General features: G+C 54.6%; 51 protein-coding genes (1 of these 51 running past the window's edge). 28 read left to right on the top strand and 23 right to left on the bottom strand.

Annotated features, from left to right (window positions below; all coding sequences use genetic code 11):
* Positions 1-416: 416 nt before the first annotated feature.
* Positions 417-1,298, bottom strand: coding sequence for an alpha/beta hydrolase (locus G491_RS0123555; RefSeq protein WP_028316294.1), 882 nt, complete (start codon positions 1,296-1,298; stop codon positions 417-419).
* A gap of 207 nt (positions 1,299-1,505) precedes the next feature.
* On the opposite strand from G491_RS0123555, the gene G491_RS34545 reads away from it, so the two are divergent.
* Together G491_RS34545 and G491_RS0123565 are read left to right on the top strand one after the other, a co-directional pair.
* Complete coding sequence (locus G491_RS34545; protein ID WP_028316295.1) at positions 1,506-2,141, top strand: TetR/AcrR family transcriptional regulator; 636 nt, start codon at positions 1,506-1,508, stop codon at positions 2,139-2,141.
* Positions 2,142-2,213: 72 nt separating this feature from the next.
* A complete protein-coding gene (locus G491_RS0123565) occupies positions 2,214-3,431 on the top strand; it encodes an MFS transporter (RefSeq protein ID WP_028316296.1) in 1,218 nt (405 codons plus the stop codon).
* Between the two features lie 19 nt (positions 3,432-3,450).
* Here G491_RS0123565 and G491_RS34550 read toward each other — a convergent pair whose 3' ends face one another.
* From G491_RS34550 to G491_RS0123585, 3 genes are all read right to left on the bottom strand, one after another.
* Complete coding sequence (locus G491_RS34550) at positions 3,451-6,666, bottom strand: PAS domain S-box protein (RefSeq protein WP_051327488.1); 3,216 nt, start codon at positions 6,664-6,666, stop codon at positions 3,451-3,453.
* A 174-nt stretch (positions 6,667-6,840) separates the two neighbouring features.
* Positions 6,841-8,613, bottom strand: coding sequence for an acyltransferase family protein (locus G491_RS0123580; RefSeq protein WP_084511666.1), 1,773 nt, complete (start codon positions 8,611-8,613; stop codon positions 6,841-6,843).
* Positions 8,614-8,656: 43 nt separating this feature from the next.
* The gene (locus G491_RS0123585; protein ID WP_028316298.1) at positions 8,657-10,579 is read right to left on the bottom strand and encodes an SWIM zinc finger family protein; all 1,923 of its coding nucleotides are present in this window, start codon (positions 10,577-10,579) and stop codon (positions 8,657-8,659) included.
* Positions 10,580-10,769: 190 nt separating this feature from the next.
* Here G491_RS0123585 and G491_RS0123590 point away from each other — a divergent pair, with 190 nt between their 5' ends.
* Both G491_RS0123590 and G491_RS32250 read left to right on the top strand, forming a co-directional pair.
* On the top strand, positions 10,770-11,417 hold the full coding sequence (locus G491_RS0123590; RefSeq protein WP_028316299.1) for a TetR/AcrR family transcriptional regulator: 648 nt from the start codon (positions 10,770-10,772) through the stop codon (positions 11,415-11,417).
* A 2-nt stretch (positions 11,418-11,419) separates the two neighbouring features.
* Entirely contained in the window at positions 11,420-11,905 is a 486-nt protein-coding gene (locus G491_RS32250) for a flavodoxin family protein (protein ID WP_051327489.1), read from the top strand.
* A gap of 53 nt (positions 11,906-11,958) precedes the next feature.
* Here the strand turns inward: G491_RS32250 and G491_RS0123600 are convergent, their stop codons facing one another.
* The gene (locus G491_RS0123600) at positions 11,959-12,279 is read right to left on the bottom strand and encodes a helix-turn-helix domain-containing protein (protein WP_028316300.1); all 321 of its coding nucleotides are present in this window, start codon (positions 12,277-12,279) and stop codon (positions 11,959-11,961) included.
* An 88-nt stretch (positions 12,280-12,367) separates the two neighbouring features.
* Between G491_RS0123600 and G491_RS0123605 the strand changes: the two genes are divergently transcribed.
* The 9 genes from G491_RS0123605 to G491_RS32265 all read left to right on the top strand — a co-directional run bounded on the left by G491_RS0123605 (position 12,368) and on the right by G491_RS32265 (position 21,013).
* Positions 12,368-13,126 carry a carboxymuconolactone decarboxylase family protein gene (locus G491_RS0123605; RefSeq protein ID WP_015949140.1) on the top strand — a complete coding sequence of 253 codons (759 nt, stop codon included), beginning with the start codon at positions 12,368-12,370 and terminating at the stop codon, positions 13,124-13,126.
* A 184-nt stretch (positions 13,127-13,310) separates the two neighbouring features.
* On the top strand, positions 13,311-14,888 hold the full coding sequence (gene murJ / locus G491_RS0123610) for a murein biosynthesis integral membrane protein MurJ (RefSeq protein WP_028316301.1): 1,578 nt from the start codon (positions 13,311-13,313) through the stop codon (positions 14,886-14,888).
* Complete coding sequence (locus tag G491_RS32255; protein WP_051327490.1) at positions 14,881-15,207, top strand: FtsB family cell division protein; 327 nt, start codon at positions 14,881-14,883, stop codon at positions 15,205-15,207. Before murJ ends, G491_RS32255 begins: the two co-directional genes overlap by 8 nt.
* Positions 15,204-16,202: a class I SAM-dependent methyltransferase gene (locus G491_RS0123620; protein ID WP_028316302.1), complete on the top strand. Its 999-nt coding sequence runs from the start codon at positions 15,204-15,206 to the stop codon at positions 16,200-16,202. Before G491_RS32255 ends, G491_RS0123620 begins: the two co-directional genes overlap by 4 nt.
* The gene (locus tag G491_RS0123625; RefSeq protein WP_051327491.1) at positions 16,195-17,331 is read left to right on the top strand and encodes a glycosyltransferase; all 1,137 of its coding nucleotides are present in this window, start codon (positions 16,195-16,197) and stop codon (positions 17,329-17,331) included. Before G491_RS0123620 ends, G491_RS0123625 begins: the two co-directional genes overlap by 8 nt.
* Before the next feature lie 10 nt (positions 17,332-17,341).
* Entirely contained in the window at positions 17,342-18,463 is a 1,122-nt protein-coding gene (locus G491_RS0123630) for a glycosyltransferase family 4 protein (RefSeq protein WP_035219977.1), read from the top strand.
* A 111-nt stretch (positions 18,464-18,574) separates the two neighbouring features.
* Positions 18,575-19,078: a hypothetical protein gene (locus G491_RS34555; RefSeq protein ID WP_015949134.1), complete on the top strand. Its 504-nt coding sequence runs from the start codon at positions 18,575-18,577 to the stop codon at positions 19,076-19,078.
* Between the two features lie 10 nt (positions 19,079-19,088).
* The gene (gene coaBC, locus G491_RS0123640; protein WP_028316305.1) at positions 19,089-20,306 is read left to right on the top strand and encodes a bifunctional phosphopantothenoylcysteine decarboxylase/phosphopantothenate--cysteine ligase CoaBC; all 1,218 of its coding nucleotides are present in this window, start codon (positions 19,089-19,091) and stop codon (positions 20,304-20,306) included.
* The gene (locus G491_RS32265) at positions 20,306-21,013 is read left to right on the top strand and encodes a uracil-DNA glycosylase (RefSeq protein ID WP_169829512.1); all 708 of its coding nucleotides are present in this window, start codon (positions 20,306-20,308) and stop codon (positions 21,011-21,013) included. Before coaBC ends, G491_RS32265 begins: the two co-directional genes overlap by 1 nt.
* Before the next feature lie 6 nt (positions 21,014-21,019).
* Here the strand turns inward: G491_RS32265 and G491_RS0123650 are convergent, their stop codons facing one another.
* From G491_RS0123650 to serS, 11 genes are all read right to left on the bottom strand, one after another.
* Entirely contained in the window at positions 21,020-21,550 is a 531-nt protein-coding gene (locus G491_RS0123650) for a DUF4124 domain-containing protein (protein ID WP_028316306.1), read from the bottom strand.
* Between the two features lie 100 nt (positions 21,551-21,650).
* Positions 21,651-22,058, bottom strand: a complete 408-nt coding sequence (locus G491_RS0123655) for a hypothetical protein (protein WP_028316307.1) — start codon at positions 22,056-22,058, stop codon at positions 21,651-21,653.
* Positions 22,059-22,131: 73 nt separating this feature from the next.
* Positions 22,132-27,990, bottom strand: a complete 5,859-nt coding sequence (locus G491_RS0123660; protein WP_084511668.1) for a PilC/PilY family type IV pilus protein — start codon at positions 27,988-27,990, stop codon at positions 22,132-22,134.
* Between the two features lie 54 nt (positions 27,991-28,044).
* Positions 28,045-28,611, bottom strand: a complete 567-nt coding sequence (locus G491_RS0123665; RefSeq protein WP_084511669.1) for a PilX N-terminal domain-containing pilus assembly protein — start codon at positions 28,609-28,611, stop codon at positions 28,045-28,047.
* Positions 28,608-29,030: a type IV pilus modification PilV family protein gene (locus tag G491_RS0123670; protein WP_028316310.1), complete on the bottom strand. Its 423-nt coding sequence runs from the start codon at positions 29,028-29,030 to the stop codon at positions 28,608-28,610. Before G491_RS0123670 ends, G491_RS0123665 begins: the two co-directional genes overlap by 4 nt.
* A 32-nt stretch (positions 29,031-29,062) precedes the next feature.
* Positions 29,063-29,794, bottom strand: coding sequence for a PilW family protein (locus tag G491_RS0123675; RefSeq protein WP_028316311.1), 732 nt, complete (start codon positions 29,792-29,794; stop codon positions 29,063-29,065).
* Between the two features lie 2 nt (positions 29,795-29,796).
* Positions 29,797-30,279, bottom strand: coding sequence for a GspH/FimT family pseudopilin (locus G491_RS0123680; RefSeq protein ID WP_028316312.1), 483 nt, complete (start codon positions 30,277-30,279; stop codon positions 29,797-29,799).
* A gap of 248 nt (positions 30,280-30,527) precedes the next feature.
* Positions 30,528-31,325, bottom strand: a complete 798-nt coding sequence (locus G491_RS34560; RefSeq protein ID WP_169829513.1) for a tetratricopeptide repeat protein — start codon at positions 31,323-31,325, stop codon at positions 30,528-30,530.
* A 25-nt stretch (positions 31,326-31,350) separates the two neighbouring features.
* The gene (locus G491_RS0123690; protein WP_028316313.1) at positions 31,351-33,315 is read right to left on the bottom strand and encodes a LysM peptidoglycan-binding domain-containing protein; all 1,965 of its coding nucleotides are present in this window, start codon (positions 33,313-33,315) and stop codon (positions 31,351-31,353) included.
* Between the two features lie 16 nt (positions 33,316-33,331).
* Positions 33,332-34,837 (bottom strand): threonine synthase, encoded by a 1,506-nt coding sequence (gene thrC, locus G491_RS0123695; RefSeq protein ID WP_028316314.1) that lies wholly within the window; start codon positions 34,835-34,837, stop codon positions 33,332-33,334.
* The gene (serS, locus tag G491_RS0123700; protein WP_028316315.1) at positions 34,834-36,108 is read right to left on the bottom strand and encodes a serine--tRNA ligase; all 1,275 of its coding nucleotides are present in this window, start codon (positions 36,106-36,108) and stop codon (positions 34,834-34,836) included. Before serS ends, thrC begins: the two co-directional genes overlap by 4 nt.
* A 216-nt stretch (positions 36,109-36,324) precedes the next feature.
* Between serS and G491_RS0123705 the strand changes: the two genes are divergently transcribed.
* Positions 36,325-36,912, top strand: coding sequence for a 5-formyltetrahydrofolate cyclo-ligase (locus G491_RS0123705; RefSeq protein ID WP_015949120.1), 588 nt, complete (start codon positions 36,325-36,327; stop codon positions 36,910-36,912).
* Complete coding sequence (locus G491_RS0123710) at positions 36,909-37,349, top strand: hypothetical protein (RefSeq protein ID WP_028316316.1); 441 nt, start codon at positions 36,909-36,911, stop codon at positions 37,347-37,349. Before G491_RS0123705 ends, G491_RS0123710 begins: the two co-directional genes overlap by 4 nt.
* Positions 37,350-37,360: 11 nt before the next feature.
* Here G491_RS0123710 and G491_RS0123715 read toward each other — a convergent pair whose 3' ends face one another.
* The 4 genes from G491_RS0123715 to G491_RS0123730 form a co-directional block, all read right to left on the bottom strand.
* The gene (locus G491_RS0123715) at positions 37,361-37,843 is read right to left on the bottom strand and encodes a GNAT family N-acetyltransferase (protein WP_028316317.1); all 483 of its coding nucleotides are present in this window, start codon (positions 37,841-37,843) and stop codon (positions 37,361-37,363) included.
* Positions 37,844-38,066: 223 nt separating this feature from the next.
* On the bottom strand, positions 38,067-38,765 hold the full coding sequence (gene ispD, locus G491_RS0123720; RefSeq protein WP_028316318.1) for a 2-C-methyl-D-erythritol 4-phosphate cytidylyltransferase: 699 nt from the start codon (positions 38,763-38,765) through the stop codon (positions 38,067-38,069).
* Positions 38,762-39,382 (bottom strand): alpha/beta hydrolase, encoded by a 621-nt coding sequence (locus tag G491_RS0123725; protein ID WP_051327493.1) that lies wholly within the window; start codon positions 39,380-39,382, stop codon positions 38,762-38,764. Before G491_RS0123725 ends, ispD begins: the two co-directional genes overlap by 4 nt.
* Positions 39,382-40,236 carry an NAD(+)/NADH kinase gene (locus G491_RS0123730; protein ID WP_028316320.1) on the bottom strand — a complete coding sequence of 285 codons (855 nt, stop codon included), beginning with the start codon at positions 40,234-40,236 and terminating at the stop codon, positions 39,382-39,384. The genes G491_RS0123725 and G491_RS0123730 overlap by 1 nt, the downstream gene beginning before the upstream one ends.
* Before the next feature lie 253 nt (positions 40,237-40,489).
* Here G491_RS0123730 and G491_RS0123735 point away from each other — a divergent pair, with 253 nt between their 5' ends.
* From G491_RS0123735 to G491_RS0123800, 13 genes are all read left to right on the top strand, one after another.
* Positions 40,490-41,695, top strand: coding sequence for a branched-chain amino acid ABC transporter substrate-binding protein (locus tag G491_RS0123735; protein WP_157468526.1), 1,206 nt, complete (start codon positions 40,490-40,492; stop codon positions 41,693-41,695).
* A gap of 96 nt (positions 41,696-41,791) precedes the next feature.
* Positions 41,792-42,700: a branched-chain amino acid ABC transporter permease gene (locus G491_RS0123740; protein ID WP_015949112.1), complete on the top strand. Its 909-nt coding sequence runs from the start codon at positions 41,792-41,794 to the stop codon at positions 42,698-42,700.
* 2 nt (positions 42,701-42,702) lie between these two features.
* Complete coding sequence (locus tag G491_RS0123745; RefSeq protein ID WP_028316322.1) at positions 42,703-43,893, top strand: ABC transporter permease subunit; 1,191 nt, start codon at positions 42,703-42,705, stop codon at positions 43,891-43,893.
* A 21-nt stretch (positions 43,894-43,914) separates the two neighbouring features.
* Positions 43,915-44,778, top strand: coding sequence for an ABC transporter ATP-binding protein (locus G491_RS0123750; protein WP_028316323.1), 864 nt, complete (start codon positions 43,915-43,917; stop codon positions 44,776-44,778).
* A complete protein-coding gene (locus G491_RS0123755; RefSeq protein WP_028316324.1) occupies positions 44,771-45,490 on the top strand; it encodes an ABC transporter ATP-binding protein in 720 nt (239 codons plus the stop codon). The genes G491_RS0123750 and G491_RS0123755 overlap by 8 nt, the downstream gene beginning before the upstream one ends.
* Before the next feature lie 318 nt (positions 45,491-45,808).
* The gene (locus G491_RS0123765) at positions 45,809-47,728 is read left to right on the top strand and encodes a bifunctional acetyl-CoA hydrolase/transferase family protein/GNAT family N-acetyltransferase (protein ID WP_015949107.1); all 1,920 of its coding nucleotides are present in this window, start codon (positions 45,809-45,811) and stop codon (positions 47,726-47,728) included.
* Between the two features lie 158 nt (positions 47,729-47,886).
* Positions 47,887-49,971 carry an acetate--CoA ligase family protein gene (locus G491_RS0123770; protein ID WP_035219980.1) on the top strand — a complete coding sequence of 695 codons (2,085 nt, stop codon included), beginning with the start codon at positions 47,887-47,889 and terminating at the stop codon, positions 49,969-49,971.
* 213 nt (positions 49,972-50,184) lie between these two features.
* The gene (locus G491_RS0123775) at positions 50,185-50,373 is read left to right on the top strand and encodes a ferredoxin (protein WP_015949105.1); all 189 of its coding nucleotides are present in this window, start codon (positions 50,185-50,187) and stop codon (positions 50,371-50,373) included.
* Positions 50,374-50,449: 76 nt separating this feature from the next.
* Positions 50,450-51,727 (top strand): nickel pincer cofactor-dependent isomerase, group 22, encoded by a 1,278-nt coding sequence (locus tag G491_RS0123780; RefSeq protein WP_028316326.1) that lies wholly within the window; start codon positions 50,450-50,452, stop codon positions 51,725-51,727.
* Positions 51,717-52,256, top strand: a complete 540-nt coding sequence (locus G491_RS36580) for a methylated-DNA--[protein]-cysteine S-methyltransferase (RefSeq protein ID WP_051327494.1) — start codon at positions 51,717-51,719, stop codon at positions 52,254-52,256. Before G491_RS0123780 ends, G491_RS36580 begins: the two co-directional genes overlap by 11 nt.
* A 110-nt stretch (positions 52,257-52,366) precedes the next feature.
* A complete protein-coding gene (locus tag G491_RS0123790) occupies positions 52,367-52,639 on the top strand; it encodes a hypothetical protein (RefSeq protein ID WP_248635497.1) in 273 nt (90 codons plus the stop codon).
* 40 nt (positions 52,640-52,679) lie between these two features.
* Positions 52,680-54,362 (top strand): ribonuclease J, encoded by a 1,683-nt coding sequence (locus G491_RS0123795; RefSeq protein ID WP_051327495.1) that lies wholly within the window; start codon positions 52,680-52,682, stop codon positions 54,360-54,362.
* A gap of 18 nt (positions 54,363-54,380) precedes the next feature.
* Positions 54,381-55,235, top strand: coding sequence for a DMT family transporter (locus G491_RS0123800; protein WP_028316329.1), 855 nt, complete (start codon positions 54,381-54,383; stop codon positions 55,233-55,235).
* Between the two features lie 133 nt (positions 55,236-55,368).
* Here the strand turns inward: G491_RS0123800 and G491_RS0123805 are convergent, their stop codons facing one another.
* The 3 genes from G491_RS0123805 to G491_RS0123815 form a co-directional block, all read right to left on the bottom strand.
* Positions 55,369-55,833, bottom strand: coding sequence for a response regulator (locus G491_RS0123805; protein WP_028316330.1), 465 nt, complete (start codon positions 55,831-55,833; stop codon positions 55,369-55,371).
* Between the two features lie 8 nt (positions 55,834-55,841).
* The gene (locus G491_RS0123810; RefSeq protein ID WP_028316331.1) at positions 55,842-57,287 is read right to left on the bottom strand and encodes a trimethylamine--corrinoid methyltransferase; all 1,446 of its coding nucleotides are present in this window, start codon (positions 57,285-57,287) and stop codon (positions 55,842-55,844) included.
* Positions 57,288-57,435: 148 nt separating this feature from the next.
* Positions 57,436-57,671, bottom strand: the end of a protein-coding gene (locus G491_RS0123815; protein ID WP_028316332.1) for an N-acyl homoserine lactonase family protein. It continues 478 nt past the right edge of the window; only the last 236 of its 714 coding nucleotides appear in the window; the start codon falls outside the window, past its right edge; the stop codon is at positions 57,436-57,438.

A 57,671-nucleotide genomic window follows, 5' to 3' on the forward strand; every position in this document is an offset into this window, starting at 1 on the left:
ACATCAACCGTTGACACAAAGCGCGGAGACCGCGCAACTACATAGCGAGGGGACCGCGCAACTACACTGCGAGGAAACCTCGCGACTACAGGGCGAGGAAACCTCGCGGCTACAGGGCAGGGAAACCGCGCAACTACATAGCGAGGAAACCTCACGACTACAGGGCGAGGAAACCGCGCAACTACACTGCGAGGAAACCTCGCGGCTACAGGGCGGGGAAACCCCGCGGCTACATGGGCGGGGAAACCCCGCAACTACCGGGGTGCGTTTAACGGCGTATGACGGGGTGCGGCAAGCCCCCTCGGCCGTCATTCCCGTGCAGGGATTTTGGCGTGATGATTGCGGGCGGTTAAGCAATCATCATGATTCAACGGCGGAAACGGGGTCCAGTTTTTTTAGTAAATGACGACTCCTCGTCAATACACATTATTTTTTAGGAACGTGACCTGATCCTGGATAACCTGCTCGAACAGGGGGGCAAGATACACGTCAAAATGCCCGCACTTGTAGGTAAGCAACTTGCTTTTGGGCGCCTTGGCCGCCGCTTTGAATGCGGGCTTGACGGGCGTGACGGCATCATGCTCCGCCGCCTGAATCAGCCAGGGCATTGCCATTTTGTGCGCCAGCTTGCCCGGAGAGTAAAGCGGCGCATGTAGAATAATGCGCGCAGCCACGTCTTCGTTGGGCTCGAAATCGTCGGGAAAGAGCTTTTCAACGGCGTCCCTGGCGCCTGGGGCGGTCATGGCGGCCAAGTCCCCCGGCTCCCCTGTAATGGGAATGTAGTAGGGATTCTTCCCGCGGACCGCCCTCAGCATATCCCGGCCTGCGGCCAAGGAAAGTTTCAGGGCTTGAACGACTCCGTTGGTGCGGGCCGTAGCCAACCCATCCAGGTTGGGAACCTGGGAGATGACCGCCGCAATTTTACCGTCCTTGATAGCAACGGGAATCACATGGCCTCCGGCGAAGGACGATCCCCAAAGGATGATTTTGCCGGGCTCCACCCCTTCCTGGTTTCTGGCGAAGGCAATGGCGGCATGCCAGTCCTGATGCTGTTTTTTGATGTCCAGGATTTGCCGGGGCTCTCCCTCGCTTTCGCCGAAATGGCGGTAGTCGAAAGCCAGGGCGTTATACCCGGCTTTGGCAAAGGCTTCGGCATAAACGTCAAGCCGCGCTTCCTTTACCCCGCCAAAGCCGTGGCCGAGAACCACGCAGGAGAATTTCCCTTTCGTCCCGGCTTTATAATACCATCCCGCGCATTCCAGCCCCTGAGACTTGAATCGAATATTTTCCCTCTTCATAGGCCTCTCCCCGTTCTCCTTTTTTCGTTGCACATGCTCCCCTTTAGAAAACATGATAAATGTATCATGTTTTTTATGGAGCAAATCAGATGGCGCGTCAACCAAAACATGATATATTTATCATATTTTTAATATTTCAATACCCTTTTATTAAAAGATTGAAATCGTGATATATATAAGGTCAAACGTCTGAAAGGATAACGGATCATGGATAAGCCAGGAAAGGCGCGTAAGCCTGTACAAAAGCGGGGCATGGAAACCCGGGCCAAGCTGATGGAAGCGGCCAAGGCGCTGTTTGTGGAAAAAGGCTATTATAAAACCAACGGCAATGAAATCGCCGCGCAGGCCGGGCTTGCTACAGGAACTTTTTATCGTTATTTTAATAACAAAAAGGATATTTTGGTCCAGTTGGTGCATCAATTTTATCAGCAGGGGCTTGAGCACGCTTTGCCCATAATGGGTAGTGTTTTTTCCGGGTCGGACGACGGGCGAAAAATTATTCACGACCTGCTTCAGGCCCACTACGTTTTCCACATTGAGCAAAAGGAGATGCATAAGGCGGCCTTTCCTTTGATGTTTCTGGAAGAAGACATCATGGAGCTAAGCCGTCAGGAAGATCAAAAAGTCATCGATGTCATCGCCGCTATTTTCACTGCGAACAAGCATCTTTTATGCGTGGAGGACGTACAGGCGGCGGCGGAGCTCACATACCGGACATGCGAGGCGATCACCCATTGCCTGTTGCTTCAGAGCGAGCATTCCGGCAAGGAATCGCTTATGGGGGAGTTGGAGGAAATGCTTTTCAAGTATTTGTTTACGGAATCATCCACTCCGCCCTCCTAATTATTTGCTTTTATGGGGCTTGGAAAAGCTGTTCAATGGCATCTTAAAAAACGCTTAACACAGGGGAAGGGCATGGGCGTAAAGCAAATTCATTATAGTTGGGTCATTTGCCTTACGGGGATTGTCGTCCTCTTTTCCTGTCTGGGATTGGGAAGGTTTTCCCTGGGCGTGCTGCTGCCGTCCATGAGCTCCTCGCTGCAATTGAATTATTCCCAGATGGGGCTCATCGGCACAGGAAATTTCATCGGATACATTCTATCGGTCCTGGCGGCCGGGCGCACGGTTGACTTGCTGGGCGCACGCAAGACCATCACCATGGGCCTGGTCCTTGTGGGCTCGTCCATGATGGCGATCAGCTGGGCTTCCACCTTTATAGCCGCCTTCGCCCTTTATTTCGTCACCGGGATCGGCTCGGGCCTGGCCAATGTGCCGCTCATGGGGCTGGTATCCCACTGGTTCACCTCGGAGACCAGAGGGCGGGCCGCCGGCATAATGATTTCAGGCAACGGCATGGCCATTATTTTTTCCGGGCTTTTCATCCCCTGGATAGTCATGACCTGCGGAAGCGAAGGCTGGAGGACAGGCTGGCTGACAATCGGCGCCATTTCGCTGGTTGTCTCCCTGATAGCCGGGTTGCTGTTGCGAAACCGTCCCAGCGAGGTGGGGCTCGCCCCCCTGGGAAAGCCGCCGCCCGAACAATCCTGCCAGGCTGAAGTGAACGATTGCAATCCGTCGGACGCCCGGCGCACCATGATTCATCTTGGCGTGATTTACCTGCTTTTCGGCGTCACCTACGTGGTCTACGTAACCTTTATCGTCACAGCCATGGTGAATGAGCGGAACTTTGGGGAGGGCGCGGCAGGCAGGTTTTGGGCGATTGTGGGCGCCTTGTCCCTATTCTCGGGCCCTTTGTTCGGTTGGCTGTCCGACAAATTCAGCCGAAAAACCGCAATCATCGGGGCTTTTGCCTCTTATACGGTCGCCTATGCATTCGCCGCAATATACCTTTCGGATTACTTTCTGTATGCGTCCATCGTGATTTTCGGCTTGGTTGTCTGGAGCATCCCCACCATCATGTCGGCTGCCGTGGGAGACTACATGGGGCCGGAACAGGCGGTGAAAGCCTTTGGTTTCATCACCCTGTTTTTCGGAGCAGGACAGATTGCCGGCCCTGCCCTGGCGGGTTGGCTGGCGGACGTCTCGGGCAATTTCAACATGGGCTTTTGGCTGTGCTCCCTGCTGACGGCCTGCGCCGGGGCGATAGCATATTTCCTAAAAAAACCGGAATAGAAGGCCAAAATCCTCCCTTTTATTCCGGAGGAGCTCCCCCTTTGAATTCGTCTAAAACCCTTCGGACGGTCTTCGCCAGATCAGCCCGGTCAATGGGCTTCATCAAAAGCCCCGCAACTCCCAGATCCTTTGCTTTGGCCTCGTCCATTTTTTCGCTGAACCCGGTGCAGATAATGATGGGCATGCTTTTTCGCAGGGACCGGACTTTCCCGGCCAACTGGGCGCCGGTCAGGGACGGCATGGTCATGTCAGTTACGACCAAGTCATAGGCATGTGGGTCCGCCTCAAACGCCTCCAAGGCTTTTACACTGGAAGTATAGGAGGCCACTGTGTAGCCAAGCCGTGTCAGCATCATTTTTTCCAGGTTGGCGATAGCCTCCTCGTCATCCACCAGAAAAATGCGTTCATGCCCTGTGGGCAGGTCCGCCATGGTTTTTACAGGCTCGGCCAAGCCGGCTTTTTCCATCAAAGGCAGATACACATCAAAGGTCGAACCTTTACCTACTGCGCTGTGCACTTTTACGGTTCCGGAATGTTCTTTGACGATGCCGTATACAACCGCAAGGCCTAGCCCGGTGCCTTTCCCCTGCTCCTTTGTGGTGAAATACGGGTCGAAAATCTTGTCCACCAGTTTTTCCGGCATGCCGCATCCGGTGTCATTTACGGATAGAACCAGGTATCTTCCAGGGCGAAGATCATATTTCCCGGCTTCTGCCTCTTCCAGATTGCGCTCTTCCAGGCGCACGGTAATCGTCCCGCCCTTGTCTTCCACGGCATGGTATGCGTTCGTGATAATATTCATGCCGACCTGGTGCATCTGGCTTGGGTCCGCCAACACCATTCCGCAGTCCGATTGAATGGCCTGATTGATTTCTATATAGGCGGGAATGGTAGAGCGGGAGAGTTTCAACACCTCCTTGAGGATGCTTTGAATGCGAGTGGGCACTTTCTTTTGTTCGGATTGCCTGCTGAACGCCAGGATTTGCTTGACCAGGTCGCTGCCCCGCTTTCCCGCTTTGAAAATCTCTTCGGCGCTTTCCCTTTCCTGGCTGTTTTTGGGAAGGTCATCCATAAGCATTTCAGAAAGCCCCATGATAGGAAACAGAATATTATTAAAGTCGTGGGCAATGCCGCCGGCCAGATTTCCGATGGACTCCATTTTTTGGGATTGCCGCAGCTTTTCCTCCAGATCTTTTATTTGCGTGATGTCGGTTGCAATCTGCAAGCGAACCATTCGTCCGTCCGTCCACTGGATAGCGCGATCATGATTGATGTACCATTTTTCCGTAATAGGATTTTTACCCTGCCAGGAGTACAATCCGGTTGGCTGACCGTGATCGTCAAGCAATCGGCTGTTGCTGCAGAACGAACAAGGCCCGGAGCCCCCCCGGAATGCTTGCCAACAAAGTTCGCCGGTAAGGTCCCGGCCGAAACTTTCCACCATGTATTTGTTCATAAAGAGTATTTCATAGGTCTTCATGTCCGCAACGGATATAGTGGCGTCTATGCTGTCCAGGATGGTTAAAAGAAGCTCGTGGGCGACCTGCACCGACCTTTCAATTTTTTTTCGCTCTGATATGTCCAGGGCCGTGAAGGTAAGGCCTACGCCATGATCGGATGGATCAATGGGGGTTGCACTTAGCAACACATCCACTATTCCGCCGTCTTTCCGCCTGAAACGGGTTTCGACGCTTCCTGTCCCTCGTTTCTGTATCTGCTCGAACTTGACCCGCCCTACCCGATCACATTCCTCCTGGGAGGGATAGATCAAGGCGGGGCCTTGACCGATCAACTCCTCCCTGGAATACCCCACCATCCTGCAAAGCGTGTCGTTTACTTTGGAAAACACTCTATTGGTCACAACCCCGATTCCCGAAGGGGCTGCCCTGAATATGCTTTGCATGTAGGCGGCGCTGTCGGAAAGCGCTTTTTCAGCGCGTATCCGCTCCGTCAAATCCACGCCCAGACAAGTTATATCAATGCTTTTGCCGTCTGCATCCTTTGTTAAAACATTGGACCATGCCACATTCAGGGTGTTTCCCCGCCTGTCGAGGATTTCGTTTTCGTAGGTGGAATAGCCGAATGCATCTTTTTGGTTCATGGCGGAGAAAAAAACCTTTCTTATCACTTCTCTCACATTTTCCGGGATGAACAAGTCAAACCAATCTTTGCCAATGACCTCATGTTCATTCCAGCCCGTCAGCTTTAGAAGATGATCATTGACAAAAACTATTTTCGCCTCGGGATTAAGGGTGACGCCAATCTGCGGGGTGTTGGTCAGAATATTTCTCCACTTTTGCTCTGACTCGACGAGGGCGGCCTCTGTCTTTTTGCGTTCGGAAATGTCCCGCAGAAAGCAGACAACCCGCCCCCCTTGTTCCGGACGAAACTGGACGCTGACCTCGATGTCCATAATTCCGCCGTCCTTTTTTCGATGCCTGGACTCAAAGCGGTCCGACCCCATAGAGGCCAGCTTTTCAATGTGCCGGATCACCGTGGAGGAGTCTTCCTCGGCCTCCAGGTCGCTTATCTTCATGGCGGTCAACTCGTTTTTTGTGTAGCCGCTCATTTGGCAATAGGCGTCGTTGACTTCCAGCAAACGTCCTTTAATATCCGTCACCCAAAAGCCGTCCATGGTTGTTTCAAGTATGGATCGATACAGTTCTCCGGACTCCTTCAAAGAATCCTGAGACCTGGCGAAGGTAAGAGCCACGGCGGCCAGATCCCCCAGCATTTCAGCAATGCCGATATCTTGACTGGTAAAACCTCCGGGTTTGTTGGCCAGGCCTATGATGCCAACTGTAACGCCCTCAATATTGAGCGGAACGAACATTACGTTTTCCAGCCGCAAATGCCCTTCCGGCATAAAATCCATCCAGGAGCTTTCGGGAAAAGCATTTTCACAGGCGGCTTTGTTCGTCCTGTACGCCGTCTCCCTCAACCCCCTGATTGGCATGGGAAGAGTTGGGTCAACAGTGCATGGAGCGCCTCCGTCATCCAAAAACAAAACTTCGTTTTCTTTTCCGTTTGCTGATAGCAGCGCCACATAACCTGATTGGGCTCCGGTCAGCTGTTTGCATTGATCAAATATCTTTCTGGCGGCTTCTTCAAAGGTTTTGCAACTGGGAATGCAGCGGAAAATATCCAAAAGGGTTGTGTTGATATCCGGCGCGCCGGCCGACTTTTTCAGTTCGGCAAACCTTTTTTCCAATTCCTCGTAGGTGGGCTTGGGCATGATAAATTTCATCCGGAAAAAATGGGAAAAAACATTATATTCAAAGCAGGCTTTTCATCTTCAAATGAATGGTTTTCGCTTTTATAGCTATAAATAAGGATACATGAAAGCCGATGGGAGGGCAAAGTTTTACGTTGTTGAGGGGTTAAAGAAAAACATCTTTTAGAGTAAGGGCTACTTCTTTATCGGTTCGTTGACGCCGGGCATCCGGTTTTGAAAGCGGCTCAGCCAGATTTGATCAATCCGGTGGGGGACCTGCCGGGGTTGAATCCTCAGCGTGTGCACGCCGTCTGACCTCAAAATGATGAGTTTGGGATCGTCCCCGTTGCTGGCCCAGCCCCAGGCGCCCGCCGAATGAATATCCAGCCAGTTGCCGAGCATTGAGCCCCAGCCAGTCCCAATCCATTTGTCCGACTGCAGCCAGATGGAATCGCTGGAGATGTCGTCCTCGTTGCATTTGCCGCGCAGCCAAATGTAATACCTTCCGGCCGGGGCTTCAAACTGCATTTCCACGTAAACCTCCGGGGCGGGCAGAGGCTTGCCGCTGGCGCCGGAGGTCAATTCAACGGCCCATCCAGTGGAGGCGGAGGGGTCCGCTACCAATCGCACCCCGGTTGGCGATTTTTCCGTAATGTTACGGGCGTCCAGGATAACGTCCCGATCCGCGTCGTAGGCAAAGGGCATGGGCGCCCGGTTGATTGCGGCCGACGCCGGCCAGTTGACGACGGAGAAGGCTATCATGCCTGCGTAAACTATATGTAAGGCTGCCAGGACGATTGTTTTTCCTGCCTTGGAGAAGAGCGGCTTGGAGGTTTTCATGCCGAACAGGAAACGGAGCACGTCGAATTTTCTGATCAGATAAAAATAGAGTCCGGCGGTCAGGGCGAACGCGTCAATAAATACTATCAACCACTTGGCGTAATCTTCGATTTCCAGGGGCATGACAAAATACCCGAAGCCGAGGATGATCGTTTGATGGAGGATGTAAAAAGGCAGCACCCCTTCGTTTAAATGGCGGAGTATGGGGCGGTCAAAAGATAGATGCTGCAGGCCCAGCCCCAGAATGGCCAGGATCCAGAACCAAGCCCCCCAAAACCGCAGTAGCAGGGCGGCCCAAGGCCTGATTGCATAAGGAATCGCACCGCCCAAAGCCCCAAAAACCAAATACAGATACAAGGCGGTAAAGGCGCCGGCCAAAACCAGGGAGATATTCCGGTTTCGCTTGATGCACTCCATGAGATTTTCGCCGGAGGCAATAACGAACCCTCCGATTAAAAACCACAGATAATATAGGAATCCCCAGCCGCCGCTTCCCACGCTTAATATGGAGGCGGGGAAAATCAGTTTGATAAGCAGCAGAGGAAGGGGAAAGATGAGATACATGGCCTTGGGGGAGGACAGCAGGCTTGTGAGCCGATTCAGGCCGTTGCCCCAGCCTCCCTGCAAGCGGACGAACAAGCGGTAGCAAAGCAGGCTGTACAGGAACAAAAACAGCAGATACCAAAGATGCATGCCATGAAAGGCAAAGTTACCCGGGCAGTTCGGTTCAAAATACAAGCCCGAGAAATAGATTTTGTAAAATGAGAAAAAGGACCCGGAAAAAACATGCTTGGAAGTCCGTTCCAGGTAAATCTGCAGGGCGCTGTGGGTGCATGCCCCAACAATAACCGGGACCATGAGGCGGGAAAATTTGTCCAAATAGAACTTTTTGAATCCCCCGGAATTGTTCAGGGCGTAAAACAGGCTGGCGCCGGAAATGACGAAGAACAAGGGCATCAGCCAGGTTGTCATGAAGCCGTTCCAGATTTCCACCCATAGGTAATTGTTCACATTCTTGATATGCCAATCCCACAGGTCAAAAAACCGGGTGCTATGAAAAAAAAACACGGCCAGGATGGCCATGACACGGATCCAGTCCAACTCGTGACGTCTTGCGGGAGCGTTCATTTTTCAAGCCTTTTGTCAGTAAATTAATCCTGTGGAAACCGCTTTAGGACTTCATGATGGGTTTTTTCTCCAAAGAGTTCAAAACCTCAATCATGCGGGGCCTGCGGCGGTTGACGTCCCGCAGGGTTTTGGCGTAAGCCTTCCATTCTGCGGTTTCGCCTGCGGACTCATAAGCCTTTTTGACCTTGCGCAGATACTCGCCAGCCGATTTATAGGCGCTTACTTTTACCTGGCTGATTTGATGCTCCGCCGCTGCTTTCCATTGGTTTATGGAAAAATCCGGGTGGGTTTTCCAAACCGCATTGGCCAATTCCATACCCAACCCCCACGGCCGGGCCGAACCGGTCAATTTCAGGTACCTGGCGATGGCGTCGTCATGCCGTTTTTCATGCACGGCTATTTTTATAAGCACAGCATGAAGCGGGTAACTCTCCTTCCACCTTTTGGGGGAAAGGCGTGAAACCCAGGGCGCCGGAAGCGGCCAGGCAACCATGGCTTTCACTTTCGTATCAGGCAAGTCCGGCCTTCTTCCGGATTCCAGAAAAGACATAAGGCCCAGGCGGGTTTCCGGCCATTGTTCTTTTGCAACGGCCTTTTCTACGTTCAGGAAGTTTCCCAGGCGGGGGGAATCAAAAAAGGCCAGAGCCGCCAGGGCGGCGACCTGTTTCTTATCCCCCAGGCGGGCGGCGATGGTTTGCATCATTTCAACCATCGCCCAGGCCGTCCTGGGGGCGTCCTCAATGGAGCCCTCAAACCCCTTGATCGCCCACTGTTTAGCCTGCTCCAGGTCTCCGGCTTCCAACAAGGCCCGCACCAATCGTTCATAATCCCCGGTGCGCGGGGCTTCCGCCATCAGCAGTTCAATCACGCCTTCCCGGCCGCTTTCCTCCATGGCTCGGATCAACCAGGACAGAAGTTCGCTTCTTTCATGGTTTTGAAAGTAAGAACCGTTCTTGGCGGGGGCAGGCATGGACGACAGCCTGTCCCTTAACAAGTCCGCGGCGTGCGCCCAGTCCTGGGGTGAAAAGCCTCCCTTGCATAGGCTCTCCTCCTCGTCCGGAAGCACATCGTATTGGTCTTCCATAAAGCGTTCTATCAACCACAGGAGACGGTCTTGGGATTTCATGCTGGAGAGAAACAAGGCTTCGAAAACCAAATCCATGCACTCGCCGATTTCCATTCCGATTTCTCCGTCCTGGTCCAAGGACTCGATCAGGTTGTCACTGTTCTCCCACAACACTAAGCCGGGGGAAAGCACCTGGCCGGCCTGCCCGTTTTTGATCATGGCCTTCATACTTGCTTGAACCTCGGTAAAATCAGGTTCCGAGTAATTGCCGCTCCAGTAGGCATCGTAATCATCAAAGGCTATAATATCATCGATCTGCCTGCGCAACACGCTCGCGGCGGCTTTCGGCCCCCTGGTCTGCAAAAGAATCCGGTCAGAGATGGTTATATGAAAATCCTCGGAATTCGCAGCCATATCCAGCAACATATCCACAATTTCCTGCTTCTTCATCTTTTTCAGGGAGGCGCCAAGATCAGAGAGCGAAATCCAATCATCATCATCATCGTCATCATCCCAGTCACCACCTTCCGGGTCTTCACCATAGTACCGGTAATAAAGGCGCAGGCGTTCATCATCCTTGGCAGCTTTGGGGATTTTAGCTTTTTCCTCGATCAAATCCATGCAAACCAAAACCAGGGCCACGGCATGCTTGCACGGCCCCCGTTCGTAAGGACAGGTGCATCCGCAATCCAACCCGCCCTTGGAATCGAGTTCTATCCATGTTGCGTATTTGCGGGTCCCCTGAACCCAGGCGATGAATTCATCTTCCGGGGTTACGGCCACGTCGCTCACATGCTTCTTATACGACCGCCCCCGGGACACAATTTTCTCGCCAGCCCACTCTTCCAATTCGCCCCATGTGAGCGAACGCAGTACTTTTTCCCACTTGCCGATCTTCATGCTTGCCACCCCTTGCCGAAGTTACGACGGCATTCATTTTTTTGCCGAAAGCATAACTGTTTATCCAAGGCCTTTCAAGGCCTTCCGCTAAAGAAACATGGAGCGGCTGTATACAGGCCTTGACACGGTCAATACACATGTATTAATCGCTTATTTAATACAATTGCATTAAATGCGGAAGGAAATGGCAATGCCAAAACAACATGAGGGTTCCACAAAGGCCAGGCTGTTCAGGGCGGGAGTCAAAATTTTCGCCCAGAAAGGCTATGGGGACGCCACAGTTCGGGAAATCTGCAAAGAGGCTAAAACCGCCAATATCAACGGCGTCAACTACTATTTCGGGTCCAAGGAGTTATTGTATCGGGAAATATTGGAATTCATATTCTCTGAGTATGGCAAGCATAGTTTGGAGGAAAGGAAGCAGAAAACGCCGGAAAAGCAGCTTAGGGCGATGATCGGCGTCTATTGCAGGATGCTATACGAAGACAACGCATTCACTTCAGACGCAACCGCGATATTCGTCCATGAAATGGCCAGGCCCTCATCCTTTGTGGAGGATATGGTGGATCAATACAACCGGCCCGAGGTGGAGCGCCACATGCAGATGTTTCGCCGGTTGTTGGGAGACGGAGCCGACGACGATGCGGTCCGGGACTGCCTGGTTTCGGTCTCGGGCCAGTTGCTTTATTACAGTTTTGCCTGGCCGTTATTCTCCAGGCTTTTCCCGGACTACGATGCCGACCAGCGCCATGAGGCGTGGGCGGAGCATGTGTTTGCCTTTTCCATGGGCGGAATTGCCGCAATAAGGAAAAGATTGAAAGCAAAAAAGGAGGTCTGAAAATGGAGATCAAATCAGTATCTTGCGTATTCTTTTCACCGACGGGATCGACCCAAAAAGTCGTCCACAATATAGCGCAAGGGATGCAGGCGGAAGTATTGGACGTGATGGACTGCACCAACCGGTCGAAACGGCGCGAAGGGATGGGAACTATCCAAAGCGACCTGCTTATAATAGGCGTCCCCGTCTATTACGGCCGGGTTCCCGAAGAGGCGGCGCCTTTTCTGAAATCATTGTCCGGCCGGGGCGTTCCGGTGGTTCTTGTGGTGACTTACGGAAACCGGGAATACGAAGACTCCCTTCTGGAGCTCCATGATATAGCGGCGGAGCAGGGATTTATTCCTGTTGCAGGCGGGGCTTTTGTCGCCGAACATTCCTACTCCCTGCCCTCCCGGCCCATCGCCCACGGCAGGCCGGATGTTAGCGATATAGCGACGGCCCAGGATTTCGGCATGCAAATCAGGAAAGAGCCGGAATTGTTTCTTTGATCAAGCCAAAACCTCCAGGGCCGTAAAACGCTTACGGCCCCGGAACGCAGTCCTTAGTTGACCGTCTCGTACGCCACGGCCTGGCCGGCCATGGGGTCCTCGCGCAGTTTCTTGATATCGCGAAGCGGCGGAGCGCCGAACATGCGGCTGTATTCCCGGCTGAACTGGGAGGGGCTTTCGTACCCGACCCGAAAGAAGGCGGTTGCCGCGTCCATGCGATCGCTCAGCATCAGGATCCGGGCCTCGTGAAGCCGCAGCCATTTCTGGAATTGCAGGGGGCTCATGGCGGTTAAAGCGCGAAAATGATGGTGAAAGGTGGACGGGCTCATGCCCGTCTGGGCAGCCAAGGATAGTTGGTTTGTGCATCTGGCCATAGAGCTTTTTCCGGAAAAAGGCCCGGCGACCCGGCTAAAGCATGTTTTTAGCAATGATTACAAATTTTTAATACAAGGAGAGATTTCCATGGGTATTTCAGAAAAGGCGAAACAAAACTACGAAGAGCTGTTCCCGGGCCGAAAATCCGCGCTTCATGACACGGATCCTGAGTTGATGGAGATTTTCGATAATTTCGCCTTTGATGAAGTGCTTGAGTACGGAAACCTGGATACGCGCACCCGGATGATCGCGATTCTGGCGTCCCTCATCGCCCAACCGGCTTTGTCCCAATATAAAATCATGCTGGACGCCGCCCTGAACGCGGGCGTCACGCCCGTGGAGATCAAGGAGATCGTATACCAGTCCACCCAATACGTGGGCATGGCCAGAACCCTGGATTTTTTGAACGCGACAAACGACCTTTTTAAGAGCCGGGGCGTTAAACTGCCTTTGGAAGGACAGACCGCGGTCACGCCTGAAACCGCCTTTGACAAAGGCCGGGCGCTCTTGAATTCGGTTTTTGGGGAAATGATAGAAGAGAATTACCAAAAGGCCCCGGGAAGCCAAAAGCACATCCAGCATTATTTGTTCGGGAACTGCTTTGGCAAGTATTACACCCGAAGCGGCCTGGACATAAAAATGCGGGAGTTGGTCACCTTCGCCTTTCTCTCGTCCATGGGCGGCTGCGAGCCCCAGTTGAAAAGCCACATCAAGGGCAACCTCCGCGTGGGCAACGACAAGGAGACCCTGCTGAGCGTGCTCACCCAATTGCTGCCTTACCTCGGCTATCCCAGGATGTTCAACGCCCTGGCCTGCGTGAACGAGGTCATTCCCGAAAATACGTAAACATCCCGCCTCCCCTCCGGCTGCTCGCATAAAACCCGGCGCTGGTTCTTATCCCTGGACGGGTAAGGATCAGGCAAGGGTTCTTGCCATTTAAAGCAAGCGCGAGTATAAGAAACGCATCTGAGTTTTTTAGAAGTCTTTGTGAGGATATTCATATATCCCTATCTGTTTCGCCGGAGGACGCATGTCGGAAAGAGCCCAAATGACCAAAGCCGCCGGGGTAGTGGGCGGCGCTACAGCTATTTCCCGGGTGTTGGGCTACGTCCGGGACGCGGTCATGGCCTACTTTTTCGGGACGTCCGTTGCTTTGGACGCTTTCCTGGTGGCCTTTCGCATTCCCAATCTGCTTCGGAGGCTTTTCGCCGAGGGCTCCCTGACCATTGCGTTTGTACCGGTTTTTTCCGAATACCTGGAAAAAAAGGGCCATGAGGAAGCCATGCGCATGGCTGGCGCGGCCTTTCGTCTTCTGGCCCTGATCCTGGCCGGCCTGACCGTGCTTGGGGTGATATTCGCGCCCCAGGTGGTAATGGTTCTGGCGCCCGGATTCGCCAAGAACCCGGATCAATTCGCCCTGACGGTCCTTTTGACGCGCATTACCTTTCCGTACATATTCTTCATAGGGCTGGTGGCTTTGTGCATGGGCATATTGAACAGCCTGCGGCACTTCGCGGCCCCCGCCCTGGCGCCTGTGTTTTTAAACGTAGCCATGATCGCCTGCGTGTATCTGTTTTTTTCCACGTTTGAGCCGCCTGTAATCTCCCTGGCTTTAGGCGTTATTATCGGTGGGGCGCTGCAACTGGCCCTGCAATTTCCGTTTATGCATAAGAAGGGCTTTCGAGGCTGGATCAAAGGGCCCTTGAACCACCCGGGCATTAAAAGGGTGGCGGTGCTCATGGGACCTGCGGTGCTTGGCGCCGGGGTGTATCAGGTGTACATCATTGTGGGGACTATCCTTGCTTCCATGCTGCCCGAGGGGAGCGTGTCTTATCTGTATTACGCCGACAGGCTGACCCAGTTGCCCCTGGGGATTTTCGGCATTTCCCTGGCCACGGCTGCTCTGCCCAGTTTTTCGCGCCAGGCGGCCAACAAGGATATGGAAGGCCTGAAAGACAGCTTTGGCTACGCCATCCGCATCATCATGTTCGTGAACCTGCCTGCCACGGTGGGGCTGATCGTTCTGGCGCAGCCCATTGTGGGGCTGTTGTTCGAAAGGGGCGCTTTTGGCGCGGAGGCCACTATTCATACAGCCCATGCGCTTATTTACTTTGTTTTGGGGCTATGCGCCATTTCAGGCGCCCGGATCGTGGTGTCCATGCTGTACGCGCTCCAGGACACGGTCACGCCGGTGCGGGTGGCGATTTTGTCTTTGGTCGCCTACCTGGCCTTTTCCATGGCTTTGATGAAGCCCCTGCTCCATGGCGGCCTTGCTTTAGCGGCCACGCTATCTTCCGCTTTAAGCCTTGCGTTGCTCACCTACCACCTTAGACGGAAAATCGGGCCGTTGGGCGGCCGAAAAATCTTGAAATCCGTCATGGGTTCACTGGTTGCATCGTTAGGAATGGGTGCGGCCGTGTATGTTTTTGCACATTTCGCCGGAATTCTGGCGCCCGGGCAAGTAGGGTCCGCCCAACTGACTTTGTGGACCATGCTGTGCATTGGGGCGGGAATTGTGGTATACATAGGTTTGGCCAGTGTTTTTTGTAAAAAGGAATTCCAGGCAATGTGGCGCCTGGTTGGCAAGAGGGTAAAACGCCGTGGATAAATTCCATAATCTTGCAATTACAGGCCTTTTGATCTTGGTTTCCGTGCTGTTCTTTTTCCTTGCCTTTGGAAATCGCGGATTGGTGGACATGTATAACCTGAAAAGGGAGGCCGCCAGGCTGCATGAAGCCAATCAGGACCTGGAAAAGGAAAACGACCGGCTTCGCAGGACCATGTATCGCCTTTTGGAAGATCGCGATTACTTGGAAAGCGTAGCCAGAAAAGAACTCGGCATGGTTGGAAAAGACGAACTCGTATATGATTTTAAAGACGATAATCTTAGCAGCAGCAAAAAAGGAGACAAGAATCCAGTTCAATGACCGTTACCATAGACCACAAAAATGGGAAGGTCCGACTCATTCAACAGCCCGACGGTGCGAAAACAATCGAAGTTTATACCAGCGGGGCTTCCAAACCTGATAAAAAATGGACGACTTCCTACCATCCCGATCTAATCCGGGCCGTCTTGGACGCAAAAGGACCGGCTTTTCTCTGCGATGAAATCCGCCGCGACGAGGACCCGCGATACACGCCAGGTTTGCTAAATAAGAGCATTCTGGCATATTTTAATAAACAGTATTTGAACGGCAAACGCATTTTGGATTTCGGCTGCGGCAGCGGCGCTTCCGCCATGGTGCTTAAGCGCATGTTTCCCCAGGCGCACATAGTAGGGGTGGAGCGTTCAGCCAAACTGCTGAAAATCGCCGAACTGCGCACAAAGCATTATGGGTTTAAGAATATTGAATTTCTAATGTCTCCTAATGACGACCAATTGCCGCCTGATTTGAGTGAATTCCACCTGGTGCTGTTAAACGCGGTTTATGAGCACCTTTTGCCCAGGGAACGTCGGATTCTTACGACCAAACTGTGGGACGCCGTGAAACCCGGGGGATGCATGCTGGTGACGGAAACCCCTTATAGATGGTTTCCCATCGAAACCCACACGACAGGGCTGCCTTTAATCAACTATCTTCCAAAGGCAGCGGCCGCGCCAATGGCCAGACGGTTTTCATTCCGTGTGAAAAATGAGGAGCCGTGGCACGCTCTTTTGCGCCGGGGAATACGAGGCGCCACGGTCAAAGAAGTTTACAAAATTTTGAAAAGTCACGACCCCCACGCCCAGATTATGCAACCCCGGCCGGGGATCAAGTCACCCCATCAGATCTGGCTGGAGGCGGCCTCGGAGCGCAACATGAAGACGCCCATGAAGCTCGCCGTGAAGTCTTGCAGATTTCTTACTGCCAAGACCGGCCTGGGGGTTTCCCCTTACATCTGCTTTGCCGTGCAAAAAGGAAACGCCGCATCTAATGCCTGAACCAATTCGCATTTTACATATTATCACTACCACAGACACCGGCGGCGCCGAGGCTATGCTCGCCAAACTGTGCAAAAGCCTGGACAAAGACAAATTTGTCTGCCGGGTGGTCAGCATGGTTCATGCCGGCCCCATCGCCCAGGACATAGCGGAAAGCGGCGTTCAAGTGGACAGCCTGGAATTAGACCTTGGCAAGCCCAGGCCCGGGGCGTTTTTCCGTTTGCTGAAAATCATCCGGGAGTTTAAGCCACACGTGGTCCAGTCGTGGCTTTATCATGCCGACTTTTTAAATCTTTTCGCTTCCCGCATAAGCTCCAGAGCCCGGATTGCATGGAATATCCGCAATTCCAATATAGATTTTTCTCAATACAACCGGCTGACGGAATGGGTGGTGAAGGCCTGCGCCCTGCTGTCCCGGTTTCCCGACGCTGTAATAGCCAATTCGTACTGCGGCCGGGACTTGCACCTGAAAATGGGATACAAGTCCAAAAGGTTTGAAGTCATACCCAACGGGTTTGACCTGGAACGGTTTTCCCGGAATGAATCGGCAGGCGAAAAAATCCGTAAAGAGCTTGGCATAGAAGAATCCGCGCCGGTTCTCGTTATGTTCGCCAGGCAGGATCCCATGAAGGATCACGCCACTCTGCTGAGGGCCGCGGACCTTCTCAGACGTGACTTTCCTGCAATAAGGCTTATTCTTTGCGGGGACAGGGTTGACCCTGGCAACGCGACATTGTACGGCATAGTGCGCGAACTTGGCCTGGAGAAAAATGCGCTCCTGTTGGGAAGAAGGCGGGACGTGCCGGAGATCCTGTCGGCCGCCGACGTTTCGGTGCTTAGCTCTTTTGGAGAAGGCTTCCCCAACGTGGTGGGAGAGGCCATGGCCTGCCAGGTTCCGGTTGTGGCGAATGACGCAGGCGATACGGTCCAGGTAATCGGCCCCACGGGGCTTATCGTTCCTAATGAGGACGCCGCCGCCCTGGCCGGAGCGATTAAGGAAATCCTGACATTGCCAGCTCCGGAAAAGCAAGAGCTTGGATTGGCGGCTCGCCGCAGAATTGAAGAGCTGTATTCCCTGGACGCTATTGTTAAACAGTATGAAGACTTTTACACCAGTTTGGTTGTTTAGGAGCTTTTAGATGGCGAAAAAAATCGCCTTGGTCTCGCGGTGCGCGTGGACCTTATACAATTTCAGGGCCGGCCTGATGCGCGTACTAAAAAGTCAGGGGCATGAAGTCCTGGGCGGCGGCGCCAGAGGCGGAGGATTCGCCGCTAAAATCCGAGCGATCGGCGTGCCTTTTAAGAATCTTCCTTTGGACATGAAGGGCATCAACCCCGTGTCTGACATCGGCTTTTTTCTGGCCATGTTTTTTTGGTATCGGAAGGAAAAACCGGACATCGCCCATCATTTCACGATTAAGCCGGTGATCTACGGGAGCATAGCAGCCCGCCTGGCCGGCGCGCCCAAGGTAATCGCCGCTATTACAGGCTTGGGCTATGTGTTTACAGGGTCAGGAAACCCGCTGCTGCAAAGCCTGGTGGAGTTTATGTACCGGGCTGCCTTCATGTGCTGCGACCATGTATTCTTCCTTAATCCCAGCGACATGGATTTTTTCGTCTCCAAAGGAATTATTCAAGAAAATAAGGCCGAGCTGCTTCCCGGTGAAGGCGTGGACTGCGCCCATTTTGACGGAGGGCTTTTTCCCGCTCCCAACCCCGAAGAACCGCCCGTAATCCTGATGGTGGCGCGCCTGTTAAAGGATAAGGGCATCTACGAATATGTGGAGGCGGCACGCATTGCCGCAAAAAAGGGTTCGAACGCCCGGTTTTGCCTTTTGGGCGGAAGGGACGAACGCAATCCCACCGTGGTGGACGCCCGGGACCTGGAAGAATGGATTAAAACCGGCGTGGTAGAGTGGTTTGGCGAGACCGAGGACGTACGCCCGTTCATCGCATCGGCGAGCATCGTCGTGCTGCCCTCGTATAGGGAGGGAGCGCCCCGATCATTGATGGAAGCCTCGGCCATGTCACGCCCTGTGGTCGCCACCAATGTGGTCGGCTGCCGGGATGTGGTCATGGACGGAAAAACCGGTTTGCTGACGCCGTTGAAGGACTCCCAGGCCCTGGCGGAAGCGATTCTATACTTGCTGGACAACCCGGAGAAAGCGCAGGAAATGGGGCGGCAGGGCCGATCCTTTATCCTCAACAAGTATTCGGAACAGATCGTAATTGACAGTATCCTGAAAATATATGATGAATAGGCATGAAAACTGACATCTGCCAAGTTATGCATATTCTGTTTGTTTGATCAGGAAGTTCTCTTGGGAGCCTAAACCAGCTCCCTCAATTAAAAAAAGCGCGGAGGTTCTACCATGATACGGAAGCAAGGTTTTCAACACGGCATTCTTCTTCTGGCGCTCGTTCTGGCAATCCTTTTTTCTGCATCAGCATGTAAATCCATGAATTTTGAAAACGGAGGATCTTCGGGCTCCGTAGCTCCGGCTCGGCCTGAGCCGTCCCCTGTTTATTATGATTTTGACGACGTCCTGATTCCCCAGGAGCTTAAGCTGGACAAGGACAATTGCTTTGTGTACCGGGCTTCCGGGATTTCCGCCGGGGTGCTGGTTCTGAGTGGCCGGGTTGAGGTGAATTCCCTGGTGGCGTTTTTTGAGAATAACATGATCAAGGACAACTGGGCGCTGGTGAGCGTCGTGAGAACGCCCAGGACCCTCATGCTTTTCAGGAAGGAAAACCGCACCTGCGTAATCACGATTCGCGGCACGTCCATCACCACCAATCTGGAGGTGTGGGTTGCACCGGGCAGTGAAATGGCCCCTGGCGCCGGTCTGCTCAAGGAGTCCGGCCTGGCTGAATAGGAGGGTCACCGTGTACCATAGCCCCTTGGCTGGCAAAACCATAGTTCTTGGCGTATCCGGCGGCATTGCGGCTTACAAAAGCGTAGAACTGGTCCGTATTTTAACCACCGCTGGCGCTCTTGTGCGCGTAGTCATGACGCAAAGCGCCCAGCAATTCGTGGGTCCTGCCACCTTTCAGGCCCTGACTGAACAGCCTGTTTATACGGACATGTGGCAGCAAGACGAGGACAACTCCATCCGCCATGTGGCCTGGGCGCAGGAGGCGGACGCCTTGATCATCGCACCCGCCACGGCCAATATTATTGGAAAAATGGCCCACGGTATTGCGGACGATCCTTTGTCCACCCTGGTGTTGGCGGCTGTTTGCCCCAAGCTGGTTTGTCCGGCCATGAACACCAAAATGTTCGAGAACTCCCTTGTCCAGGAGAACCTGGCCAGGTTATCGTTGCACGGATTTTCCGTGATGGCGCCCGGCGCAGGCTTCCTTGCCTGCGGAGACACAGGGCCTGGCAGACTGCCCGATCCTGACAAAATTTCCGACAGGCTAATGAAGCTGTTGACCAAGCAGGACCTGGAAGGCAAATGCGTGCTGGTTTCCGCCGGGCCCACCAGGGAGCCGATCGACCCAGTCCGGTATATCAGCAACCCATCTACGGGTAAAATGGGCTATGCCATAGCCAGGGCGGCGGAGCATCGCGGCGCCAAGGTAATCCTTGTTACAGGCCCCGTAAGCATCAGTCCTCCCGAGAATGTGGAAACCCATAAAGTCATGACTGCGCTGGAAATGGCCGAGGTGGTCCTGGCCCAGGCGGAACGTGCGGACATCGTCATCAAGACCGCCGCGGTCGGGGATTATCGTTGCGAAAGGGAAGCCGAACAGAAAATTAAAAAGACCGGCGATTGCATGACCTTGGATCTTGTTCCCAACCCGGATATTTTAATGGAGTTGGGCAAGAGAAAAGGAAAAAAGGTTTTAATCGGCTTTGCTGCGGAGACCGAAAAACTGACCGACCATGCCCAGGAGAAGCTCCGAAAAAAGAATCTGGACATGATCGCTGCAAACCTGATCGGCCCCAGCGACTCCGGATTTGGCGCAGACACCAATAAAATTACGTGCTTTTCGTGCGGAGGCGCAACTGACGCCCTGGGGCTTATGAGCAAGGAGGCTGCGGCTCACGCAATCCTGGACAAGGCGGCGGGTTTTCTGCCTGAATGCGGGGTTTCCTGATGGCTGCACAGGTTTCCGTTGCTGAAATCGCCCAATCCATAGCCAAGCATTTGCGTTTATTATCCGGCCAGGGAATCGCCGGGTTTGATTGCAGCCAGGAAACCCGGACTCTTCTAAAGCAAGGATTTCACCAGAAAGGATCAGGCCCTAAGGCGATCGGCGTTGGTTTGGAGGCGGAAGCGCTTAGCTGTACGGATTGCCCTTTGCATAAGGAACGCATAAACGGCGTGTTTGCGCAAGGCGACCCGGGGGCTGCTCTCATGCTGGCTGGCATTGCGCCGGGAATGGAAGAGAGCAAGGCGGGCCTGCCGTTTCAGGGCGAAGTCGGGGGGTTGCTGGACAATATCCTCAAAGCCATGGGAATGACCCGGGACGATGTGTACCTATGTAATCTGGTGAAATGTCCCGTGCCAGACGGAGAATTGCCTGACCCCATGTGTTTGCGAGCGTGTTCCCGATTTTTCAGAAAACAGGTGGAGGCAGTCAGGCCCCAGGTTATTTGCGCTTTCGGCCAGATAACGGCGGAGGCGATTTTAAAGCAGGACCTGCCCTACTCCAGAGTCCGCGGGCAACTTCAACCGTACCTGGGGATGCGGGTTATGCCCACCTTTCATCCCCGGGAGTTATTGACAGCTCCGCAAAAAAAACGCGCAGTATGGCAGGATATGCAAGCCATAATGCGCGCTATAGGAAAGCCTTTGTCTTAGGCGCTGCTAATCGTCGATTTTTTTCTGAAGCATGCGGTTGTATACATCGACTTTTTTGATGTAATCCTGCCGTTGCTTTTCGTACTGTTGGATTTTCTTATTCAAGGCGGCCATTTTAAGATTAATGGCGTCCCGCTCCTCCTGAGTCTTTGCTTCCACTCTTAGACGCCCCAGCGCGTCCTGCTCGGCTTTCAGGTCTTTTCCCATTTCCGTCAAGGCGTCCTCTTCGGCTTTTAGATCCGCATACGCCCTATCCGTATCGGAGGAAACCCTGGAGGGAAAAGTATGGCGTTTTGCCCGGCGTTTTGCCGCTCTGGCGGCCTTTTCGGCCTTTAACTTCGCTTTTTCCGAGTCGGACAAATTATCCGTGACGCCTTCATAGGTCTTGGGCCTTTGGTCGGCGGGGACTTCCATTATGTTGTCCGTGTAGACCCAGGCGCCGCTTGCATCCTTGTACCGGTAGAACTCCGCCCAGCAGGCGCAAGGCGCCAGAGAAAAAATAACGCCTGCAATGATAAGAGCTTTTATCAGTTTCATTCAGGGCTCCTTTTGGAATTCAATATCAATGCGTATAAAATAATATGGCCCTAATAGTATAGGGCCATATACTTATAGGCAAGATTTTTTATGGTGGGTCTTATTGTTCTTTTAACAGCCACAAAGAAGTCAGGATATTTTTGGAGTTGAGAACGAACCCCACTTTGGCGCCGGGTTTGAAAAACGAGGAGGCGATGGGCTGGCCCGTGGCTTCGGACCTGAAATCCACGTTGGTTCCCACCAGGGTCATATCGTCCACCACAAAGCCGTTCTCCACAATTTTATCTATCACACCCGTTCCGTTGAACCAGGGGATGCCTCTGCTTTCTTTCAGGCCTTGCTCCACAGCGGTTTGACTGTACACCTTGGGTACGTCCAGAATGGCGTTGGCGCCTTCGCCGGTGGTTGCGTCGGCGAGAACGGGAGCAGGCAGGATTCCCACTGCCAAAAGTATAAGAGCGACGGCAGTAGTCATCCTCAACATGGTTTTCAGATTTGTTGCTTTCATAATGTTCTCCATGGGCCTTGCCCAAGGGGCGGGGCATGGCCCCGCCCTTTTTTTATAGACCAGATTTGACCTGTTATTCCACTTCCATCCAGAATAGTATGCCCGTATCCGAGCCAATGACCAAGCGCTGGTAGATATCCTTATCCTGGGAGTTGGCCATTTCGCTCCTCACGCTCTGATCTGAATCGCTAAATTCCGTGTCGCCGAAACCGTCGCCCACGTCATCGGCTTCATCATCCCCGGTTGAGCCGTCATCACCGGAAGTGTCGTCGCCGACATTGGCGCCGTCCTCATCGTAATCCGGTATGGAGACGTAAACCGGAGGATAGATGCGGCCGTTTACTTTAACCCCGGAAGGAGCCACTTTTTCGGTGCTTCCGTCATCATTGGTAATTTCAACCGTGTCATCCATGTTGATAAGGCCGTCCCCGTTGATATCCGCACGGGGCGAGTCAAAGCCAGTGCCCGTACACGGGTCAAGCTGCATCAGCATGGATTCGCCGCCCGCGGAGCATTGGGAGTCCTTGGGAATGGTGGTGATGGCGGTCAAGGTGCCGGAACTGAGGGTTAATTCGGTAATAATCCGCTCTTTGGAAATGGGCAGGTTAAAATACCACCCGCAATTGGTGACCTCATATTCGCCGTCCGCGTTTGCAGTAACCCAGTTAATATCATTTTCGGACATAACGCGAAACTCGTTGGCCCCGTCCGAGACCCATTCGTCCTCAGTTTGTTCCACCAGTACGGCCGTGCTGTTGGAAACCGCGCCGGTGGCGTTGTTAAGATCTCCGTAGTACAGCCCGGTATCGTCGGTGAAATCCCAGACGCAGTAAAGGGTCTGGGTGTCGGAGTTGGTAAAGTCCGTGTCGCCCAGGTACTTGCCCGTGCCGAATATAACCAGGTAGCCGGGAAGCGTGCTGTCGCAATGAGCCATGGCGACCGGCGCTGTGGTAATGGGCTGCTCGGTTCCACCCGGGCCTGAGACGGAAATCATCGGTTTGGACGCTGCGCCGCTGGAGAATGCAATGCTCCAGGCGTTGGGGTCGGCGCTGGAAAGGTCGAACTTCCAGAGGTTGCCCTTCAAGTCGCCGGCGTAGGCTGCGTCGACCACGCCATTAAAGTCCCTATCCACGGGCAAGGGGGTGGAAAGGCCGTTGCAGGTTCCAGCCGTACCGGTGTCGATCTTACGAATCAGTTCGCCTGTCATGGCATCCAGGATGAAAAGAACCGCGCTCTGGTTGCTGCTAGAGTAACCGTTGCCGAAAATCACGTTCCAGCCTTGCGTGGTCCTGATTATATAACCCAGGCTAAAGCTGTAGCCTACGTCCGCCACATCCCCGGCAGGAGTGTTGGTGCGAGGGTATTCCCACAACACGGAGTCTGCCAGTTCGGATTCCGTGGCAATGGAATCGGCATTGGTTATGTCAATGCAGAAGTAGCCTTTCCCGCCCTTGCCCAGGCCCCCAACCAGCAGGTCGGTGCTACCCGCAGCGCGAACGCTTGGGGTCAGGTCCACATAGAACTGGTGGGAGTAGTTGACGTCCGACAGTGCGTACAGGTTATGGAACACGTGAAGCGGCACATAAGCCCACACTTCCGCGCCCGTGTTGGAGTTCACGGCGTGAAGCATGCCGTCGTTTCCGCCTACGAACAAGGTGTCGTTAAAGAACCTGGGCGCCGAGTGCACAAGGTCTCCCATTTTATGATTCCTGTCCCTGAAAGAGCCTCCGTTATGCGCCTCGTAGGTATCGTCGCCCCTGACAAAATTCAATGTGTTCTCGTCTATAATGAGGGTTTGCATATAGGCGGAAATGTCGGTCCAGCGGAAAGGCACGCTTGAGGTTCCTGTATAGGTCGCGATTATCCTGTCCGTGTTCCAGTCTGCATCATCCAGCCAATCCTGGGTGGACCACACGGCGACGTCCATATTGATGGCGGCGGTATTCACATCCAGGGTGTAGGCCTGCAGGTCGCCGGTCCAACCGTCCACGGAGTAACTGGACTGGAAGGTCAGGGTGTCCGCACTCAGTTCCTCGCCGTTAACGGAGACAGATGCGCCCGACCCTATGCGGGAGACCACGTCCTGGAGGAGGGCCTGGAGGGAGTCCACCAGTTCCGTGGGGTTGGCCGCGGAAAGGAACTCGCCCCTGCCGTTGATCGCCGCATGCCACATATCGTCGATCTTTGCTTTGTCAGCCGAGGTCGGATCGGGCCACGTGGGGTAAACCCTGGCGCTTGGGTTGCTGTTATACAGGTCGAAGTCATCCGGGTTCAGAGTTCCGGTGACTCCAAAGGAAATGGAGTAGGTGACCATGTGCTGATAAGTCGCCTTATCGGTGAAGCTGGTGGGAACCTGGTCGCTTCTGTTGGATGACAGGTCATTCTTGTAATACTTCATGGCCACGTCCGCCAGAGTATCGCTGTAGGAGTCCGCGAAAGGCGATCCTTCGCCCCCGTCCTGGTTGCCGACGCTCGGGCTGCTCCCGTTCCAGTAGCCGTCAGTCATAACAATGGCAAAGGCCTGCTGGCAATCGCCTCCTTCCGCGGATTGGGCGTAGGGAGTACCCGATCCGAGAGTGCTGGCTGATTCGTCTTCATGATAATAGGCGCCGACGTTTTTCAACCCAAGGCGCAATGGGGTGCCGCCGCTGCTTTGGGAATCGTACAGCATAGTCAGGACTGTGCTGGAATTGTCCGTATAGGTGGTGACTCCGTCGGCGTCCGTGGTTGCGACATTAACCGACGTCACGCCCATGCGATGGGAGGAGGAGTTGATTGTATACAGGCCAATTTGCACGCCTTGCATACCGTCGATAACGTTGGACACGGCGGCTTTGGCGGCCAACTCGCGTCTGCGGTAATACGTGAACCAATTCGCAAAATTTTGGAGCTCCTCCTCGTAGGTTCTCTCCACGCCCTGCAGCGTGTAGCCTATCACGTCATCAGGCGGATTGTAGTCCCGCATGATAGAGGCTTCCGTGACGTAATTGGTGTCATTGTTTCCAAAACGATAGTATTCCTTGTCGCCGTCCAGATTAACCAGATAGTAGGCGTTTTCGGAGGGGGAATAGGTATAATAGTGCGCATTTTTTACGTCCACGGATGTTACGCCCGTGGACGGCACCCACTTAACCGCGTCGGCGCAAATCCTGTTGGTGGTGCTGGTGGTCACCGAGTAGGCCAAGGTGACGTTTTCGGAGGAGTCCCCCGAAAAGGTGAACTCGGCGGTTCCGTCCACGGCGACCAGTGGCTGCCAACTGCCGCCGTTAGCCGACTGGTCGTAACTCGGCGTGACGGTGGCCCCGCCTGCATGGTTGATGGTATAGACAATGTCATCGCCTCTGCCGGAGGAGGTCACCCAGTTTACGTAAACATTGTAAACCCCCGCCGGAAGGTTGGTGGGCGTCCATACGACCTCGTAGTCCCCCTTGGCGTTGGAGTACAAGTAATGGTCGTCTATGATAGCCTGAGAACTGGACGAGGTCCCAAAAGCGGCGCCATTCGATTCCGTATAGGTGAAGTCCGGTGATCCGTCCAAATCGTCCACCAGGTACTCCAGGTTCACGGTGACATAGGTGTCGCCCAAGGCAAGAGTCGGCGTGGCTTTCGTGGGATCGGACTGGGGCGCATTAATATTTGCATTATTATAATTGGGCCACGGATCATAGGTTGACATGGGGTCGTAATACATGTGGTTGTAGCCCGCATATTTGGCCTTCCACAGCGTTTCGTCGCTCAGATACTTTGTGCCGTATCCATTATCGGACATATACCAGTTGTAGTATCTGCTGCTAAACAAGCCGTCGCTTTCATCGGTCATGAAGCACCAGTCCATACTGCCGGAGTCGTCCAGAACGAACATGATCATGGCCGGGGCGGCCTGCAACTGGGTTTCCATGGGAACGTCCGCCAAGGACAAGCAAAGGGTCCCTGGCAGCGTGGTGGTTGTGGTGGTTGTGGTCGCTGCTGTGGTTGTCGTCGTGGTTGTGGACGCTTCCGTTGTCAACGTGGTGGTTGAGGTGGTCACAATAGAGGCGTAATAACCCGTTTGAGAGTTTCCCGTACTGCCCGCAGCGAGAAAGACCGAAGTCGTGGGATTGGGCGAGGGCTCCAGGTAACCGTCGATATCGCTCCAGTAGACATTGTAGGTGTTATCCGCAAGCACCATGGCTGTCTCGTTATGGGACAGCCAGTCGGTTTCCCACTGACCGGTGTCCGTATTGAACAACCTCCACTTGGCGTTCGCCCTGGCCCCTACAGGCTCTATCAAGCCGGTGAAGGGCACCTTTTCCGCGGCTTCGGTCACGCAGAAGTTATCGAACTCAACGTATTTAGTCGACCCGCTGTTATATGCCGTCAGGTAGATGCCGATATCCATCGAGTCGTTGGCGGTGTTGATGGTCATGTCGCGCATGAAAATCCAGTTGGTTCCGTCCGTGGAATAGTATGAGGAGAAGACGTCGCCGGTGCGCACCACTTTCACCCAACTGGGATATGTCGTCGAACCTTTGGTGTAGCTGTTATTAAGAATGCCGTTATTGGTGGAATCATAATAAGCGAAAAATCCGTAGGAGTCGGTCAAGCCCACACAGCTGTATCCCTTGGAGTCGTAGGAGTCCGAGATGTCGTTACGGAACATGAGGCCGCACTTGGAGTAGCCGGAGGTGGAGTTCTTGTTGACGATTTCCACCACGGCTTCAAAGTCGCCCTCGACTTCCGTCAGATACAGGGCCGCGTACTCATCCACGGAAGAGAACTGATTAGACCCCCGGCCGGACATATAAATCTTGCCGTTAGTCTCCTGAACAGTCGCCGCCACCCCGGAGTTGGTGTTGTCCACAAAGCGCCAGTGAGGATCCAGGGAGCCGTCGTTAAAATCATCGCAAATGGATCCTGTGGGGGCCTGGTAGGAATGAGTTCCAAAGTCATATACATCCGGTCCGGGGGTGATGTTGCGAGTGACTTCCGTAGGGGTTATCCAGTCCGTGAGGCTTGAAAACTTGATGGTATAGCTGCAGGTAGCCGTAATATCGTTAAATACATATTCCTCTCCGGAATCCAGCCAGCCGGAATCCGTGATGGGGCAGGAGCCGCCCGCCTCCCGCACCACTTTCCATTGGGCGCCGGCGTCTATGGCCGTGGCAGGATCCAGAGTCGCCGTGACCCTGACCGCGTCTGCATCGTACACCGCGCTCAAGTCATAGGTATTGAGGCTGGAAGGGACGTCCTCCAGCAGGAAAACCCCTCCGCTCTCATTCACGGTGATTGTGTCCGTTCCGTTATTGAATGTGATCTGAGTGGGGGCGGCGTAGTAGCTGCCGTCCACCAGAGAAACTTCATAATCGCAGGTGCACGGCGTATCGGCCGGGCAGTCAAAGGTATATTCGCCGGCGGAGATGTCGCCGGAATCGCCATAGGTGCAGTTTGTTCCGGAAAGTTTTTTAATGCGCCATTGGGCGCCGCCGTTGGCCGCCTGCCATGGAGAAATGTCCATGTCAAAGGTGGTTCGATCCGGGATTTCCACATACCTTCCATAAACGGTGTATGAGTTGTTCCTGCGCCACGTCCCCTGTTCGGGATCCGGGGCTTCATAGCCGTCAATATCCGGAAAGTGGACAAGATAGTTGCACGCGGTGGCCCTGTTGTACGTGACGGTCGTCCCGGGAGAGTATTCCCGCGTCATTTCATGGACGCAGTCCGAGTCAGCGACCGTTTCAATGAAAAACTTGCCTTCCCATATGTAGTTGTCATCCTGATCGACAAAGTAAACCGTCACCCAGAAGTCGTTGCTTCCGCCCGACATCCAGGAGTAGGCGTTTGAGGGGGTAAAAACGGCTCCAAGCGCCAATACAGCCAGGAGAACCAGGCAGGAGACCCGACCCCAAGTCAGGCGGGATAGCGGTAGGTTCTTACTTTTTCCTGTTTTATTCATGTCTTCAACCTCTGGTTTTCCTGGTGTTATCTAAAGTCACTGGTTGTGACCTATTTAGTTTGTCTGCCTATCAACGTCTGACTGAACCAACTCCAACTGATAGCCCATTTGGACGATCACTTCTCCGCTGTCATTATTGGAGCGCCCGAAAATCGTGTACCTATGCCACTCGGTAAAATCGTCTCCAGTGTCGTCAATATTGCCGTCCGATTTCCCATCGTAGCGAACCTTGAATTTAACAACCTCGCCCATGAGCGCTATTTCGGCGATTCCCGTGGTCCACGTCAGGGGGTCCTTAATCCGATCCGGGAAAGGGCTTCCCTTATACATCCAGGCAGGCATCTCATCGTCGGTGAATCCGGTATCCCCTAAAGCATCATCATCCGGTCGCGGGGCGTATTTCGCGGACTTTACCTGAAGGGCCCCGAGTCTGGCCGCGGCTTCGGCCAAAGCAAAGTTACGGTTGTATACGTCCTGATTTTTAGCGACGGCGATGTCCGTGCTGGAGGAGGTCATGGCCGTGACGCCCAGCAGAGAAAGAACGACCATGACCAGCAAAGCCAAAATCAGGATGGACCCATTTTCACTGCTGACGGCTTTTTTTAACATTCTGCTATTCATCCTGATCTCTTTTCCGCGCTGCTTCGCGTAGTTTCAAGGGTCATGGTTCTGGTCGTTCCCCTGTTGTCATAGACAACGGAAACCTTCACATTAGTGAGGTCGGCGGTGAAGTGCTCAACGTCTATGTTTATCGTCATTTCACGGCCGTTCTGGGTAAGCACCGTCCGGGAGGGAGGCAGGGTGTCCAAACTATCGAATTCAGCCCCAACAACGATTTCCAGGGTGGATCTGGCCAGGGCCATAGCCTCGCCCTGTATGCTGATAAAGGTATTGGTGGATATGGAGTTCGCCTGCATGGAACCCGCCGCCAGAACGCCGACGCTGAGGATGCACATGGCGATGAGCACCTCTATGAGATAGGCTCCCTGTTGATCCTTCAAACGGTCCCGGATTTTGCATATCCAATTATTTTTTGTCACGACTGTCACCTGTTCCATAGAAATGGTAAATTTTACAATGGATCAAAAATGAGATTACGCATGCAAACTATTGCGCTTCCTCGCAGAGTAATGAACTCTCCCGTGAGGCGGTCCTCCACGGGGGAACGGGCTTCTATTTCCACTCTCACAAAATTAGCTCCGTCTATTATGGGGAGTCCCGGGCCCAGTCCGTACAAGCCCTTTAATGTATAGCGAGTGGTGGTAGTCATTGTGGCCGGCACGCCTACACGGACAAGGTAGTCAAAATTGAGACTGGTCACATTTTCCAGGACGGTCTCCACGTGCCTTGCATTATCCTCATACTTAGCTTCACGCACAAGCATGTCATCCACCAGGTAATAGAGCACATCCTCCCCGACATCGTCGGCTTTGGTATCGCCGAGAAAGGGTTTACTGCTTTTCGAGGTTGCGCCTAAGATTGTCTTAACGCCCCCTTTGTCAGGCAGAAAATCGCTGGTGACTCGGATGCTTTGGTCATCGGCGACACAAATGCCAAAGTAACTGTTGTCCAAGGGTTTGGGATCGCAGCCGGCCAATCGAAGGTCTTTGGTGATCATATTGATGGCCGCCCGGATGTCCTGCTTCAGCACCAGCCGGTTCTGATTTCTCTGGTAACTGGCCACCGTGGTGGACATCATGCTTGAAATCGATGCGGCCACTATTCCTGAGATCATCAAATAAATGAGTAATTCCAGCAGTGTGACGCCGGCCTTTGAGCGCAATATGCTTGCCTGTTTTCGCATGCTTACTCAATCCTTACTTTTCCGGTCAGGGACACGGTGATAGTCCTGGAGCCCGCGCCGGGGTGCTTCAGGATAAGATTATAGGACTGGGGAGTGGTGCCGTTGGGATGAAAGATGACATTGGGGAGGGTGTCTATGGTCACCCCCTCAAAATCCGCCATTTTGCGGACCACGCCTACATAAACCCCTCCGTTAGGCAGGGCCGTGGCGTCGAACATCTGAATTTTCCATTCCGTCTTGGCCACATTGCAACCCACGCCTACGTCGCGATTATAGGTGGCGGCGTCGGCCTTTGCCTTCAGGAGATCCGCCCTCAGGGTATTGGCGGCTACGTTCAACCTTTGGGTAGGCAGGACTGATGACAATCCGGTGATGGCGATGCCCCCCAGAATGGCGCTGATCAGCACGACGACCAACAATTCCAGCAGGGTGAAGCCTTGCTGGGAGGACAGGTTCGCCGGGGATGGTTTTGCAAGGAGGAGCATGGTTACTTAGCCTCTCAGGTTTTTTTTGCGGCTATTTACAGGCAATAGGAAACATAGGCGAATGCACAGCATTCGCCAGTTGTGGCAGATATAGCAAAGTATGTAGAAGTATTCAATGAGTCGTTTCACATCATTTATGTGAAATACATCACACTTTTTCCGTGAAAAAATAAATATCCTGTTCAAATCCCATTAAAAAACCCAATAAATCTCCCCGCAAAAATTTCTTTGACGAGTTTTTTACCTGACTACCAACTTGTTTCTAATGTGCGGATTTTTGAAGCGGCCCGGGCGCAGACATTGGATTCCGGCGCCAAGTCACAGACTTTTTCCCAAGCCCCCTTGGCTTTGGTGCGCAAACCGGTGCGGAGATAGGCCTCTCCCAGGTCGTAATAGGCTTCAGCGAATTGAGGAGCTGCGACCAGGGCCTTTTCCAGAGAGATCACGGCCTTTTGGGGGTTTCCCGTCTCCATGTAAACTTGCCCCAGGCCGCGCCACCCAATGGCGTAGTTGGGAGATTGGTCCACGGACATGAGGTAATATTCCAGGGCTGCGTCCATATCGCCCTTGTTGAAATAGGCCCAGCCGAGATTGGCGGCGGGCTTCCACGGGGTGGGGTAGGTGAGATTGGCAAGGAGATCCTTAAAGACCTCAATGGCCTTGTCCCATTCCGCCAATTCCAAATAAGCGCAGCCCAGGTTGTTTTGCGCGTTTAAATATGCAGGATTCAAATCCACGGCGCGTTGGAAATGCTCAACCGCTTCCCGGGGCCTGCCCAGGGTAAGGAGCACCAGGCCGAGATAGTCCTGGACTTCCACATCCTGGGGGTCCAACGCCTCGGCTTTCAGGAACTCGCGCAAGGCGGCCCTGGCCCTGTTTTCGTTCATGAGGACGACGCCCAGTTCCTGCGTGGCCTCCACCTGTTTCCTCACGTTCGGATCCTTTTTCGGACCGCATCCCGGGACGGAAACAAGAATCAGAATGCACAAGACGGCAAGGCCCCCTTGGAGTCTTTTGGCTTTCAGCGCGTTAAGGCATTCACTCATGAACCTCATAAATGCTTCCTCCGAATTATTGTTTAACCAAGATTACGTTTACGCCCTTGTCCACAAGAAACGACACGATCATATCATGCAAAGGCTCGTCTGTCACGAGCACGGGCCGATACTCGCCCTGGGCGATCAGCAGGCCCGGCACTCTGAGAATGGGGGCGATGTCCCTGGTCCTGTCGGCGCCCAGGTATTCCGGGTCCCACATAAAATCCAGGTGAAGCTCCCTGGCCATGTTTCGGCACCCGTTAAGCGCATCATCCATTTTTGTGATGCGATAAATTTCAAAGCCCATCTTCTTGATGGTTTCGTGGGCCTCGCCCCCCATGGTTCCGAAATCAATGAGCACTTCCCGGCCGTCTTTGGTTTTCAATCGATTGACGACCGTTTCCACTTCAAATCCGGCGTAGGGGAAGGAAAAGGGCGAATTTTCCTTATAATCCGCGCCAAGAGCTTTCATCAATGCGGCGATTGTCATGCGGGGCGACGGATGATCCAAAAGCAATTGCATGGCCGGGTCCGCATCTTTTTCAATTTTAGGCGAACCCTCTGCAGTTTTTGGAGCATCCTCGGGAAGGATGTCGGATATTTTGATCGCGTTATCGGCGAGATAGCGGACAATGTCGGGATGGCAGACTTCCTTGGGGTTCTCCAACCAGGTGACGGCGACGTATTGATACCTTCCCTGTCCGGGCAGCACCAGGTGGCTGTTCACCGTCACTTCCACGTTGCCGTCAAAAAAGGACAAATCCACCTTGTCCGGGCTCAGGCCGGCCTTTGCCATGACGTCGCCCAAAATGCTGCCGGGCGTGGCCTGAGGAGGAAGTTCAAATACGTCCACACGCCCCCACATGTCGGTCACCGCCTTCTGCTCTTCCCTGGTGAGGCTGGTCTGCTCCCCCAGCATCATGAAGCGCCCGTCCGGCAGCCGGATGACGGGGTGTTTGTCAAGGTCCAGCTTCAGGTCCTCTTTTCCAAGGCGGGGAAAATAATAATAGCCCTGATCCATGACCGCGCCGCCCAAGGCGTTGATGGTTCCCTTAAGCGGCTCAAGGACGTCTTCCGGCGACGTCTTTGCATCTGCAGGGGCCGCAGGCGCAACCGGGGCGGGCCTGAGGGCCTGCGTGGGCGCTAAAGAGTCCTCTTCCAGGGCTTGGCCGTCTTTAAATGCGACGGGCGATTTAAATCCTTCCCCGGTCAAAGGCTGCACGCGCGGCGTGGGGTCGAATTTGGGCGTGCTTCGCGGCTTCTTTTTCGGAGCTGCCTGAGGCTTGGCCGGCGTCTTGGAGGGGCCGGCGTCTACGGGCTTGGGAACAGGCCTGGCCGCTGTTGCAGCTGCGGGCCTGGCTGCGGCCTGGGCGCCGGGCCTGGGCGCGGCGACGGGAACGGTCTTGGGCAGGGTGATCTGCTGCCCGGCGTATATGCGGTTGACGTTCTCAATATTGGGGTTGAGCTCTTTGAACCGCTCAATGGCGGCGAGATAGGAGGGCGCGCCCACGCCGCCGAAGCGGGGGCTCATGATGCCTGACAAGGTGTCTCCCCGTTTGACCGTGTATTTTTCGTAGTGCTCGATTAAATCCTCGGGCTTGACCGTAGGCGTGTCTTCCGGAACCTGGGAGGTGACCAAGGGCAGGGTGACGGAGCCCATATCCTGTTCCGGCAGGGATCCGGGGGGCAGCTTTTTCAGGGGGATCAAAAGAAACTGGCCGGGGAATATTTTGTTGACGTCCGTGATGTGCGGATTAATCGCTTTGAATATGCTGAGAAACTCGGGGAAGTCTTCGGCTGAAATCTGGCCCCGCAGGCGAAGCAGCTCAATAATGTGGTCGCCTTTCTGCACTACATAGGCGTCGCACAATATGTCCTCGCCGAAAGCTTTGTGGATTTCATAATCCTTATACAGGACTGCGGATCGCCCCACCCCGGAAAGCGCAAAAACCGCCATGGCCAGGGCCAGCAGCAAAAAGCCGCGGCCCCGTCCGGCCATGGAGCGGTTAATATTTTTATTCCCTGGGCGACAGATTGAGCTTTTCCGCAATATCCTGGGAGGTTCTTTCAACAAACCGCTCAAACTCTTCTCTTTCAAGGGGTTTTCCCGGCGCCGGAACCTTTTCCAGGTCCGCCGGACGGACCAGAACAGGCCGGTTTTGAAGCTCGGGTTTGGGCGTTACGCCGAATTCCGGCGGAAAGGCGTCATCAAAGTACATTTCCTGAAAGCCGGAGAACTTCAAGGCGTGGGCCGTGGAATCCAGCACCGCGGTTTCCGAGGAGTCCATCACGCCTTGCTTCAGGGCGGCGGTCATGCCTGCGAGGCACTCCCCTCCCTGGGTGCACGCCACATGGCCGAAGCGGTTGGCTGTAAGCTGCCAATCCATGATTTCCTGTTCGGTCACCTGGACCACGAACACGTTCTTTTTCCCGGATTGCTCGTTATAATCCCGCACCAGGGAAATGACCCTGGGCATGGAAACCGGGTTGCCGATCATGGCGGCCTGGGCCACGCTGGGTTCAACGGTCACAGGAACGAATTTGCGTTTGTCCTCGTCGGGCTCCAGGTAATATTTGTAAACAGGGTCGGCGTGGTGGGACTGAACGCCCACCACCTTGGGCAGAGCGTCAATTATGCCGCACCGGTAAAACTTCAGGAAGCCGGACATGATGGCCGTGATGTTGCCGGCGTTTCCGATGGGCACGAATATGACCTTGTTGGACATATCGTAGTCGAAATCCTGGGCCAGTTCATAGGAATAGGATTCCTGCCCCAGAATGCGCCAGGCGTTTTTGGAGTTCAATAAGGCCACGTTATAATTTTCCGCCAGGGCTTCCACCACTTTCATGCAGTCGTCGAACACGCCTGGAATCTCGAACACCTGGGCGCCCGCGCCAAGGGGCTGGCCCAATTGCTGGGGCGTGACCTTGCCGTGAGGCAAAAGCACGGCGGACTTTATGTCCGGCTGCAGGTAGCTGGCGTAAAGGGCCGCCGAGGCGGATGTGTCTCCGGTGGAGGCGCACACGGCCAGGACGTCTTTCACCAACCCGGACTTGATCAGATAATTAATATAAGACAGGGCGCTGGCCATGCCCCGGTCTTTAAAAGAGGCGCTGGGATTTTGCCCGTCGTTTTTATAGAAAAAGCGGCCCCCGGCCTTCTCCTGAAGCTGTTTGCCCGCCTCCACCAGGGGGGTGTGCCCCTCGCCCAGGTAGACCACGCAATCCAGCGGCACGATGGGTCCGATGAATTCATGATAGCGATAAATGCCGGAAACGGCGGGTTCGTTGGACATCTTGCGATAGTCCAGAATTTTGCGCCATTCCTCGGGAGTGCGCTGTTTCAGGCGGTCGAACTCCATGTCATGGAGCAAGAGCACCTGGCCGCAGCTGGGGCAGGTGTACAACAGCTTCTCAATGCCGAATTCCTCGTTGCAGGACAGGCACCTGTAAATAATTTTCCCGCCCGGCTTGGGCAGGATGCTTCCCCTGATCTCTTGGGGAAAATCCTGGAGCTTCATTTTTCTATAACCTCCCTGCCGCCCATGAACGGGCGCAGGACTTCGGGGATGATAACGGATCCGTCCGCCTGCTGGTAGTTCTCAAGGATAGCGGCCAGGGACCTGCCCACAGCCAGCCCGGAGCCATTGAGGGTATGGACGTGGGACGTCCCTTTTTTACCCTTGCTTTTAAACCGAATATTGGCCCTGCGGGCCTGAAAATCCTCGCAGTTGCTGCACGAGGAGATTTCGCGATACACGCCCTGCTGGGGCATCCATACTTCCAGGTCGTAAGTTTTGGCCGCGCCGAAGCCGATGTCTCCGGTGCACAGGTTCAAAACCCGATAGGGCAGGCCCAGCTCCTGGAGAATGGTCTCGGCGTTTTGCAGCATGCCTTCCAGTTCGTCGTAGGAATTATCGGGATGGGAGAACTTGACCATCTCCACCTTGTTGAACTGGTGCTGGCGAATCAGCCCCCGGGTGTCCTTGCCGGCGGACCCGGCCTCGGACCGGAAGCACGGGGTGAACGCCGTGTAATACAGGGGAAGAGCCTCTTCCTCCAGGATTTCCTCCGCATGAATGTTGGTTACGGGCACTTCGGCCGTGGGAATGAGAAAATACTCCCAGCCTTCCAGCTTAAACAGGTCCTCTTCAAACTTGGGAAGCTGGCCCGTGCCGGTCATGGTCTTTCTGTTGACGATAAAGGGAGGCAGCACCTCCTTGTATCCATGCCGGGTGGTGTGGGTCGTGAGCATAAAATTGATGAGCGCCCGCTCCATCAACGCCCCGTCTCCGAAATACAAAGGGAAGCGGGAGCCGGTGATGCGCGCGGCCCTCTCAAAATCCAGGATGCCCAGGCCCTCGCCGATGTCCCAGTGGGCTTGAGGTTCAAAATCAAAGCTCCTGGGTTCGCCGCGCCTCTTAACTTCCACGTTGTCGTTTTCGTCCTTGCCCACGGGAACGGATTCATGCGGAATATTGGGTATCCGCATTAGAAGTTCGTTAAGAGCTTCTTCCTTTTCCTTAAGCCCGGACTCCAGATCCTTGATTTTGCCGGAGACTTCCTTCATGTCCGCCATGAGATCCGCGGCGTCTTTTCCCTCCCGCTTCATGACGGCGATGGTTCCGGAAACCTCGTTGCGTTTGCGGCGCAGTTCTTCCACCTCGGCGAGAACAGTCCTGCGTCCCGCCTCCAAATCTTCGAATCCCGCCAGCAGGGTTTCCTGGTTCCGATTGGCCAAAGCGGTTTTCACCGCATCTAAATTTGCTCTCACATACTTGAGATCAAGCATTTTTGTCTTACCTTATGGGTTGTATCAGCCGGCCCCTTGGGGCGAGCTCATATAGTAAAAGGTCGGATTGCATTACCCCACGCGGGGTTTCCAATAATTTTGAAGTACCATGCGCATCTGAGTTTAGTCAATGATTATTGCAAGTTGACTTTATTAACCGCATATGTTATCAATTTAGTCTTGTATTTTCATAAAAGGCTCAACGGAGACAGCCATATGGAAGATGTTAGGATCAAGAAACGTGAAGTCCGTACCCAAATCCTTAATATCCGTGAGGGTATGGATTCAGTGGAATACGAGAAAAAAAGCTCCGCTATCCAGGAAAGCCTTCTGGATTTCGCCAATTTCCAGGAATCTAAAACAATCCTGTTGTACAGCCCTTTTCGCAAGGAACCGGATTCCACCGGCGTGATCAAGGAAAGTTTTTCCATGGGCAAGGTGGTCCTTCTTCCCGTGGTCCATCCAAAACGCCAGGAATTCATTACCTTCAAAATAGATAACCTGGAAGGCGATATGCGGGACGGCTCCGGCGGAAAAAGAGAGCCGGATCCCAAAATCTGCAAGCCCGTGCCTCTTCGTTTTATCGAACTGGCCATCATCCCGGGAGTTGCTTTTGACGAACGGGGCGGTCGCGTCGGCTACGGAGAAGGCTATTACGACAAGCTGATTCCCCTGCTGCCCGCCACCACCAGAAAGGTAGCCATTGCGTTTGAAAATCAGCTGGTCAGCCAGGTACCCATGGAAGCCCACGACAAATTCGTTGACATAATAATCACGGAAGAGCGGGTCATCTATAAAATATGAGCCAAGTGGAATTCACCCTGACAGGCTGGAAAGCCGTCGCAGCCGTTATTGTGGTCGCGGTTTTGGCCGTTTTCAGCCTGTTCATGCGAAACACGACCTTGGATTCGCAGGGTAAGGAAGTCATCCGCAATTGGGTCGCCTCAGATTATGCGCGCCAGGCCCTGGCCAAATGGGAAGGGACGGATTATTCCAAAGACCCGGATCTGGCCCAGCAAAGCGCTGACGAAATTCTCGGCGCTCTGAACATCTCCATCACCTCCATCAAAGCTAAAGGCGGCAAACACGAACCCATCGTCCGTGTGGAAATCCTGGTGGACGGCAAGCCGCCCGCCGACGGCAAAGGCGTCCGCTATTATAAAATGAAGTTCTCCCCCATCACCGGCTGGACCATGGGCCGGCAGGTCTCGGCCTTTTCCTACTATGCAAAAATCTTTTAAGCCGCCCGTGCTCACGATAAAGCATAGACCATAAACGCCACCCGGAAAGGCAGGTGGGGAAATTCCTTTTCGCCGTTATCCGTAAAGCCGATTTTGGCGTACCAATCCTTCAAATCCAGTTGTTCGGCGATGATGCCGATTTCCACCCGCTTGCAACCCAACGTCTTTGCCTGCTTCAGGGCGAAGTCCGCCAAAGCGCGGCCCAGCCCCTGGTTGCGAAGGTCCGGCAGTACGGCCAGACGCTCCATGTAACAGACATCCGGCCCGGCCTGCTCCAAAGCGACGCAGCCCACAGGGCCTTTATCCGTCTCCAAAATAAAACAATGGACGCCTTGATCCAGGGCGGCGCCTATCCAATCCCGGGTGCAATTGGAGGGATGCCTGGGGCAGTTTTCCTGGGTCAGGTTGAAGCTGTCCGCCACAGTCTTGAAGGAGGCTCGGATTATGGAAACGAGGACTTCGACGTCATCTTGGTTTGCCTTGCGGATTTTCATGGGGGATCGGCTCCTGATTTTGGGGCAAAAAACGAGCAACGGTATGCGCGGGGACCGCGTAACTACAGCGAGGAGACCTCGCTACTACCGGCGCGGGGGCCGCGCGACTTCGGGGCGGGAGACCCGGCAACTGCAACGAGGGGACCTCGCGACTACGGGGCGCGGAAACCGCGTAACTGCAAGCGAGGAGACCTCGCAGCTACGGGGCGCGGGGACCGCGCAACTACAGTCGGCCCAAGTCCGCTTTGAGCAGGGCTTGGGCCAGGGCCAGATCTTCGGGGGTGGTGATTTTTATATTGTTCCGGCCGCCCTCGATGATGTGCACGGTCTTGCCAAGGCGTTCCACCAGGGAGGCGTCGTCCGTGCCTTCAAATCCTTCTGCCAGGGCTTTTTCGTGAGCCTCCATTATTAAGGGATAGGAGAAAGCCTGGGGCGTCTGGGCCAGCCACATATTGGCGCGGTCCACGGTTTTGAGAATCCGTCCTTTTTCGTCGGTCAGTTTAAGAGTGTCGAAAGCGGGAACGCCCAGCATGCAGGCGCCGCTTTCTTCCGCGCCGTAGATGCATCGGGAGACGGCTTCCGCTGTGACAAAGGGCCGAACCCCGTCGTGTATGGCCGCGATTGTGGTTTGCGGGTCGCAGGCCCGAAGGCCATTGTACACAGACTCCTGGCGAAGACGGATGCCTCCGGGCGCCAGGTCCAGGGGCGTGGCAAGGGTCAGGGGAGCAAGGACCTGCTCCCGGCACAGGTCAAAATCCTCTTGAGGGACCACCAGGATAATGCGGTCCACGTCCGGGCACTGGTCAAAGACTTCGATGGTCCGGGCCAGGATGGGCCTGCCCAGAACCTCGAGGTATTGCTTGCGGACGGACGCGCCCATGCGCAGTCCGCTTCCGCCTGCGACAATGACCGCCGAGATCATAACTCACGCTGCCTAAGATGGCGCATGACTGTGGATTCCAGTTGGGGCGCCATGTTAAAGAAAAAGTGGTCCTCGCCCTTGATTTCAATAATCTTGGCGCTGCGGTTCCACTTGCGGACCTTGTCGTGAATCAGGTAGGGCGGAGCGAACTCGTCCCGTTCCCCCACGATCACCATTTCCAGGCTGGGCAAGGACTCCACGTCGTCAAAGCTGAGCATGTCCACGGGCGGGGCGACCATGAGCAGGGGCGGAGGCTCAATCTTCCATTGGGTCCGGGCCGCCACCCAGGCGCCGAAGGAATAACCGGCCAGGTGGATGTCCTTTTTTCCCAGATCCATCAGATAAGCCACGGCGGCCAGGATGTCGTCGCGTTCTCCGTTGCCGTCGTCGTGCAGGCCCTTGCTTTTACCCACGCCGCGAAAGTTAAACCGCAGGCAGGTGTAGCCGGACTGCACGTAGGCTCTGGCCAGGGAGTCCACCACGATATTATGCATGTCTCCGCCGTACAGGGGGTGGGGATGGGTGACCACCACTGCTTTGTCGCCTTCCTGTTCATCCAGGAGGCCTTCCAGTTCCAGGTCAAAACATTTGAATTTAACGGACTGAGTTTGCGCCACTATACCTTTCCTCCGCTCCATCGCAGTTTGGTTTTCAAAACGTCAAAATACGACTGGCCTGGAACCTTGATCATGATTGTGGGGACCGGGGCTTTTTGAATGGTGATGGTGTGGTGCTCGTTGAGCTTCAAGCCCGCCTGGCCGTCGAATGTCAGGGTGACGTCCATGGCCGTGGCGTCCAGCGTCATGCAGATGGTGGACGTGTCCGTGACGATCAGGGGCCGGTTGGTCAAGGTAAAAGGGCATATGGGCGTGAGGACGATAGCCGCCACCTGGGGCTCCAGAATAGGCCCTCCCGCAGCCAGGGAGTAGGCTGTGGATCCGGTGGGGGTGGCCACGATCAGCCCGTCAGCCCGGAATGTGGTCAGATACTCTTCATCCACATAGGTGTTTACGTTGGCCAGCCTGGCCAGGGTTCCGTTGTTGATAACCACGTCATTGAGCACGGTCTGGGTGGTGATGATTTTTTCGTCTTCCCGGACGGTCGCCAGCAGGCGAGTTCTTGTCTGGGTGGTGAAATCCTTTTTCAAGACGGACTCCAGAACCGGATACAAATCCTGCTTCCTGGTTTCGGACAGGAATCCGACTGCGCCGAATTTTACACCCAGAATGGGAATTTCCTGGTTTCCGATCCACCTTGCCGCTGACAGAAATGTGCCGTCTCCACCCAGCACAATCACGCAAAACAAGTCAGCGGGAGCGTGTCCGGGGTTGCTTTGCGTCACATCCAATACAGGGGGGGAGCTTTCCCGCCTGACAACCTCAATATCGCGGTTTACCAGCCATTTCTGCAGTTGGTCCGCCATCTCAAGCGGTTCTTCATGCACTTTGGCAAATATTCCGATTTTTTTCATAAAAAGTAAGTTAACCTAAAAAATTTCTTGATACAAAATGCCTGTTGGTAGAAGATATACTATTGTAGACCGTCCAGGGGCAAGCGCTTTTTAATAATCCCCCGGCTCAGGATAGAGACAAACAATCGAACCCAAAGGCTTTTTTGCCTTGACTCTATCATTAGGGTTTGATTTGGAGAATTTATTGTTCGCTGTTTTCAATATGGATCTGCGACTGTTTTAATTTGGGGACCACTAAAAAGGAGGAACGGAAATGAAAACTGGATCGAGGAGAATGGTCAAAGGCGTTGCGTTGATCGCAATCATCTGCCTTGCCGCCTTTGGAATGTTTGGCTGCGGCCAAGGAGAAGAAAAGGTAGTTGAAAAGGAAGTTATCAAGGAAGTAGTCAAGGAAGTTCCCAAGGCATTGGAACCTCTTAAGCTGGCTGTGGCGGGCGCTCATACCGGCGATCTTGCTTCCTACGGCATCCCCTCGGTTCGGGCCGCCGAAATTCTGGTTGAGCATGTGAACGCCACCCAAGGGGGGGTAGGCGGACGCAAAGTCATCCTGGTCACCGAAGACGACGCGTGCAAGCCTGAAATGGCCACCAACGCCGCCACCAAACTGGTTGGCGACGATGTGGACCTGGTTGTGGGGCATATCTGCTCCGGCGCCACCAAAGCCGCCCTCGGCATCTACAAAGACTCCGGCATCATTGCCATTTCACCCTCCGCCACCAACCCGGACCTGACCCAAAGCGGCGATTACCCCAACTTCTTCCGCACCATTGCTTCCGACGACGCCCAGGCGCGTTTGGAAGTGGACTTCGCCCTGGACGTTTTGGGGCTGACCAAGATCGCCGTGCTGCATGACAAAGGCGACTACGGCAAGGGCCTGGCTGAATTCGCCAAGAAGTTCCTGGAAGAATCCGGCAAGGCGGAAGTGGTTCTGTACGAAGGCATCACCCCGGGCGGCATGGATTACTCCGCCGTGGTGCAGAAAATCAACCGCTCCGGCGCTCAGGCCGTCATCTTCGGCGGTTACCATCCTGAAGCGTCCAAGATCGTCATGCAGATGCGCAAAAAGGACATGGACACCATCTTCATCTCTGATGACGGCGTGAAAGACGACACCTTCATCAAGGTGGCCGGCGATTACGCAGAAGGCGTTTACGCCACCGGTCCCAAAGACACCAGCAAGAACCCTCTGGCCGTTGAAGCGGACAAGCTGCACAAAGAAAAATACGGCGAAGACTACGGCGCATTCTACCTGAACGCCTACTCCGCGGTTCTGGCTCTGTTCAACGCGGTGGACAAATCCGGAAGCACCGACTATGAAGCGGTCTCCAACGCGCTGCGCAACGAATACGTGGCCACGCCTCTTGGAATCATCAAGTTTGACGACAGGGGCGACGCCATCGGCGTTGGATTCTCCGTATACCAGGTCCAAAACGGCAAGTACGTGGAACTGGAAGGCTAACAAAAAGGCAGTTCAACAATCAGGGGGGCGCGTCCGGATTCCGGGCCGCCCCTGAATATTGTGGGCTTCCGGCGAATATGAGGCCAAAGGCAGGATATGGACTGGGGTTATTTTAAAGAACTATTAATGGGAGGGGTGGTCAAGGGCAGCATTTACGCTCTTATCGCCCTGGGATACACCATGGTGTACGGCATTATTGAGCTGATCAATTTCGCCCATGGTGAAATATATATGATAGGCGCGTTTACGGCGTTAATTGCGGCGGGCGTTTTAACTGTCGCGGGTTTTCCAGCGTGGTCGATTTTGATTCTGGCCTCGGCGGCGGCGGTGGTCTGGTCGGCCTCCTACGGCTACACGGTGGAAAAAATTGCGTACAAGCCGTTAAGAGGGGCGCCCCGCCTTTCGCCTTTGATCAGCGCATTAGGCATGTCCATTTTTCTGCAGAATTACGTTCTCCTGGCTCAGACATCCAACTTCATGCCTTTTAAAAACCTGTTTCCTGAAGAGGGCTTTCTGGAAAACATCTCCGAGGTGCTTTCGGCCACGGAAGTCATCATCGTTTTCACCAGTGCGGTGGTCATGATTTTGCTTAGCCTGTTCATCAAGTACTCGACCACGGGCAAAGCCATGCGGGCCACGGCCCAGGACAGGAACATGGCCATGCTGGTGGGCGTGAACGTGGACAAGGTGATTTCGGCCACATTTATCATAGGGTCCTCCCTGGCGGCCGTCGGCGCGGTGCTCATCGCCTCCAACATGGGGCAGATCAATTTTTACATCGGCTTTATCGTGGGGCTTAAAGCGTTCACCGCAGCGGTGCTGGGAGGCATCGGCAGCATTCCCGGCGCCATGCTGGGAGGCCTGGTTCTGGGGTGCACGGAAAGTTTCGGCACTGGCTATGTGTCTTCGGACTACGAGGACGTTTTTGCATTTACATTGCTGGTTTTAATCCTGATTTTCCGGCCCGCCGGATTGTTGGGCAAGTCTGACATACAAAAGGTTTGATCATGGGAGAAATACTTAAATCCCTCAAAGCGGCGGTTTGGTTCATGTTCCTCACCTTTCCCATCATGGTGATCAAGGTGAACCCCATCGAGGACACCGTGGTCTGGCGGTGGATGAACATGCTCTATATTGGGGTGGGTATCTTTTTCCTGTCCTTTTTATGGCGGTTCATGCTGGCCCGGCGCGATCGAGGGAAAAAGGCCGAGGAGTCCGGCAAAGCCCGTATGCCCATAGGGCAGCGGATAGCCGAAGAGCCCAAAATAAAATACCCCGCCATAGTCCTGGTTGGAATTTTCGCCCTTTCCATTCCGTTCTGGGCCGATATGTACAACACCAACATCATGACCAATGTGCTCATTTACGTGATGCTGGGACTGGGCCTGAACATCGTGGTGGGGCTGGCCGGTCTTCTGGACCTGGGCTACGTGGCATTTTATGCGGTGGGCGCATACGCATACGCCTTGCTCAATCATCATTTCGGGGCCAATTTTTGGGTGATCCTGCCCATGGCCGGTTTTTTGGGCGCAGCATTTGGAGTGACATTGGGCTTTCCCGTGCTCAGGCTCCGGGGCGATTATCTGGCTATCGTAACCCTGGGATTTGGAGAAATCATCCGTCTGGTATTGGAAAACTGGAACGAGTTTTCCATGGGGCCCAGCGGCATCGCCAACATTGATCGTCCGCCCTTTTTCGGCATCAAGATGGATTTATTCCAAAAAACGGACTTCATGTATTATGTGGTCCTTGCTCTGGCAATATTGACGATTATAGCCGTGACCCGGTTGAAAAACTCCCGGATCGGCAGGGCGTGGATCGCCCTGCGGGAGGATGAAATCGCCTGTCAGGCCATGGGGGTGGACCGGACCAAGACCAAGCTCATGGCTTTTGCGCTTGGCGCCACCTGGGCCAGCATGGCGGGCGTGGTGTTCGCCGCCAAAAGCACCTTTATCAACCCGCCCAGCTTTTCGTTCTGGGAGTCAGTGCTTATCCTGGTCATTGTCGTCCTGGGCGGCATGGGCTCGGTGGTGGGCGTAATTTTGGGCGCCAGCATCATCATTTTGCTGCCCGAATACTTCAGGCAGTTCTCCGAATACCGTATGATTCTATTCGGGGGCGCCATGGTGCTCATGATGGTGTTCAGGCCCACGGGCATTATCACGGCCATGCGGCAAAAATATACGATTCACAAATAGCGGATGGGGTAGTCTTTAACCATGAAACCCATATTGGACGTCAAGAATCTTACCATGGACTTCGGAGGCCTTCGGGCGCTGGACTCCCTGGACATTGATGTGCGCCCAGGCGAAATCGCGGCGCTCATCGGGCCTAACGGCGCTGGAAAAACCACTTTTTTCAACTGCGTTACGGGCATGTACAATCCCACGAAGGGAGATGTATTGGTCAACTCACCTTCGGGCTACTCCACCAGGCTCAATGGGCTTAAGCCCAACAAGGTTACGGAGCGGGGGCTGGCGAGAACTTTCCAGAACATCCGCCTGTTCCAGAACATGACCGTGCTTGAAAACGTCATGATCGGCCGGCATTGCCACTCCGGCGCAGGGCATGAAATCATCATGAACCCGGATAACAGCCCGGTTAAAAGAATGGCGGCCAGCGCCTTCTTCGGAGGCATGGAAATCGCCGCCACCCTGCTTAAGGGAAAGCGCTTCAAGGAGCGGGAGCAGGAGACCGTACAATACAGCTACAACGTGCTGGAAAAGGTCGGCCTGGAAAAATTCGCCAACAATTTCGCCAAGAACCTTCCCTACGGCCTGCAGCGCCGCCTGGAAATCGCCAGGGCCATGGCCACCGAGCCTTTTTTGCTTCTCCTGGACGAGCCGGCGGCCGGCATGAATCCCCAGGAGACAAAGGAACTGGATGATTTGATCCAGCGCATCCGGGATAAGGAAGGAATCTCCATTTTGCTGATTGAACACGACATGCGGCTGGTCATGAGCATTTCGCAGCGCATTTTCGTCATGGACTACGGAAAAAAAATCGCCCAGGGCACGCCCGGGGAAATCCGCACTAACGACGCCGTCATCAAGGCTTATCTGGGAGAGGATATTGATGCTTGAGCTTGTAAACGTCAACACGTACTATGGCAATATCCACGCCTTGAAGGACGTCTCCATCAAGGTGGAGCAAGGAGAGATCATCACCCTGATCGGCGCCAACGGAGCGGGAAAAACCACCACGCTCATGTCCATTTCGGGCATTGTACCGCCCCGTTCGGGCGAGGTTTTGTTCGAGGGAAAGCCTATTCAGGGCATGCCGCCCCATGAAATCGTGTCCATGGGCTTGTGCCAGGTGCCGGAGGGAAGGCGCATCTTTCCTCTCCTGACTGTTTCGGAAAACCTGGATATGGGCGCCTTTCTCCGCAAAGACTCGGCCCAGGTCAAACAGGACCTGGACTATGTATACGAACTGTTCCCCCGCCTGAGCGAACGGCGCACCCAGCAGGGCGGCACCCTGTCCGGCGGAGAGCAGCAAATGCTGGCCATATCCCGCGCGCTCATGGCCAGGCCAAGGCTCTTGCTCTTGGACGAGCCGTCTCTTGGCCTGGCGCCCATCATCGTTAAGCAGATTTTCCAGATCATCCGTAAAATCAATGAAGAAAGCCAGACCACCATTTTTTTGGTGGAGCAAAACGCCAATTTGGCGCTCCAGGTCGCTGCCCGGGGATACGTGATGGAGACCGGCCGCGTGACCATGACGGACACTTCGGACAACCTGCTGGCCAATGAGGAAGTTAAAAACGCCTACCTTGGCATAGGGGACGAGACATAGCTATGGAATCGAATAATAGCTTTGTAAAATCCCTTGACGAGAGGAAAACGAGCGCGGCGCCATACGCGCTTCTTTTCCTGGGATTGGCCATGGGCTACGCCATTTTTAACAGGCCCGCATCCCGAAAATAAATTACTGAAATTTAAAGATATACAGAGCCCGGCAAGGATAATCGCCGGGCTCTTTCTTTTCCCGCCCCAAGCTGGTACAATCCTTGCTCAATTACCAAAACGGACAAGCGGCATACGGAGGTCTTGACACCCCGCGTCAAAGGACTATCATAACCTTTTATGGAACCTAATAAGGAGTCATCCGACCATGTTGGAAAACCTGAGATTAAATAAAAAAAAGGATAAAGGCCCGTGGTTGGAGAAATTGGCCGCCCCGGAAAAAGTGCTGGCCAAAATCAAGCCGGGAAGCTGCATTTTTTTAAGCACCGGCGTGGCCGAGCCCCGCACTCTGGTCAAAAGTCTGATGAACTCCCAGGCCCACAATCTCCAGGACCTGGAGGTCATTCAGATGATCAGCCTGGGCGACGCCATTTGCGGCCAGGATCTGAATAACCAAAAATTCCGGCTTAAGACCTTTTTTTCAGGCTGGGTGGCCAGCGAGCCCATTTCGTCGGGACTGGTGGATTTGATCCCGGCCAACTTCTCCCGCATTCCCCGGCTTATTGAAACCGGCCGAATCCGGATTGATGTGGCCTTTGTGAAAATCACCCCCTTTGACGACAGCGGATACGCCAGCCTGGGCGTCTCCGTGGACATCGCCCGCCAGGCCATGGAGCAGGCGGACATTGTGGTGGGGGAAATATCAGACACAATGCCCCGGACCTACGGCGACACCTTTGTGCACGTGAACGATTTTGACTATCTGGTGGAGAATCAGGAGCCGCCCATCCTGTTTCCCAGGGCGCCCGTGCCCGAAGTTTTCGACCGATTGGCCCGGAACGTGGCCTCGTTGATCAGCGACGGAAGCTGTCTGAGCTTTTCCATGGAGCCTTTGTTCGAGGCCCTTTGGCCCCATCTGGCCAAGAAAAAGGATTTGGGGCTTCACTCGGGATTTTTTTCCGACCCGCTGATGGACCTCGTGAAAAGCGGCGCTGTAACCAACCGCAACAAGGGCTCGTTCAGAGGCAAGTGTCTGGTGTCCTATGCCTTGGGATCCCAGGAGCTTATGGACTGGCTGGATAAAAACCCCCTGGTGGAGTTCCAGGCCCTGGATGTTTTGGCCAGCCCGGCCCTTATCAGCCAAAACCCCCAAACAGTGGCTATCCTGCCCGCCCGCAGGGTGGATCTGAGCGGCCAGTTCGCCTTTCATTACGGCCGGGGCAACGTGGGCATGGGCCCCGGCGAGGCGGGGGAATACGTTATTGGAACCCGCATGAGCAGAAAAGGCCGGGTTATTGTGGCCCTGCCCAGCCGGAACAAAAAAGGCAAGCCCAACATCGTCCTTTCCGTGGAAGGATATCCCAACTCCATCACCAACGCGGAAATCGTGGACATTGTGGTGACCGAATACGGCGTGGCCAATATGATGGGACGCAGCCTTCGGGAACGGGCCCAGGTGCTGATCGACATCGCCCACCCCGACGACCGGCAAGAACTCATGGAAGAGGCCAAGGAGAAAAACCTCCTGTACAAAGACCAGATCTGCGTGGGCGCCATGGGCCAATTATACCCGCATCAGATTTCCGAATCCCATACTTTCCGAGACGGAACAACGGTGCGGTTCCGGCCTATCCGGCCCTCCGACGAAGAGGAAATGCGCCGCCTGTTTTACCGGTTTTCCAGCGAGGCGGTGTATTACCGCTATTTCTCGCCGGTCAAAACCATGCCTCACTCCAAAATGCAGGAGTACGTCAATGTGGATTACTCCCAGGCCATGTCCATCGTCGGCCTGGTGGGAGAGCCCGGACAGGGAAGGGTTATTGCAGAGGCGCGGTACGTCAAGCTGACCGACAGCAATTGGGCCGATTCCGCCTTTATTGTGGACGAAAACTACGGAGGACGGGGCATTGCATCCTTTATGCTGGACATGCTCATACGCATCGCCAAGGAAAGAGGCATTGAGGGCTTCACCTCGGACGTGCTTTCCACCAACAAGGCCATGATGAAGGTCTACGAAAAGAGCAAACTGCCGGTCAAGGCCTCCCTGGCGGACGGCGCCTACCACCTGACCATGGATTTCACGGCGCCGGATTCGGCGCAGGCGCGGCTGGTTAAAGGAATCTTGTAGCAAAAGACTTTTAAAGCGGAACAAGCGCCCGGAGGACCTTGCCCGGGCGCTTTTCCTGTGGTAGAAAAAATCGAGCATTTGTTCTTTTCCCCCCGAAAAACGGCTATCGTCCCCCTGTCCCCATTCTTGTTCTTTTAAGTGAATTTTTTGGAGGATTCATGAGTCTGGAAGCATTTTTCACCCCGCGCGGCGTCGCCGTTATCGGGGCGACCAACAAGCCCAAAGGCGGCCTGGCCATTGTTGTGAACCTGATCAAAGGCTTTAATGGCGGCATATACCCTGTCAATCCCGGTTACGATTCCATTTTGGACTTGAAGTGCTATCCATCGGTAAAGGACGTTCCCGACCCTGTGGATCTGGCGATTCTTTTCGTACCCGGCAAGGCGGTGCCGAAAATGGTGGAGGAATGCGGGGAGCGGGGAATTCACGCGGTGATGATTCAATCGGCGGGCTTCTCGGAAACCGGGCCGGATGGCAAGGCGCTCCAGGACGAGGTGGACGCCGTCGCCCAGCGCCATGGAATTCGCGTCTGGGGCCCCAATTGCTTAGGCATGGTGGATTCGGTCAACCATAACGTGTTTTCATTCGCCGCGCCCTCCATGTGGGACGTGGGCCACATTCCCGGCAACGTGTCTTTGATCGTCCAAAGCGGCATGCTGGCGGGCGGTTTTTTGATCGACAACATGAGCCACGGAACCATGGGCATGTCCAAGGTCTGCTCCATCGGGAACAAATCCGACGTGGACGAGTGCGACCTGCTGGAATACCTGATTTCCGATCCCGACACCCAGGCCATCGGCATGTATTTGGAGGCCATCCCCCGAGGGAGGCGGTTTGCGGAGTTGTGCAGACAATCCCCCAAGCCCATTGTGGTCCTGAAGGGCGGAACGAGCACGGCGGGCGCCAAGGCTGCGGCCAGCCACACGGCCTCCATGTCTGGGGACGGGGCGATTGTCAGCGGCGTTCTCGCCCAGTGCGGGGTGGTGGAGGCCCGGGATTTCAAGCAGATGCTGGACATATGCCGGGCGTTTGGAATTACGCCGGAAATGCCGCCTGAAATGCGGGGAAGGACGGCCATCCTCACTTACAGCGGCGGCGCCGGCATCATGGCGGCGGATTTTGTGGAGAATTTCGGGCTGGAAGTGGCCGAGCTTTCCCAGGAGTCCAAAGACGCCATGGCCCAGGTCTATCCCGACTGGATGCCCGTGGCCAACCCTGTGGACCTGTGGCCCTCCGTGGAAAAAAACGGAGCGGCGAAAACCTTTACCACGGCCATGAACGCGGTTTGCAAGGACCCCGGAGTGGACATGATTTTCCTGCACCTTCACGCCTCTGGCGGCCTCTTGGTCATGGACATCGGGGAGCTTATCGACATGGCCAAGGAGGCGGGAAAGCCCATTTTTTGCTGGCTCATAGGCCAGATGGAGCCCGCCAGGGACATGCATATTCTGGCTCAAAAGCTGGGAGCGCCCACCTACCGGGAGCTCTCCCGCGCCGTGGAAAGCATGAGTACGGTGCTTGGGTGGTATAAAAGCCGGGCCGCAGCGCCTTGCGGCGTGGATTTTAGACCTGAACCGGTCAAGGCGCGATGCCGGGCTATGCTGGACGGCAGAAGGGGCGCCCTGGACGAACATGCGTCCAAGCAAATCCTGGCCGCAGCGGGCATCCCGGTTGTGCAGGAAATCCTGGCCGCCGGACAGGACCAGGCCGTTACCGCGGCCGAAAAATTAGGCTATCCGGTTGTCATGAAAGGCCTGGCGCCGGGCATGATTCATAAAACCGAACAAGGCCTTGTGCGCCTGAACATTCGGGCCAAGCAGGAAGCCGCCCGGACCTTTGAGGACCTCATGTCCGCCATGGACGGCCAAGGCAAGGTGTTGGTGCAGCAGCAGGCTGTAATCGATATGGAAATCATCGCCGGCCTGGTGAAGGACCCTCAGTTCGGCCCTTGCGTCATGTGCGGCCTTGGGGGCGTGTACGCCGAAGTGTTGAACGACGCCGTCTTTGCCATGGCGCCCCTGGATATGGACGCCGCCCTGGCTTTGATAGGACGGTTGAAAAACCAACGCATGCTGGACGGCTTTCGGGGAGCGGCGCCGGTGGACAGAATGGCCCTTGCCGAAATCCTGGTTCGTTTGGGCGCCTTGGGCATGGAATTGGATAACATCCGGGAGTTGGATATAAATCCTCTTGTAATTTCGGAAGGAAAGCCCTTGGCCGTGGATGCATCGATAATATTATAGGCTTGTTTTTGCGAGAAAACCGCCTTTTTACAAAAAGTGGGCGCGAATGAACTCAAGGGCTTGACTCGCCTTTTTGTTTGGTATAACGAAAGTGCCGATAGCTTGTGAACTCTTTGGGCCGGGCGCCCTAAAACGCTTTGCCCTATCGAATAGCGGGCTGTCGAGAGCCCGTACTTTTAATTTTAGGATAACTTACATTAAGGAGGCTGTTTCATGGCATTCAATCCCGTTGTTGACGCTGACAAATGCGTTGGTTGCGAAGAGTGTGTGGACGTATGTCCGGTTGACGTTTACGAAATGGAAGATGGCAAATCCAATCCTGTCAACGCCGAAGAATGTCTCGGCTGCGATAGCTGCGTGGAAGTTTGCGAAGCTGGCGCCATCACCATCGAAGAGACCTAAAATTCTCTTTAAAATTAAAAAGGAGTGCACATCTTCCTACCGGAACGTGCGCTCCTTTTTTTTTGCGTGAGCAATCATGCATATTGATAACTCCCAATCATTACCCCATATGGCGGTCATTCGCCAGAGCCTGGCGGCCCACCCTCTGGAATGCATAGGGCCGGAAGTTCGTCATCAGCTAGATAAGACATTGAATTTAAAGGCTTTAATCCCCGGAGAAACCGTTGCTTTGGCCGTGGGAAGCCGAAAGATTCATGCCATTGGAGAGGTTGCCGCCGCTTGCGCCGCCTGGCTGCAGGATAAGGGGCTGAAGCCTTTTCTGGTTCCGGCCATGGGCAGCCATGGGGGCGCAACGCCCCAGGGGCAGGAGCAGGTCCTGGAAAGCCTTGGGATCGTGCAGGCCTGCCAAGGCGTTCCGGTTCTGGCGTCCATGGAAACCAAGGCCGTTGGCGCCTTAAGCTGCGGGGCGCCCGTGCATTTTTCCTCCGAGGCCCTGCACGCCGACCATTTGATCGTCATCAATCGGGTTAAGTCCCATACTAAATTCAAGGCGCCCATCCAGAGCGGTCTGTGCAAAATGCTTTGCGTGGGCCTTGGCAAGCATTCCGGGGCAGCGGCCATCCATCGGGCCGGGGTGAGGTTCGGCTTTTCCATCATTGAGGAGGCGGCCGGCCTGATCCTTCAAAAGGCGCCGCTGCTGGCCGGTCTGGCTCTGGTGGAGGACGGGCTGGGGCGATTATCCCAAATCAGGGCCTTGACCGCCGAAAATTTTATTGATGAGGAAAAGAAGCTGCTTTTAAAGGCCCAGGCCATGGCGCCCGGCATTCCTTTTGACGAGCTGGACCTGTTGATTGTAGACTGGATCGGTAAGGACATTTCGGGGATCGGCATGGATTCCAACGTCACGGGCCGGCACCGGGATCTTTCCGGAGACTTTTTCCTTCCCCCGAATCCCAAAAGGATTTTTGTGAGGGACCTCTCTCCCGGATCGGGGGGAAACGCCAATGGAATCGGGCTGGCGGATTTCACCACAACCCGGCTGGTCCGGGCCATGGATTTGAAGAAAACCTTTGTAAACTCCATAACCGCCATTTCACCGGAAAAGGCGGCGATCCCGCTTCATTTTGAGTCTGACCGGGAGACCTTGCAGGCCTGCCTGGCGACTACGGGGCTGGAGGATTGGTCTCAAGCCCGGGTCGTCCGCATCAAAAGCACGGCGGATTTGGAGATCATACAGGCTTCCACGGCCCTTAAGCAGGAAGCAAGGGCGAATTCCCGTCTGGAGTTCGAATCCGGTTTTGGCCCTATGGCCTTTGACAGCCTTGGAAATTTGGGAGGATTCAATGAAAAATAAGGACGCCGTTTTTTTTATGGAAGTGGAGACCAGTCATGGCATTGCGGGATTCGTGTATCAAAATGCCCCTTTCGCCCTGCTTAAGACCTATCTGCCCAAGCCCCAAAAGGCCCAACTGCCCAAAGAAGTGCACGCCATGAAGGTTGAGTCCTCTCCGGCGCGGGAAGCCCGGGAACTCGCCCAAAAAATCCAGGATTACTTTACGGGGTCGCCCCTGGATCCGCATTTGAATTTATTGGATTTTGAGGGGCTTACTGAGCTGCAAATAAAGGTTTTGCACACGGTGGCGGCCATCCCCTACGGCCAGGTGTGCTCCTATGGAGAAGTCGCCAGACGGGCCGGATGCCCACGGGCCGCCCGTTTTGTGGGGTCCGTTATGGCCGGCAACCCCTTCCCCATGTTCGTTCCCTGCCATCGCGTGGTGCGGTCGGACGGCAAGTTGGGAGGCTTCGGAGGAGGCTTGCCCCTTAAAGAGACGATGCTTGCGGTGGAGTCCGGGAAACATCTTGCCGGGAAACAAGGGGTGTGATAAAAACATATATGTTTTTTTAGTTAGTTACAATTTTTAAGAGGTTTGGTTTGAAACAATACGTTATTGATCAGCTGCGGCCCAATGATTATGAAGCATTGAAAACATTTATGGATGAAAATCATGGGCCCGCCCAAATGGGCGGCATCTATTGGATTCCCGTCAATGAAGAGCTTCTGACGCCCATCCAAAAAGAGCACACGGACTGCCAGCCCTATTACTTCGCCCTGGAGCTGGATTACACCACCCTGAGCGCGGAGTTTCTGGTTCGCACCCTGAGCCAGGTCAAATGCACCTGCATGGGTTACGCGGATAAGCGGCAAAGGGAATGGATGATGGATTTTGTGGACGCCACGCTGGAGCGTTTGGGAATCTCCATCTGACTTTAGGAATAATGAACCCCATAAGAAAGCGAACAACGTCATGACGCCCCAGGATACTCCTGAAAAGTCCATCCCTCTGAAAATCATCCCATTGGGCGGTCTGGGGGAAATCGGGCTGAACATGACGGTCTTTGAGTATGACGGCGTCATCCTTGTGGTGGACTCCGGGCTCATGTTTCCCGAGGATTACATGCTGGGGGTGGACATTGTCATCCCGGACTATGAATACCTGAGGGAAAACAAGGAACGGGTGGCCGGCATTGTCCTGACGCACTGCCATGAAGACCACATTGGCGCCCTGCCCTTTTTGCTCAAAGACATCCCCGCCCCGGTTTACGCCACGCCCTTCACCATAGCGCTGGTCAGCCACAAGCTGGAGGAAAAAGACCTTCTTTCCCGGGTTGATTTGCACGAAATCAAGCCGCGGGAGAGCTTTTCCATCGGGCCGTTCCATATTGAATTCGTCAGAGCCTCCCACAGCGTGGTGGACGGCGTCAGCCTGGCCATCAGAACGCCTGCGGGATTGATCATTCACACCGGGGATTTTAAAATCACCCACGGCCAATTGGACGATGAAGCCACGGACGTGAGCCGTCTGGCCCAATTGGGCGAGGAAGGGGTTTTGGCCCTTTTATCCGACTCCACCAATGCGGAAAAGGAAGGATACACCCTTTCGGAAAGCGAAATCGGCGCCACCCTGGAAAAGGCGGTGCGGGACAGCTCCGGCCGGGTTATCGTGGCCCTGTTCGCCTCCAACGTGCCCCGGCTGGCGCAGATCGTGAACATCGCCGCAAAAACCGGCAAGAAGATCGTCTTTAACGGCCGCAGCATAGAGGTGAGCATGCGCATCGCCCAGGAGCTGGGGTACATCAACGTCCCGCCGGGCATGCAAATCGACGTTTCCGAAGTCAAGAATTACGAAGATAACGAGGTTTTGCTCGTCACCACCGGCAGCCAGGGGGAACCCATGAGCGCCCTGGCCAGGGTCGCGGCCGGCGCCCACAAGCAGATCAAAATCAGGGACGGAGACACGGTCATCCTGTCCTCCAAGTTCATCCCGGGCAACGAAAAGGCCATTACCGGCATCATCAACAATCTGTACCGCCGGGGCGCGGAGGTCATTTACGAAAAGATTTCGGCCATCCATGTTTCGGGCCACGCCTTCCGGGAAGAACTCAAGCTCATGATGCACCTGACCCGGCCCAGATACTTCATGCCCGTCCATGGGGAATACAGGCACCTGTTGCATCACGCCCGGCTGGCGGAAAAAGTGGGCATCCCAAAAAATCGGATTTTGCTGGCCCAGAACGGCAACGTGGTCAACTTCATGGACGAGGTGGGCTGGATCGGCGAATCCGTGGACACGGGACGCACCTTTGTGGACGGCAAAGGCATCGGCGACGTGGGCCGCAAGGTTCTGAAAGACCGCCGGGCCTTGTCCGAGCACGGCATGGTGGTGGCCACCATGGTTTTGGATTTTGATACCGGGGTGGTCATCTACGGGCCGGAGCTTCTTTCCCGCGGGTTTGTGTTTGAGGACGAAAAAGGCCATTTGCTCCAGGACGCCCAATGCGTCATCATGGACGCTGTGGAGCAACTGGACCTGTCCGGGCCGGATCGAATCCCCCTCATAGAAGCCGCCACCCAGCAGGCCTTGCGCCGTTTTTTCAATTATGTCATTCGCCGCAGGCCCGTCATCGTGCCCCTGGTGCTGGAAGTGTAAACACATAAGGCGCGGCAATTGCGAGTAAAAGGATATCTATACATAGCGGCCGCGGCTATGCTCTGGGGCATGTTGGGGCCGTTTTCCCGTCTGGCCTTGTCGGAAGGCCTGCAGCCCATGGAGATCGCTTTCTGGCGGGCGACCCTGGCATGGGGCTTTTTCGCCGCACACGCCGCTGCGACGCGCACCTTACGTATGTCCGTGCGGGATTTTCCCATGACCGCTTTATTCGCCCTTGTCGGCGTAACGGCTTTTTACGGCTCCTACCAAATAGCTATTCGCGCAGGGGGCGCCGCCATGGCCGCGGTGCTGCTTTATACGGCGCCTGCGTGGGTTTGTGTGATCGCCCGATTCACCTTCAAGGAACGGTTCACCCGCCCTAAAATCCTTGCCTTGGCATTCACGCTTATTGGAGTCGCCTGCGTTGCGGGCGGCGGGGGGAGCATCCAGGTTACTTGGTCCGGGGTGTTGTTCGGACTTACCGCAGGGTTTTGCTATTCGCTTTATTACATCATAGGAAAATACTTTTCAGACAAGTATACCGCCCCCAACCTTTTTTTGTACATGCTGCCCATGGGCGCCATAACCCTCTTGCCCTGGGTGGAGTTTTCCCATAAAAGCCCCACTGCCTGGACGGCTTTGTTCTGCATAGCCGCCCTATGCACCTACGCCGCTTATTTCCTTTACTACATCGGTTTGAAGCATCTGGAAGCGTCCCGGGCCGCCATCACCGCCACCATTGAACCGGTGGTGGCTGCGGTGGTCGCCTTTTTCTGGTGGGGCGAGTCTTTCGGCCTCACTGCCTATGCGGGCAGCGCCTTGATTTTGAGTTCGGTTTTATTGATTATACGCGACAGGGATGCAGGGGATTGAGGGAAGTTTTTCCATTCTTACAAGAATAGAGACGGATATAAACTATTGGAGAATGTTGCGCGTAGCGCCATCCTAAAGTTTTTGCCCCTCTTTTTTCAAAAAGAGGGCCGCCGGAGGCTATTTTTGCAGCAGTTTAATTCTCCAGAATCTTGGCTATGAGGGCGTCCCGCTCTTTGGGGGACAGGTAGGGCTTCATCCTCACCTCGCGGATTTTTTCCTCGCGTTCGGTTTTTCTGGCAAAAGCCTGTTGGGCCTTTAAAAGCAGTTGGTCAATGCCGCAGGGCTTTTCCAGATAGTCAAAAGCTCCGTGCTTTACGGCGTCCACGGCGGAATCGATTTCCGCATGACCTGTAAGAATAATGACCTCCACAAGGGGATGGGCCTTCTTGATTTCCTTCATGGCCTGGACGCCGTCAAGGTCCGGCATTCGCCTGTCCAGGAGAACGATGTCTATGGTCCGGTTATTTTCCAGTTGCGATAGAGCCTCCGCCCCGGAAAACGAGCAATCCACCGTAAAGCCCCGCGCCTCCAGGCGCTGGGCCAATGCCTCCACGAAGACTTTTTCGTCATCCACCAGAAGAAAATGTGCGCCGCCCATGAGCATCCTCACCCGCCTGAATTGATCGCTTCCAAGACAATATCGTTGAGTTCCGGGAAGTATTGTTTTTTTTGAGCGGCATCACGGATGCGCGCCATCCAGTGAATGAACGAACCCGCATTTTTCAATGTGTGGTCGGCGTTTTTGGGATTCCCCTTTTCCGCGGCTTCCCGGATTCCCTCAAGAGCCTGATCGTCGCCGGGAAAATAGGTGGGGATTACGCCTATATCCCTTGGCATTGCTTCGAAAATCCTGCGGGAATGTCTTTCCCGGTCGCAGTCCTCCAAAAATTTATCCAGGCTGAAAAAGTTAAGGCTGCCTAAGGCGCCCATGGCATGCCGCACGATGTGCACTCCGTATTTGCGCAGCGTGTTTCGGCTCAATTCGGAGTCCAAAAACGCCTGGGGCGTCACCTCGCTGAGGCTGGTGCTGCCTCCGGTCTGGGCGGAAGGAAAATGGGCGATCCAGGAGTTAATCCTCGCCATGGCCGCATTGATGAGCGTTTGCTGGGGGGAGCTGTACGCCAGGGCGCCGTCCGCCCCGACGACGCTGGGAATGCCGCAATGTACGCACTCTATACCCGGATTAACGGTCTGGGCGATGACCATCATGAAGATCACCTGGGCATGAACCTGGGTCAGGAAAGCCTCCGGACTGCCCGGGGCGGAGACGCCCGCAATGCTTTGATCGATGAGCAAAAGGTTGTTTCCTATGCGGGCGCTGCGCAGAAATGGCTCCACCATGTTATCCATGGGGCTCAGGGAGGTTATCAGGCTCGTGCCGTCGAGCCATCGATCCTTGCCTTTTAAAAACGCCGCTTCATCATCGCTCATCGTATTGGTGGTGATCATTTTGAGCCCCGGAAAATTTTTTTCCATCAATTGAGCGACCTCGAACAGGGAAATGCTCATGTCGCAGGCCACCGGCAGGCTGAAAATCCCCACAACATCTTGCTGCTCCCCCACCGCAGAAGCGATCTTTTTGTACTCCTCCCGATTGGCTTGGCGCAGTTCATCTTCGCCAGCCCGCTTTAAAAAGGGCGAAGTCGCGCCAATGCCGAAGGTGTTTTCCCCCGGATCTCCGGCCATTTTTCGGGGCGTCCGTTCCAGGCAATGATCGATGTACTCTTGTTTCAAGGGGATGAACAGCGCCGTTTCATTGTCGAAATCCACGGCGTCGGCTTCCAGCAGAAGATCCATTAGGGACTGATTTCCGACTATGTTAACGCCGATTTCCGTCAGCACCCGCTTTGCGTTTTCATCGATTCGCCGGTAAATTGCCTTCTCAGCAATCAGGTCGTCGATGTCCTCCATACGGCGCCGCGTTTTCTCCAGAACCGCTTCATCGTCGGCGTAACGCAGGATGTCCTCGTAAAGGGCCTTGGCCCTTTTGAATTGAGCCTCCTTTTCCAGCGCTATGCCCTTTTTAAAGGCTTCAAAAGCCTGCCTGCTCATTGAAATGGCTCCTATTCTTTTGGAATATCGGCTCTCTGCGATAGTTGCGCGAAGCGCCGCCGTTAAGTTTTCCCCCCTATTTTTCAAAAAGAAGGCCGCCGGAGGCTGCTTTTTCAGCAGTTCCATTTTTCATGGCAACTTGGCGTTTTTAGCCGATGACGGATTCCCTGCCCACCCACATGGCGTGGAGGGGGATGAGGATGTCCGCCTCGTTTTTGATTTTTTGCGCGCTGTCATAAGCCTGGCGCACGTCAATATGCACTCCGGGCGCCACCGCCGGTCCGGCCTCGGGAAAGTTTTTCTCGTTGGCGCAAAATCCGGTGATTACGGCTTTCCCCTGTTTGGTGTTCACGCAAACGCTCTGGCCGCCCACGCTGTGGCCGG

The sequence above is a fragment of the Desulfatibacillum aliphaticivorans DSM 15576 genome (genome assembly GCF_000429905.1).
Lineage (GTDB): Bacteria > Desulfobacterota > Desulfobacteria > Desulfobacterales > Desulfatibacillaceae > Desulfatibacillum > Desulfatibacillum aliphaticivorans.

Coding starts and splice junctions, on each gene's coding strand:
- G491_RS0123555 (WP_028316294.1), bottom strand. CDS start 1,298: ATGAAGAGGGAAAATATTCGATTCAAGTCTCAGGGGCTGGAATGCGCG.
- G491_RS34545 (WP_028316295.1), top strand. CDS start 1,506: ATGGATAAGCCAGGAAAGGCGCGTAAGCCTGTACAAAAGCGGGGCATG.
- G491_RS0123565 (WP_028316296.1), top strand. CDS start 2,214: ATGGGCGTAAAGCAAATTCATTATAGTTGGGTCATTTGCCTTACGGGG.
- G491_RS34550 (WP_051327488.1), bottom strand. CDS start 6,666: ATGCCCAAGCCCACCTACGAGGAATTGGAAAAAAGGTTTGCCGAACTG.
- G491_RS0123580 (WP_084511666.1), bottom strand. CDS start 8,613: ATGAACGCTCCCGCAAGACGTCACGAGTTGGACTGGATCCGTGTCATG.
- G491_RS0123585 (WP_028316298.1), bottom strand. CDS start 10,579: ATGAAGATCGGCAAGTGGGAAAAAGTACTGCGTTCGCTCACATGGGGC.
- G491_RS0123590 (WP_028316299.1), top strand. CDS start 10,770: ATGCCAAAACAACATGAGGGTTCCACAAAGGCCAGGCTGTTCAGGGCG.
- G491_RS32250 (WP_051327489.1), top strand. CDS start 11,420: ATGGAGATCAAATCAGTATCTTGCGTATTCTTTTCACCGACGGGATCG.
- G491_RS0123600 (WP_028316300.1), bottom strand. CDS start 12,279: ATGGCCAGATGCACAAACCAACTATCCTTGGCTGCCCAGACGGGCATG.
- G491_RS0123605 (WP_015949140.1), top strand. CDS start 12,368: ATGGGTATTTCAGAAAAGGCGAAACAAAACTACGAAGAGCTGTTCCCG.
- murJ (WP_028316301.1), top strand. CDS start 13,311: ATGTCGGAAAGAGCCCAAATGACCAAAGCCGCCGGGGTAGTGGGCGGC.
- G491_RS0123620 (WP_028316302.1), top strand. CDS start 15,204: ATGACCGTTACCATAGACCACAAAAATGGGAAGGTCCGACTCATTCAA.
- G491_RS0123625 (WP_051327491.1), top strand. CDS start 16,195: ATGCCTGAACCAATTCGCATTTTACATATTATCACTACCACAGACACC.
- G491_RS0123630 (WP_035219977.1), top strand. CDS start 17,342: ATGGCGAAAAAAATCGCCTTGGTCTCGCGGTGCGCGTGGACCTTATAC.
- G491_RS34555 (WP_015949134.1), top strand. CDS start 18,575: ATGATACGGAAGCAAGGTTTTCAACACGGCATTCTTCTTCTGGCGCTC.
- G491_RS32265 (WP_169829512.1), top strand. CDS start 20,306: ATGGCTGCACAGGTTTCCGTTGCTGAAATCGCCCAATCCATAGCCAAG.
- G491_RS0123650 (WP_028316306.1), bottom strand. CDS start 21,550: ATGAAACTGATAAAAGCTCTTATCATTGCAGGCGTTATTTTTTCTCTG.
- G491_RS0123655 (WP_028316307.1), bottom strand. CDS start 22,058: ATGAAAGCAACAAATCTGAAAACCATGTTGAGGATGACTACTGCCGTC.
- G491_RS0123660 (WP_084511668.1), bottom strand. CDS start 27,990: ATGAATAAAACAGGAAAAAGTAAGAACCTACCGCTATCCCGCCTGACT.
- G491_RS0123665 (WP_084511669.1), bottom strand. CDS start 28,611: ATGAATAGCAGAATGTTAAAAAAAGCCGTCAGCAGTGAAAATGGGTCC.
- G491_RS0123675 (WP_028316311.1), bottom strand. CDS start 29,794: ATGCGAAAACAGGCAAGCATATTGCGCTCAAAGGCCGGCGTCACACTG.
- G491_RS0123680 (WP_028316312.1), bottom strand. CDS start 30,279: ATGCTCCTCCTTGCAAAACCATCCCCGGCGAACCTGTCCTCCCAGCAA.
- G491_RS34560 (WP_169829513.1), bottom strand. CDS start 31,325: ATGAGTGAATGCCTTAACGCGCTGAAAGCCAAAAGACTCCAAGGGGGC.
- G491_RS0123690 (WP_028316313.1), bottom strand. CDS start 33,315: ATGGCCGGACGGGGCCGCGGCTTTTTGCTGCTGGCCCTGGCCATGGCG.
- thrC (WP_028316314.1), bottom strand. CDS start 34,837: ATGAAGCTCCAGGATTTTCCCCAAGAGATCAGGGGAAGCATCCTGCCC.
- serS (WP_028316315.1), bottom strand. CDS start 36,108: ATGCTTGATCTCAAGTATGTGAGAGCAAATTTAGATGCGGTGAAAACC.
- G491_RS0123705 (WP_015949120.1), top strand. CDS start 36,325: ATGGAAGATGTTAGGATCAAGAAACGTGAAGTCCGTACCCAAATCCTT.
- G491_RS0123710 (WP_028316316.1), top strand. CDS start 36,909: ATGAGCCAAGTGGAATTCACCCTGACAGGCTGGAAAGCCGTCGCAGCC.
- G491_RS0123715 (WP_028316317.1), bottom strand. CDS start 37,843: ATGAAAATCCGCAAGGCAAACCAAGATGACGTCGAAGTCCTCGTTTCC.
- ispD (WP_028316318.1), bottom strand. CDS start 38,765: ATGATCTCGGCGGTCATTGTCGCAGGCGGAAGCGGACTGCGCATGGGC.
- G491_RS0123730 (WP_028316320.1), bottom strand. CDS start 40,236: ATGAAAAAAATCGGAATATTTGCCAAAGTGCATGAAGAACCGCTTGAG.
- G491_RS0123735 (WP_157468526.1), top strand. CDS start 40,490: ATGAAAACTGGATCGAGGAGAATGGTCAAAGGCGTTGCGTTGATCGCA.
- G491_RS0123740 (WP_015949112.1), top strand. CDS start 41,792: ATGGACTGGGGTTATTTTAAAGAACTATTAATGGGAGGGGTGGTCAAG.
- G491_RS0123745 (WP_028316322.1), top strand. CDS start 42,703: ATGGGAGAAATACTTAAATCCCTCAAAGCGGCGGTTTGGTTCATGTTC.
- G491_RS0123750 (WP_028316323.1), top strand. CDS start 43,915: ATGAAACCCATATTGGACGTCAAGAATCTTACCATGGACTTCGGAGGC.
- G491_RS0123755 (WP_028316324.1), top strand. CDS start 44,771: ATGCTTGAGCTTGTAAACGTCAACACGTACTATGGCAATATCCACGCC.
- G491_RS0123765 (WP_015949107.1), top strand. CDS start 45,809: ATGTTGGAAAACCTGAGATTAAATAAAAAAAAGGATAAAGGCCCGTGG.
- G491_RS0123770 (WP_035219980.1), top strand. CDS start 47,887: ATGAGTCTGGAAGCATTTTTCACCCCGCGCGGCGTCGCCGTTATCGGG.
- G491_RS0123775 (WP_015949105.1), top strand. CDS start 50,185: ATGGCATTCAATCCCGTTGTTGACGCTGACAAATGCGTTGGTTGCGAA.
- G491_RS0123780 (WP_028316326.1), top strand. CDS start 50,450: ATGCATATTGATAACTCCCAATCATTACCCCATATGGCGGTCATTCGC.
- G491_RS36580 (WP_051327494.1), top strand. CDS start 51,717: ATGAAAAATAAGGACGCCGTTTTTTTTATGGAAGTGGAGACCAGTCAT.
- G491_RS0123790 (WP_248635497.1), top strand. CDS start 52,367: ATGGATGAAAATCATGGGCCCGCCCAAATGGGCGGCATCTATTGGATT.
- G491_RS0123795 (WP_051327495.1), top strand. CDS start 52,680: ATGACGCCCCAGGATACTCCTGAAAAGTCCATCCCTCTGAAAATCATC.
- G491_RS0123805 (WP_028316330.1), bottom strand. CDS start 55,833: ATGGGCGGCGCACATTTTCTTCTGGTGGATGACGAAAAAGTCTTCGTG.
- G491_RS0123810 (WP_028316331.1), bottom strand. CDS start 57,287: ATGAGCAGGCAGGCTTTTGAAGCCTTTAAAAAGGGCATAGCGCTGGAA.